The organism is Vibrio sp. 10N.222.52.C3, from assembly GCF_041474195.1.
Taxonomy (GTDB): Bacteria; Pseudomonadota; Gammaproteobacteria; order Enterobacterales; family Vibrionaceae; genus Vibrio; species Vibrio crassostreae_C.
The window spans coordinates 1-49,325 of record NZ_JBFRTQ010000036.1 but is presented as its reverse complement, the minus strand read 5'-3'; the positions used below and the strand labels follow the sequence as shown (position 1 = coordinate 49,325).

The following is a 49,325-nucleotide window of genomic DNA, read 5'->3' as shown; positions in this document are numbered from 1 at the left end:
GACATAACGTCAGCCCCTTTTTGTTGGTTAGGATTTACCAGAAAGTTCGACTTACCACCAAGCTTCCACTTGCATGCCAACGCTCATTTCACTGTTTTTACCTTCACCGAAGGCATTGTCGTTTTCAGCATCATTCAGGTAAGTGGCGAAGATACGGAATTCAGGACGAGACCAGAAACCCACTTGTGGAACCCAAGCCTGAGCGATGGTGAATTTACCACCTGCCCCATCTTGGTTATCAATCGTTTCTACAAAACCACCAATTTCAAGAATGGTACGCATGCGCTTGTCCCACTTATAAAGCGGACGAATAACTGCACTGAAAGAGTCATCATCACTGTTATTAGCACCCACACCGGTTGACGCGGCATAACGCACAGTATGGCCAAACTCAATGTTCTCACCAATCGCAAGCACGCCCCAGTTAATCAAACGGAAACCCTCGGCGTCGTTGTTGTTTGCATCACGAACAATGCCTTTACCCGTTCCAAAAGTCGTCATCTGCTCGGCATAACCAGAGTTAGCAACCTGTAGAATAGTTTTATTGAAGCCGCCTGATAGGTTTTGATTCAGGCTCGCCGTTAGCATTACGCTGTCATCCGCATCTACCGTTTGACCTTGTTTTTCATTGGCGAAGTTCATATCAATACCGACCTCAAGATCCGCATTGTTCCACAATGGAATGCCTGCATAACGCACATCAGCAATCATGGCTGTGGTTTCTTTGCCATCAAACACATCGCCAGTCACCGTGTCTTGAATCAAAGCCACCGATAATTTACCAGGGCCCATATTGATGTGTTCAACGCCGGCACCAATACCACTTACATCCCAGTAGTAGTTATCAACGATGTGCACATCATGACGTTGGTAGTAGCGCTCACCCGCCCAAATCCCAATGTCCTTATCTTCAAAAAGCCCTACCGCTTGAACATTCAATTGCACCACATCCACGCTTTTATCCGCGGCATTCTCATCTTGGCCTTGCCAGTACGACAACATGGAATCAACTAAAAATGAAACGTCGTCCTCAGCATACACCTCTTTCTTAAAGCCAAACTCACCATACAGGTCATTTTCGTTGCCGAGTCGGCCAACTTTACTCACCTCCCACTTGCTGTTTGAGCCGCCTTCATTACTCAAGCCAACGCCGCCGCGCATGTAGCCATTGAACTCCAATGGCGTGGTTTCATCAGCGTATAAATTAGGGGCAAGTAAAGCAGTAGAGAGTGCAGCAGCAATAGGTAACAGTTTCATCGTCCATTCCTTTCAGATCTAGAATCAGGTTATTATTCACAATGGGAATATTCCCATGGGATCGATCCCATTTATATTGAGCAGAATATAAATTGAAAGAGAACTGATTGATTATTGTGATCAGGCTAACTATTGAGGTAACTAAAAGTTGATGGGAGTTGGATTATCTCAATGAATACATTAGTGCTACAGAAAGAGCTGAATATCACGTTCTGTGCGTATTGAAAGGAGAAGTGGGTAACGATAAGAGAGTAACAAAGATCGAGCTAAGACAGGTAACGAAGTCACTGCATCGGGGATGATACAAGGTGCTAAACATTTAATATAAAAAAAATATCGGAGCACTAAATAGCACTCCGATATCTAAAGCATGACGCTTAAATAACCACAAGAAGACTACTTCAGGTGATCCCAAGAGATGTTTGACACCAATCGGCAGTCATCACATTTGAAATAGAAAATATCGTGGATAGGCGCATCTAGCAGCCATTCACCACCACATTGCGGGCATTTTCGCTCTTTTTCATCTTTCAGGCTGATTCCACCGACACGGTATAAGTAATAGTAGGTTGGAACCTTAGTCAGATATTCAATGCGCCCTCTTAGACCCCAACCGCGTTTAAACAGCACACTCTTCGTGTCACTGATCTCGGTTAGCGTTGCATGTTCCGCGCGACAACCACCACCCATTTGTACTTCATCACAGGCTTGCCATTCGGTCTGCCATTTCAATACGGCTTTATGGTCGCCATTGAATGTAGGTGGATTACGATACAAAGGGATTGGTAGCAAGCTATCGCCACTACGCAGCGGCGAACAGGTATGCACGAATGTCGTGTATAACACCTGCCAGCTTGGCGTTTCATCTTCAGCCACTTCTTCTGAGTTCAGGTCTCGACCTAGCAAACGCATTTTAGGCGCTAGTAGACTCGCGTTAGACAAGCGATCAAAACACACTTTCACAAAGTCTGAGTGATTACGCGGGTGCAAGCTATCTTGCTCCGGGCACACAACGCGAACATAGAATTCACCATCGCCCATCACGATTGGGAACTCACGACCTAACACTTGTCCGTTATAACGAAGTGCATCCATTAAGCCATTAACAGCCTTGTCGACAGCGCTTACCGTTGTGTTATCAAAACACTCAAATTGAAGTTCTAGTACGTACATCTATTTATACCGCTGGTTGTAGCTTTTCTAAAAATTCTGCCAATGTCTCGGCGAGTACATCACGATTTTTGGTACCTAAACGCTCCAAAATCACGTTACCCGTTAGGTTACAGATAGAGATAACATCCAGCTCTGCATCGGTCGCGGCAATGAAAACCGTTGGTTTTAGCTTCAAGCGACGCTGAGTTACCAAGTGACCCAAAATGTTTTCTTGTAGGCATTCGAAGTCTTCATCACTCCAAATCTGTAATAGAGTCAGCTCGTTACCATCAAAAGTTGCATTCATATCTGCGCTGAATTGTGCGCCGTAGAAAGTCTTGATGTCTTCATGCAAAGTCAACTCAATCCCGGTTTCAACGTTGGTGAAATCCGCGAATTGCTCACGTGGATAGTGCTTCCACAACACGGCGTCGCCACTCTTTTCTTCTACGCATGGCGATACGATGTCCACCAACTCCTCATTACGAGGTAAGCTTTGGTGTTGCTGCTGCCACGTGTCAACGTATCGCTGACTAAAAGAAAGTAGTGCGTCTTGAGCACGTTGAGTCATGAAAATCTCCTAAACACAAAATAATAAATAGAATCCAAGCCCTTTCCACGCCGATTAAGCGATGACTTAATGACAGGGTAAGGGGGATTCAGTAAAATCGCCCCCATTCTAATCGAATTTGAAACGAAAGTATGAGCAAATATTCTGACGCAAAAGAGCTAACGGGTTTAACCCTTGGCCAAAAAACTGAGTACTCTAACCAATACGATGCAAGTTTATTGCAACCAGTACCTCGTAGCCTTAATCGCGATGATCTTGCGCTAAACGGCGAGCTGCCTTTTGTTGGTCATGATATTTGGACGATGTACGAGCTTTCGTGGCTAAACACCAATGGCCTACCACAAGTGGCGGTCGGTGAAGTTTTCATCCCAGCAACCAGTCCAAATTTAATTGAATCAAAATCTTTCAAGCTGTACCTGAACAGCTACAACCAGACTCAATTTGAAAACTGGGATCAAGTCACCGAGCGCCTAACCCAAGATTTGTCGGCATGTGCAGGCGAAACGGTGATTGTGAATGTAAACTCAGTAACCGACTACACCAACCAACCTATCGTGACGATGGAAGGTGACTGTATCGACAACCAAGACATCCAAATCACTAGCTACGACTTTGAAGCGTCACTGCTTGAAGGCGCTGCTGGCGAACAAGACGTTGAAGAGACACTGCATAGCCACCTATTGAAGTCGAACTGTTTGATCACCAATCAACCGGATTGGGGCAGCGTTGAGATCGCATATTCTGGTAAGCAAATTGACCGTGAAGCTCTGCTACGTTATTTAGTTTCTTTCCGTGAGCACAATGAATTCCACGAACAATGTGTTGAACGTATCTTCACTGATATCATGAAATACTGTGGCCCATCGAAGCTAACCGTATTCGCACGTTACACGCGTCGTGGTGGTCTGGATATCAACCCATACCGCTCAACAGAGCAAGATAGACCAAGCCACAATAAGCGTATGGCTCGCCAATAATCCGGCGAGAACCACCCACACTTATTTGAACCTACCAAATCTTTAAAGGGACATTGAAATGCGTTGGTTATACGTTGTTAGTCTATTTATTTTAAGCTTAAGCACATCGGTCAATGCGTCGGTTTATTCGTCGGCGCTACTCAATGAAGCCAATAACTTGGTTGAGATCGAGCCGAGCCAAGCAAAACAAATGGCCAACAGCTACCTAACGCTGCGTGTCCTTTCTGATCAGCGCGAGAAAAGCCCTTCAGCTATTTCTCGCGAAGAGACAGACTCCTCGATTCGAACACCAAACAGCAGTATCGATGCGTATAAGATCTTAGCCAAAGCGGAATACAACCTTGGCAATATGCGTATTGCGATTCAGCACATCGACAAAGCCTCTGAGCTAGCGCAAACCTATAAGCTTGATTACCTAAAAATAGATCTTCAGATCTTAAAAGTTCGCTTACTTTGGCTGAGTGATAGAAAGTCAGCCAAAGCAAAATCAGCGCTCACGAGCATTGAAGAAAATCTAGATTCGGTGAATAAAACCTTGCGCTTAACGGAAGGCATTACCTATCGCTTGATCATGTTGAAAGCCGACATCGCCTCTTACGACAACAAGATCGATGAAGCCGAAAAGTTCTATCAAGAAGCCAAAACCTATCTCGATCAGCGTTACTCTGAAAAAGTCACCATCGACTACCACATCTCAGTCGGCGAATTTTATCTGACCCATAAAGAGTACAATCACGCATTATCTGAGTTGTTGTATGGCTACTGGAAATCAGTAGAGGGCAACCTAAGTTCACGTTTGGCCAAGGTCAACCGCCTGCTTGCGCAGCTTTTCTTTGAGCGCCAAGTGCTAGATAAAGCGCTAGAACACCTATCTCAGGCCGCTGATTTCTATGATAACTTTGAAAATTCGCCTGTCTTAGCGCAAGTGCTTAAGAAAATGGGTGATGTGTACTTCTATCAAGGGAAATATAACCTTGCCTTAGTGCACTTCTTCAACGTTCTTGATCACGAAAGCACTGACCGAGATATCCACCAAGTCATTGATATCCGACTAAGTCTATCGGCAACTTACCTACGTCTTTATAACTACCCTTTAGCAGAACAGTACCTAACCCGTGCCCTTGAGCTGCTGGAATACACCGACATTCCAAAACTGGAAGGTCGTGCAGCGCTGCTATCGGCAGGGTTAGCGTATCACCTGCAAGAAAGCGAAGATGTGATCAAGCATGCGACACGTGCGCTTGAGATCTCACGTCAGATAGAGAACATGCATCTTTCACAACAATCGTACTACTTACTCTCTTTAGGTTATGAGCAGGCAGGTCGCCCACAACAAGCGTTGGCGAACCTTAAGCAGTACAACAGCCTTGTCTCTCTAGAGCAGCAAAAACTTAACCGTGTTGGCGAAGACGCGTTCCGTCAACAGAAAGAATTTGCCGAACAAACCCTGCACTACGCAGGCCAAGCGCAAGAGCTAGAGCAATACAAACTGGAGCATCGTAAGTTCCAAAAAATATCGTTCGCCCTATTCCTGTTCAGCATTGTCTTGTTCTTCTTTGTTCTGCGCCGTGGCTATCTCATTCAAACCTTAGCCAAAGAAGTGGACTCACTGCGCACCGACCTATTTACGCACTCACGTTCAAAGCTTCCGAACTTAAGAATGCTCAATGCGAAGCTCTCTAACTCGCTGGAACAAACCAGCCAGACCTTCGAACAGTGGCAACTTGGCGAATTGATTCATGAGCCACTCAACGACCGCTTACGCTTCGTGATGATTGATTTACCGTTCTTACGCAATATGTACACGCAGAACGGTTACAAAGCCGGTCTAGAACTGGAAGACGCTTTCGGTGAATTCCTAAAATCTAAGCTTGAAGGCCCAGCTCGTGTCTACCACTTCTCGGATGCGAACCTGCTTTATATCGAGCCAAACGCGGACCGTGATTTGTCGCCTGAGGACATGTTCAGAAAGATTCAGTCTTGGGTGAATGACTTCGAAACAGAGCGAAACATCAACCGAACGGTCCGTATGGGCATCGCTGACTACCCATTCTTGCCACGCGCTTACACCGCAATTAACGATCAAGAGCTGCTCGACGTATTGTTGATGTCGACCAATCTCGCCCGTGAGATCAGTCTCAAAGAGCGCAGTAGCCAATGGGTCTATCTAAAAGCTATCGATAATGCACCAGCAGCGAGCCTTGCAACTGGTAACATAAGAGAAGCGTGTAAACATGCGATTAATCAAGGGTTAATAAAAATACAATCCTCGTACCAGAATGAGGACAACATCAAAAAAATGCTAAAAGATGACTGATTTGCGAGCGGTTAAGAGCAGCAAGTCGTGACCTTATTTTTAGTTTTGTTATTATCGATGTAACGGAATTTCATCAAAATGATCGAGATCGGTCTACGCGGCGCTAATAAATACATCTATGGGCATTCTTGAAAAAGACATTCAGGCGCAACTCCACCAGCTGAAATCTCAGTTGGAGCAGGTCCGTTTGACGCAAAGAGACACCTCGTTCAAGTTTATTAGAGAACAGAAAGTTCTAAAGCGTATCGTCACGTCTTTAAGTGATGCATGTGTTGGTAGTAACAGCCATTTAGATGAAAACCTCATTGCCCTTAGGGAAGAGCTAGAAAAGCAAAAAGACATTAGCTCAATGATCCCAAAACTGGCAGTATTAGAAAGGATGCTTAAGCAGAAAACGTTGGCTATGGATAAACAGAACGGGTATCTGGACGATAGCATTAAGCACAGTGGGGAAACGCTGCAGCGCATAACTGGCCTTCCAGCACAGCTCAAACGCGACCTACGAAACTTACTTAGCTTCTCCGAATGCAATGGCAGTCAGAAAGTCGACCACGCCATGAAACTTCTCGGTATTTATGAGCGTGCCATAAAGATTATGGCGAATAACTCACGCACCCATTTTGCTGACGCTGCGCACTCTCCGGAACAAGAGCTCCTTTCCGACCTATCAAACGAACTACAACATCTGATCACTGAACTCGACTTCGAGGGTGAATCGGGTGATCTGCTTACCGATATTCGAGCGAAGCTGCTGCTTGGTGTTTCCACACAAAACCTACTTGAGCTAACACTTCAGATCCTCAAACTGGTTATTGAAGGCACCAACCTAGAACGTAAGAAGTCTGAACAATTCATCGATCAGCTTAATTCTTCTTTAGCGTCCAGCATCAAAACGGCAGACCAAAATGCCGACCAGAGCCAGAGCTACTTTGAGCACCGACAAGGTCTAAACTCTGAGTTAAATGAACTAGTCACTAGAAGCCAAAGCTCGGTAGATAAAGCGAAAGATATTGATAGTTTAAAGCTGTCGATTAATCCGCTACTCAGTGAAATCGCCTCTCTTTCGGAAAGGCTGAACCACGCAGAGCAAAAAGAACAAGCTCTGATAGAGAGAATGAGTTACGGAAAGACTCAGTTAGATTCACTCTATGAAGTGACGCAAGATTACCGTAAGCGCTTGGAAGATCAGGCTCAGCGTATGCTGCTTGATCCTCTAACCAAGGTTTACAATCGCACTGCCTTTACTGATCGCTTAGAGCTTGAGTATCGCCGCTGGATCCGCGCGCAACACTCGCTACGCGTAGTACTGCTCGACATCGACAACTTCAAAGCAATTAACGATAGCTTTGGTTACACCGCGGGCGACAAAGCACTCAAGATCATCGCAAGAACTATTACCAAAGAAGCAGGCACCACCGATACTGTGGCACGTTTTTCAGGTGAAGAGTTTGTGTTATTGCTGCCAGAGCAAACCGATGAATATTGCCATCAGGTGATTCAGAACATTCAAACTCAAGTAAGCCGCCTGCCCTTTAAATTCCGTGACCAGCAAATCACGATCACTTTATGCGCGGCAAGTACTCAGTTTAAAGAGTCAGATACACCTGAAGAAGTGCTAGAGCGACTCAATAAGACTCTAAATAAAGCAAAACAACGCGGTACCAACCAACTTGTTTGGCACTAGGCCAGCCCTAGATTTAATTTATTTCATTTTTTCAAATACTTATCACATACCATTTCCCTCAATGTTTGCTAAGCTAATGATTAACATTCGCTTAACAAGCATTCATGGCAAGCAACGCTGTCGTATCCGTTTCGTCTGGTTAACTCTCTCCTACCTTTAACCAAACACTTTCAACGTTTGCTTCTCACTCTCGAGCCAGAGGGTCACTTCAACGTCCCCTGCTCTTTTCAACAAGGAGGCACTATGATCACTCATATCAGCCCTGCCGGTAGCATGGATTTACTCTCTCAACTTGAGGTTGAGCGTCTTAAGAAAACCGCGTCTAGTGATCTGTACCAACTGTATCGCAACTGTACGTTAGCGGTCCTGAACTCGGGTAGCCATACCGACAACTCCAAAGAGTTGCTCGACAAATATCTGTCGTTCGATGTCGAAGTCGTTCGCCGTGAGCGTGGTATTAAGCTCGAACTAAGCAACCCACCAGAGCATGCCTTTGTCGATGGTGAAATCATCAAGGGTATTCAAGAGCACCTATTTTCAGTGCTGCGTGACATTGTTTACGTCAACATGCATTTAGCCGATAACCAACGACTCAACCTGACTAATGCCACTCACATTACCAACCTTGTGTTTGGTATCTTGAGAAATGCAGGTGCGCTGACGCCGGGCATCGAGCCTAACCTGATTGTATGTTGGGGTGGTCACTCTATTAATGCCAGCGAGTACCAATACACTCGTGAAGTGGGTAATGAACTCGGCCTGCGTGAACTGAATATCTGTACCGGTTGTGGACCGGGTGCGATGGAAGGCCCAATGAAAGGGGCTGCCATTGGTCACGCGAAGCAGCGTTACACCGATCATCGTTATCTTGGGCTTACCGAGCCTTCGATCATTGCGGCTGAGCCACCAAACCCAATCGTCAACGAACTGGTGATCATGCCAGATATTGAGAAGCGTCTTGAGGCGTTTGTTCGTATGGCACATGGCATCATCATTTTCCCAGGCGGCCCCGGCACGGCCGAAGAGCTGCTGTACATCTTAGGGATCATGATGCACCCGAATAACGCCGAACAGCCAATGCCGATTGTGTTAACGGGCTCGAAAGAGAGTGAGGCTTACTTCCGCTCAATCGATAAGTTCATTGGGGAAACTCTAGGGCCTGATGCTCAGAAACATTACGAGATCGTGATTGATGACCCAGCACGCGCTGCGAAAATCATGAAACAAGCGATGCCAGATGTGCGTTCTCACCGTAAAGAGACCGGTGATGCCTACAGCTACAACTGGTCACTGCATATTGAGCCTGAGTTCCAACTGCCATTCGACCCAACACACGAATCTATGGCGGCGCTTGATCTTCATATGGACCAAAAAACAGAAAGCCTAGCAGCTAATTTACGTAAAGCGTTCTCAGGCATTGTGGCTGGTAACGTCAAAGCAGAGGGTATTCTGGAGATCGAGAAGCACGGCCCATTCCTAATTGATGGCGACAAAGAGCTAATGACCAAGATGGACCAACTGCTGAATGACTTTGTTGAGCAACATCGAATGAAGTTACCGGGAGGGACCGACTACGTGCCTTGCTATAAAATCGCCTCACGTGATTAAGGCGTTTACGTTACCAACGTTTCAACTCACCAAGTGATACGTTACTATAAGGGGCTAGCAGCCCCTTTTTTATTGCCTATTTAGTGGAAACTTATGTCTATCCATCTTGTTATTATCGATGCCTTAAACCTCATCCGACGCGTGCACTCTGTTCAGCCGGATCCAACCGATATAGCAAGAACCATTACCACCACAATTCGCACTCTCAATAAGATTCTGGATGAATCAAAGCCCACCCACATCATCGCGGTATTTGATCACCATTTACAAGACCGTGGCTGGCGCGCAGATGTGCTTCCTGCTTATAAGCAGAATCGTAAACCCATGCCAGAACCATTGATGAAAGGCCTTGATGCTATTCAACAAGCTTGGTGGGAGTTAGGCATTGATTCACTGCTGTCTGATGGCGATGAAGCGGATGATCTCGTCGCAACACTGGCAAAGAAAGTGGCTGACCACGGAGAAACCGTCACCATCGTCTCGACGGATAAGGGCTACTGCCAACTGTTGTCACCAACGCTTCAGATCCGAGATTACTTCCAGCACCGCTGGTTAGATAAACCCTTTATCGAAGCTGAGTTTGGCGTTAAACCTGAACAACTGGCGGATTACTGGGGATTAACGGGCGTAAGCTCAAGCCAAGTACCGGGCATCCCAGGTATCGGGCCAAAAGCAGCCAAAGAGATATTGACCACTTACCCAGATATCGAAGCGGCCTATCAAGCAGAAGATCTGCCGAAAAAATATCGTAAGAAGTTCGACGAACACATCGAATCCGCTCGTGTATGTAAGCAAGTATCGGCACTCAAAACCGATATTGATTTAGGGTTCAACCTGCAAGATATTCGTTACGAAGCAAGCTCTTAAGTCGCTGTGACTCGATAATATTGATACAAAAAATGCCCCTTAAAGGAGCATTTTTTATCACTGACACACTAACGTAAATATTAGTGCGGTGAGATGTTTGAAAGCGCCTGAATGTGGACCGTGATCTCTTCGCGATCGTGGTAAAGGTGCTTAGCCTGCATCTTGAACTTCACTTTGTTCTCAATCAGGAACACTTTTAGGTTCTCGATATCTTGCAGTACTTCATCGTAACGGCCTTTCATAGGCAGTTTAAGGTTGAACAGTGCTTCTTTCGCCCAGCCTTTGATGATCCACTCACCCATAAGGTGAGCAACACGAGCTGGCTTCTCAACCATGTCACAGATAATCCAAGTTACGTTCTTACGGTCTGGTTCAAACTTAAAACCATCCACCATGTGGTGCTTAATTTGACCTGTTTCCATTAGGCTGTCTGCCATCATGCCGTTATCAACACAGTGAACGAACATCGAGCGCTTAACCAATTGGTAAGTCCAACCACCTGGACATGCACCTAAATCAACACCCCACATACCTGGAGCCAAACGCTCGTCCCACTCATCACGAGGGATGAATACGTGGAATGCTTCTTCTAGCTTCAATGTAGAACGGCTTGGAGCATCTGATGGGAACTTCAGACGAGGGATACCCATAAAGAACTGGGAGTTGTTCGTTGGGTAAGAGTAACCAACAAAACAGTGGCCCGGAGCGATGAAGCATAAATGAAGCACAGGCTTCTTAGCGTTATCTTTCGCTGTCATCAGGCCTTTACCACGCATCGCTTGACGCATCGGCACGGTAAATTTACGGCAGAACTTCAAAAGCTCTTTTGCTTCGTTAGTATCTGGCGTTTCAATACGGATATCACCACAACGAGGGAAACCTTCTTTCTCAGAAAGCGCCTCAAGAATTGGAGAAATACGGTCATCGGTTGGCAGGTCTTTAATTTCAACAGCCACTGCCAACATTTGACGAGCAAAGATCAGTGATTGGAAATCGATCTCTTTGATCAACTTGTCCGCTTCACCTGCTTGGTAACATTCAAACAATACAAAACCTGTATTGTTCTTTAGGCGAGGAAAACCAAACACTTCCAGTTGTGTTGCCTTGTCTTGAATTTCGCCAGCACATTCTTTTTCAAAACCAGAGCGACAATAAAGTAGTACGTGTTTCACTGAGTTACCTCTTTTATATTCAAAGCAGCGAAGGAGAAGACTCCCCAACCAATGATAAATAGTAGACCACCAAACGGAGTGATAGGGCCAAACCATTTTATTCCTGTCAGTGCCAAGCCATAAAGGCTGCCACTAAAACAAAGGATGCCGATGATAAAGCAAATTGCCGCAATGAAAAAATATTTTTGTGATTTAGCGCCAAGTTTCATCTGCAGCAGAGCGCCACACGCCAATATCGCTAGAGTATGGATAAATTGGTACTGAACACCCGTCTCAAACACGCCTAGCAGATATTCAGACAAGATAGCTTTCAAACCGTGAGCTGCAAAGGCGCCAAGCATCACAGCAACCGCACCAGAGATACCAGCAAACGTGAGTAAATACTTACTTCTCATTGAGTACCTCTTTGATAAACGCTGATAACTTCTCAACGGTTAACGCAATATTCTGCTGCTCGGTGTAACCAGAACTCTTACGAGGTTTAAAGCTGTGGTCGCCATCGGGAATAAATTCAACACGAATAGAATCAGACAGATCAAAATCAGCAAACTCTTCACGCTTACCAAAGGTATCGCGCTCACCTTGTAAAATGAGGCATGGCTTTGCTAACTCAGCCAGATGCTCACCTTTGTATTTCTCGGGTTTACCTGGTGGGTGGAAAGGAAAGCCTAAACACGCCATTGCGGCCACATTATCAAGTTCAGACAAATGGCTCGCCATACGCCCTCCCATCGACTTACCACCAATCACAAGCTTATCGGCATCAACCTGCTCAATAATCTCTTGATAGGCTTCAAGTAGCTTAGGCGCTCTGTCAGGTGGACGACGCTTACCATCTTCAGCACGTTTAATCATGTAAGGGAAGTTGAAACGAATCACTCGTATCCCTTTAAAGGCTAACCCTTTGGCTACCGACTGCATGAACTCATGCTCCATGCCTGCGCCAGCACCATGGGCAAAGATAAAGGTGATGGGATTGTCTTCACCATCAATGATGACGTTATTCATCGAGTAAGTCCTCTTGTTCACTTTGCGCTTTCGCTAGCATCCAGTCGCGGAAGGTAGCAATACGACCCATGTCGGCTTGTTTCTCATGACAAACCACATAGAAGGCGTTCTTACTCACCAACACTTCATCAAAAGGCGCAATCAAACGACCCGCTTCGATTTCAGGCTGCGCCAACACGTTGTTACCCAGAGCAATGCCCTGGCCGTGAGCCGCTGCCTGCAGCACCATGGTTGAGTGACTGAAGATAGGGCCGTGATTAACGTTTACCCCATCGATGCCATTTTGCTTAGCGAACTGTTTCCAATCCTTTCGAGAAGTATCATGCAATAGCGTATGACATGCTAAATCACTGAGAGATTCTAATGGTTTTACTCCTAGCAGCACGGAAGGTGAGCAAAGAGGGATCAAGTATTCTTGGTAAAGCTTATCGGCTCTAAGCCCCGACCAATTACCTCGGCCATAATAGATAGCGACGTCTACATCATCGGTTAGCGAGCCTTCATCCATATCAACGGCTTTGATTCTTACATCAATATCAGGCTCTTGCTGATTAAAGTCAGCGAGCCTTGGTACCAACCATTGAATAGCAAAACTCGGCGGTAAACTGATGGTCAATGCGCCCTTCTCACTTCGCTCCAGCACTTTGTCTGTCGCTTCTGCTAGTGATGTGAAAATATCTTTGATATCTAAGAAGTAGCTTTGACCTTCTTCAGTTAGCAGCAAAGAGCGGTTTCTTCGGCGAAACAGCTTCAAAGATAAGAATTCTTCAAGCGCTTTGATCTGATGACTGACTGCCGCTTGAGTAACAAACAACTCTTCTGCAGCACGCGTAAAACTCAAGTGTCGAGCTGCAGCTTCAAACACTCTTAGCGAGTTTAATGGGGGTAATCGACGAGACATAGTTACTCTCTAAATAAGCATTAGTTTTTTTTATCTGAAACATTATAATTTGTCCATTGCCTAGCAGCCAGAGAAATTCTATATTTCATCCCGCAGCAGCTAGCCTGAACGGCTTGATTCTCTCTAGAATCAATTGGCTTAGCTCCTGCGATGTTGTGTTTGCAAACTCGTTCTTTTCGAGTTGGGTAGAGTTCTACCAAATGTTTTGTTGCAGTTTATACTGAAACGAGGCATGTACTTCCTGTATTTATTTTGACCTGTCTGTCAAATTTGTTTACACCGCCTTATGGGCGGTGTTTTTTTATGTGCAAAGAAATGTAACAACAAGTTTATCAATAGCTGTGCTAATTAATCTTTATTATTTTTCATCGCCAATCACAGAATCAGACACCCACTCAAATAATCAACTGAACACATACAAATAGCACCATTGAGTTGCACTAAAAAGTAACAGAATACTTCAAGATACTCACACTTCTTCGGTACTTATAAACCCGTTTAGAACACACTCTTTCTATCAATCAAAAATTTCAAAGCTGAGCATGACGATAGCACGCCCAAACTCACGCCTCTGTCTGACTACTGTAAATCATTCACAATAGAAAATAAAAAAGCCGCTTACTTTTCAGTAAACGGCTTTGCAAAATGATTAACGCTTGGTCAACACACCACTATGGGCGGTAAACCTTAACGTTATGGAAGCCCTGCTCTTGTAGGTAAAGTGCCTGTAGACGGCTCATTACACCACGGTCACAGTACAGCAAGTACTCTTTCGCTTGGTCTAGGTCGCCAAACTGAGTCGAAAGCTTGAAGAATGGGATGTGTTTAATTTCAACACCCTCGATCTCTAATGGGCTTTCGTCTTCTTCTTCTGGGCTACGGATATCAAGAACGATAGCGTGCTCAGCAACAGCTTGAACTTGTTCAACTTCAGGCGCTTGCTCTTGGCTCTCTTTCTCGATGTCACGGATATCCATAACACGAGCGTTCTCGATCACTTGATCCAGCACTTCAAAGTTAAACTTAGCTTCTTCTGCTTCCAGTTTGCCTTTCTTCGCTTTCACTGTTGGCTTCTTAGAAATAACACCACAGTACTCAGGCATTACCTTAGCGAAGTCTTCAGTACCGATGATACGAGAAAGGTCGATGATGTCTTCTTTATCCCAGTTGATAAGCGGACGAAGAATCAAAGTATCTGTCACGTTGTCGATGTGACGCAGGTTAGTTAGCGTTTGGCTTGATACCTGACCTAGTGCTTCACCAGTAACCAACGCTTCGATCTTGAACTTGTCTGCAACCATACCACCAGCACGCATGAACATACGCTTAAGAACAACGCCCATTTGGCCATCTTCAACGTTCTCAAGGATTTCAGCAACCACAGGTTCAAAGTCTACAGAAATGAACTTCACCTTTGCAGATGAGCCGTATTTATTCCATAGGTAGTGAGCCACTTGTTTAACACCAATCTCGTGCGCTGGGCCACCAAGGTTGAAGAAACAGTAGTGAACCTTAGAGCCGCGTTTGATGTGCAGGTAGCTTGAAACACCAGAATCAAAGCCGCCAGAGATCAAGCTCAGTAGATCTTCTTGAGTACCAAGAGGGAAGCCACCGAGGCCTTTGTGACGAGCTAGAACTTGGTTTAGCTTGTCGTTAGCCACTTCAACCTTAACGGTTACATCAGGGTTCTTAAGTCGAACTTTCGCTGACTCAACTGCTTGGTTTAGACCGCCGCCTACGTAGCGCTCAAGTTCAATAGAGGTAAAGTCATGCTTACCACGACGCTTAGCACGTACAGAGAAAGTCTTGCCTTCAATGTCAGCACGGCTGCGTTCTAGTACTTGCTCGTAAATATCGTGCAAGTCTTTGAATTCAGACTGTTGAACTTCAAGAGAGTGGTGAATACCTGGAGTGTGAGTCAGAGCCTCTAACACTTCTGCGTAGTACTGGTCACTCTCAGACGTCACTTCAATATGATCGCGACGGTTGAATACCGCAACACTTTCACAGCGACGTTGAATAACGTTACGAATGTTGCACTCTAGAATCCTTGTGAAGCGCTTACGCACCGATTCACTTTTTACAAAAATTTCCGGATGGGGCTTAACAATAAATTTCATAGTACTTTCACAACATTAATGTTCAAAATTTTGAAAACGCTCATCGCCAAGTAAATTAGAGAATTTACACAGCACTTGAAGCAAGAATAGATCATATCTAAATCTAAGGGCGCGAATTATACATGAGAAAGTGAAGCAAGGAAAAGAGTGCTTGCTGTAACACCATCATTAAACCGCTTGTTATTAACAGTAGCAGGTTTCGAAACGACATAAATGCCGCAGAGAGAACCATTGAAGACCAGCAAACAAAAAGCCCAACCTCATTATAAGGTTGGGCTTTCGATGCTATCTGCATGCTACCGTGTGTACACGTATCGGCTATTCATTAATAACAGGCACTTCGTCACTGTAAAGCGGCTCGCCCTGCATGATGCTGATTTCAACGCGGCGGTTGAGGCTACGTTGCCATTCAGTATCGTTCGGCTCGACTGGCTCGGTATCCGCCATGCCGCGTACTCTCAAGCGTTGATGAGAGAAACCACGCACCTTTTCCATCTCTTGAGCAACAGACACTGCTCGCTGTGATGACAAGTCCCAATTAGAGCGATAAAGCTCGGAATCAAGACGTTGATTATCGGTGTGCCCTGAGATTCGAACGATACCCGGAACATCTTTCACCAACTCAGCAACCTGTCTCACCAAAGGTCGGAACTTAGGCTGTAGGAAAGCAGAACCCGATGGGAATGCACCCTTCTCACGAATTCGAATCACAATCTGTTGGCCTAGATTTTCCACCTCAATCGCGCCTTGGTCGATCTCTCGTTCCAACGCCTTCTTGATGCTTTCCATCAAGGTTTCCATCTCTTGAGATTGAGCTTCGGCTTGCTGTTGCTGTTGGTCTGACTCAGAGTTTTGATTGTCGTGAGTCGATACCTCTGGCGACTTGCCTCCGGTCATCTTGCCTTGGTCACGCATGGTACCGCCAGCGCGCTCAGATTCACCTTCATGAAATTCCAGCGTCTGCTGAGTGATATCTATCGTTTGCTGCATGATCACATCAATTGGCGTTGGCTCTGGGCGACCAGGGCGAAACTCTTGTGCAATGATGCTGGTCCCTTTCGGGATGTCTTTGACTTCTAGGCGGTTCTGCACACCAAATGCGAACTTCATCGAGCCAGCGATCTGCTTAAACTTCAGTACATCCATCTCAGAGAATGAGAGCAGCAGTACGAAGAAACACATCAGCAGTGACATCAAGTCAGCAAATGTCCCCATCCATTGAGGCAATCCCGGAGGAGGACATTTACATGGATTTTCTTCATCCATCTTCAACTCCTCTTACGCGGGTTCACCATCAATCGTGCGCTTACCTTCATTGAGGTAGCTCTTGAGGTAACCATCGATAACTCGTGGGTTCTGACCATCTTGAATCGCTAATACACCATCCATAACCAAACGACGGTTGAGTGTCTCTTGGTCACGACGCAGCGCAAGCTTGTCCGCAATTGGGAAGAACACCATGTTTGAAAGAATTGCACCGTACAGGGTCGTTAAAAGTGCTACCGCCATCGCAGGGCCGATCGCTTTTGGATCATCCATGTTAGAAAGCATGGCAACCAAGCCAACCAAGGTACCAATCATACCCATCGCGGGTGCTACATCACCAAATGCAGAGAACACCTTCGCGCCCTGCTCATGACGCTCTGTGGTTAATGCGATGTCTTTTTGCAGTGCAGCACGCACCACATCACCATCATGGCCATCTACCAATAGGTCGATGCCCTTTTGCATGAAACTGTTGCTGATTTCCATCTCTTCAAGTGCCAAGAAGCCACCTTTACGTGCTGCATCCGCCATCTCTACCACTTTAGCGATAAGATCTTCAGGTTCATCGGCCTTAAACATAAATGCTTTGCCAGCGATTTTGGTTGCTCCAAAGAATTGTCCCATGGTGAACTTCATTAGAACAACAAACGTTGAACCACCCACCACGATCAAAATGGATGTCGTGTCATAGAACATCCCGAGGCTTCCACCTAGGATCATTGCCATGATTACAAAGGCAAATCCACCAATCAAACCTATTAGGGTTGCTAAATCCACTGAGCACTCCTCATGCTTTTTTGTAGCTCTACGTCGACGATAATCTTTTTATCGGCCAGACTATAAGATCTTTTAGTAAATTCTTGGCCTAAATATCACACTTTTCGTTTTTGAATCACAATTATTGGCTTACTTTGCTCTTATCCTTAGCGCATAAACTCGATAAAGCTAAGGTTATTCAACCAAAGTGAGTTCAAGCCCCTTAAAAACGAACTTTCTAGCAAAATCTCTTGGTTACATTTGACCATCTCAGCAGCCTAGGGTAACGTTCGTTCATCTTTCCAAACGCAGATTTATTATGGCTACTAAGAAACCTGAAAATATGAGCTTTGAAGCGGCTATCGAAGAGCTTGATGGCTTGGTTGATCAACTAGAAAATGGTGATCTAGCTTTAGATGATGCGCTGAAAAAGTTCGAACGAGGCATCTCCCTCGCTCGTGCTGGTCAAAGTAAACTAAACGATGCTGAACAGCGTGTTAGCATCTTACTGCAAAATGATGAAAATGCAGAACTTAGTGACTTTAACCCACAACCAGAATAACGAATTGTATGAGATCCCCTATGATCGAGACTTTATTGTCTTATCAAGCACGTAATAACGAGCAACTGAACCTTTGGCTTGATCGCCTGCCACACCAAAATCAGAACCTTATCAACGCGATGCGTTATGGGTTACTTTTAGGCGGCAAACGCGCACGTCCATTTCTTGTCTACATTACAGGGGAAATGCTCGGCTGTACCGCTGAAGAACTCGACACTCCAGCTTCTGCAATCGAATGTATTCATGCCTATTCTCTGATTCACGACGACCTTCCAGCAATGGATGACGATGAACTTCGTCGTGGCCATCAGACTTGTCACATCAAATACGATGAAGCAACGGCAATTTTAACTGGCGATGCCCTACAAACTCTCGCGTTTACTATACTTGCGGAAGGCACATTAAGTGCTGACGGGGAAAGCAATCGCGTTCGAATGATTCAACGCCTAGCTGAAGCGTCTGGTGCACAAGGTATGTGCATTGGACAAGCTCTTGATATTGAAGCTGAAAACCGCTCTGTCACGCTAGAAGAGTTAGAAGAAGTTCACCGTAACAAGACTGGCGCTCTAATGAAGAGTGCGATTCGTTTAGGTGCTCTGGCTGCTGGCGAAAAAGCGTTTGAAGTGATGCCTCAATTAGATAAGTACGCCGATGCAATCGGGTTAGCCTTCCAAGTTCAGGATGATATTTTAGATATCATTAGCGATACCGAAACTTTGGGTAAACCACAGGGCTCTGACCAAGAATTGAACAAAAGCACCTACCCTTCTTTGTTAGGTTTAGAGGGCGCTCAAGAAAAAGCGCAAACTCTGCTACAGGAAGCGCTTCAAGCTTTGGCTGCAATCCCATACAATACCCAGTCACTCGAAGAGTTCGCCCGATACGTCATCGAGCGCAAGAACTAAGACAATAAGCGCGCATTACCTATGACTCTTGATATATCAAAGTACCCAACTCTTGCTTTGGCTGATAAGCCAGAGGATTTGCGTCTACTTCCAAAAGAGACGCTTACACAGCTTTGTGATGAATTACGTACCTATCTTCTTAACTCGGTGAGCCAGTCAAGTGGTCACTTAGCGTCAGGCTTAGGTACAGTAGAGCTGACAGTTGCTCTGCATTACGTGTACAACACGCCTTTTGACCAGTTGGTTTGGGATGTTGGTCACCAAGCATACCCGCACAAAATTCTTACAGGTCGTCGCGACCGCTTGTCGACTATCCGTCAAAAAGATGGACTGCACCCATTCCCATGGCGTCAAGAGAGCGAATACGACACTCTATCTGTTGGTCACTCTTCAACATCGATCAGCGCCGGACTTGGTATGGCGATCAGTGCGAAGAAAGAAGGTAAGAACCGTAAAGTCGTGAGTGTGATTGGTGATGGCGCGATTACCGCAGGTATGGCCTTCGAAGCCATGAACCACGCGGGCGATATTCACAATGACATGCTGGTTATCCTTAACGATAACGAGATGTCGATCTCTGAAAACGTCGGTGCTCTAAACAACCACCTCGCTCAAGTTCTTTCTGGCAGTCTTTACACGTCAATTCGTGAGGGTGGCAAGAAAGTGCTATCAGGCGTTCCGCCAATTAAAGAGCTCGTTCGTCGTACAGAAGAACATTTAAAAGGCATGGTTGTCCCTGGCACCATGTTTGAAGAGTTAGGCTTTAACTACATTGGTCCAATTGATGGTCACGATGTCAATGAGCTGATTAAAACGCTGAAGAACATGAGAGATCTAAAAGGTCCTCAGTTCCTGCATATCATGACGAAGAAAGGTAAAGGCTACGAGCCAGCTGAGAAAGATCCAATTGGCTACCATGGCGTACCTAAATTCGATCCTGCACATTCAAGTCTGCCTAAGAGCACCAGCTCTAAACCAACTTTCTCTAAGATTTTTGGTGACTTCCTGTGTGATATGGCGGCGCAAGATCCTAAGCTAATGGCGATCACGCCTGCAATGCGTGAAGGTTCTGGCATGGTGCGTTTCTCGAAAGAGTACCCAGAACAATACTTCGACGTAGCAATTGCTGAGCAGCATGCTGTGACCCTAGCAACGGGTATGGCGATTGCGGGTGATAAGCCGATTGTCGCTATCTACTCGACGTTCCTACAACGTGGCTACGATCAACTGATCCACGATGTGGCTATCATGGACTTACCGGTCATGTTCGCTATTGACCGTGCAGGTCTTGTCGGTGCTGATGGTCAAACACACCAAGGTGCGTTCGACTTAAGCTTTATGCGTTGTATTCCAAACATGGTGATCATGGCACCAAGCGACGAGAACGAATGTCGCCAAATGCTTTACACCGGTCACCAGCACACGGGTCCAAGTGCCGTTCGTTACCCTCGCGGTAATGGCATGGGTACTGAGATTCAAAGTGAGTTTACCGCTCTTGAGATTGGTAAAGGTCGTATCGTTCGCGAAAGCGAAAAAGCAAAAGATGGCTCGAAGGTCGCTATCCTAAGCTTCGGTACTTTCCTTGAGAGTGCACTTCAAACGGCTGATGCTATCGATGCTACAGTGGCAGATATGCGCTTTGTTAAGCCCCTCGACGAAGCTCTGATCAAACAACTTGCTGCTGACCACGATGTACTAGTGACTATCGAAGAAAACGCGATTGCAGGTGGTGCGGGTGCGGGTGTGATTGAATTCTTGATGCAAGAAAAACTACTGATGCCAGTATTGAACCTTGGCCTACCAGACAAGTTTATTGCTCAAGGTACTCAAGGTGAGCTGCATGAAGAGCTTGGCTTAGATGCGAAAGGGATTGAGAAGTCTATCACTGACTATCTTGCCAAGTAGCTTTAATACGTAAGCTCGTAAGCTCCGCAAACTAAAAAGGTTGGCCCTAGGGTCAACCTTTTTAGTATCTGCTAATTAGTTTGGTGTATCGCCAACTAAACCTTAGCCCTTCAGTTAACTCACACTAACCAACCTGCGAAATGTGCCACGGCATACAACGAAATAGCCGCCATAATACCCGCTACAATATCGTCAATCATGATACCCAAGCCGCCGTGAATTCGCGCATCTAGCCAACCAATCGGCCAAGGTTTTACCATGTCAAAGAAGCGGAAAAGCACAAAACCAGTCAGAAGCCATTTCCAGTCATCGGCAGGGATATTCAGCATAGGCACTAAGCTCATGGTGATCCAAAAGCCCGCAAACTCATCCCAAACGATAGAACCGTGATCATGCACGCCCATATCATCAGACGTTACTTGGCAGATCTTAATACCAATAATGCAGCTTACAACCACCACTGCAACGTAAGCAGGGAACGGTAGCTGAACCAACAATAAGTACAATGGAATAGACGCGAGCGTACCCATGGTGCCGGGAATAATAGGCGATAAGCCACTACCAAAACCTGTTGCTAAGAAATGCCAAGGGTTTTTAAGAGAAATAAGAGAAAGTGGGTTTGTCATCAATTAACCTTAAAGTGATCGTAACCAGTTAAGTTCCAACTCAGTGGTTCACCATTATTGTGTAATTCAAAATATTCTACAGGTCTTATCTGGCCAATGCAGGTGACTTTTGTGCCAGTGTGTGACAAAGCACTTTCCAATGACCCTTTATTCTCTTCCGGCACAGTAAAGCACAGTTCGTACTCTTCACCACTGGTGAGCGCATACTGTTGAGCCGAAGCGACATCAGAAGCAAACTGGCGTAGCTCTGGAGAGATAGGAAGGCAACTCACATCAATGCTTGCACCAACCTCTGAACGCTTCAGGATATGCTTTAGGTCAGCAATCACGCCGTCAGAGATATCAATAGCAGACGAAGCAAGATTAACGAGCGCCTGGCCCGCGAGCACTCGTGGAGAGCTGATGTAGTGTCTCTCTTCAAGCTCAAGTGCATAAGGCTTAGCTTTGTTCTGTTCGGGGTTAAGTAACACTTCGAGGCCAGCTTTACTGTCACCTAGGCTACCCGTTACGTAAATCCAGTCCCCCACTTTAGCGCCATCTCTACGCAGTGCTCGTCCTTCAGGAACAAAGCCCTGTACAGTCAATGTCAGGCTTAGTGGGCCTTTGGTGGTGTCACCACCAATTAACTGAATACCAAAGTAGTCTGCGAGTTTAAAAAAGGAGTCACAGAAGGGAGCAAGCCATGCTTCATCCACTTCAGGCATGGTTAAAGCAAAAGAGACCCAAGCAGGCGTCGCGCCCATTGCAGCAAGGTCACTGATATTGGAAGCCAACGCCTTGTGTGCCACCCAAGCTGGGTTCGCTTCCGCTAAGAAGTGAGTACCCGCAACTAAGGTGTCCGTGCTGATCGCTATCTCAACATTGCCCGGCGCTTTGACCAAAGCACAATCATCGCCAGCAGCCAGAAGAACGTCTTTACGTTGTGGTTGTCGATTTACAAAATATTTTTCAATCAGGTTAAATTCGCCAGACATCACATGCCCTATCTTTAGTCTCATAAAAATCGCCGTAATTATGGATATTACAGAAATTTAGTTACAAAAAAGGCCAGCATAAAAGCTGACCTTTAGATTCAATATACGAACGTCTTATTTCTTACGAACGTGCGGTGCAGCTTTATCAAGCACACCGTTAACAAACTTATGGCTGTCTTCTGCTGCAAATACTTTTGCAAGCTCGATAGCTTCGTTGATAACCACTTTGTATGGTACATCTTCGCGACGAGTCATCTCGTACATAGCTAAACGTAGAAGCGCTAGTTCCATCAGATCCAGATCTTGCATAGGGCGAGATACGAATGGACGAAGCTTGCTATCAAGTTCCATGTGGCTAAGAGCAACACCAGTTAGTAGGTCGCGGAAGTATGCAACGTCTGTTTCTGGCATAGCAAGAGCAGGCTCTGCAGCATGATGCTCTTCTTCATCATACTTACCACCAGATAAGAACTGTTCTTCAACGGTAGCAATATTTTCTTTAGTAATTTGCCAAGAATAAATTGCTTGTAGAGCAAATTGACGTGCGTTACGACGTGCGGCTGGTTTCACACTGGCCCCCATTAGGAATCGATTTCAGAAAGAACGTTGATCATCTCAAGTGCGCTAAGTGCTGCTTCTGCACCCTTATTACCAGCCTTGGTTCCTGCGCGTTCAATAGCTTGATCGATCGTATCAACAGTAAGAACACCAAACGCTACTGGAAGAGAATATTCCAGAGACACTTGTGCCAAACCTTTATTACATTCACTACAAACATAGTCAAAGTGAGGTGTACCGCCACGAATTACTGTACCAAGAGATACAATCGCATCGAACTTACCTGTTTTTGCAACGCGCTGCGCTACAAGTGGAAGTTCTACTGCACCAGGGCAACGAACAACAGTGATGTTGTCTTCGCTTACTTGTCCATGACGCTTTAAAGTATCGATTGCACCAGAAAGTAAACTTTCGTTAATAAAACTGTTGAAACGAGCAATAACGATAGCAATTTTTGCATTTGGCGCTGGGAAGCCACCCTCGATCACTTTCATAAGCCTTCCTTTAACTATTTTCATCAAGTGAGAATCGCCGGATTCTAGCACAAAACTGTGAGCAATATCTAATGGTAATTTAGAAGAACAGACACCGGCAATGTAAAGATGATAATGCAGCGCTGATCCCAAGCATATAGGAACAGCGAGTAACCAAGTTTGTGTGTTGAACACGTTTTGAGTCGGACTTGGCTACTTTGCTCTTTTGGCAAGATTTATCACCAAAAGAGCCACTGAAATCATCGGTAAATTATGTTGCTACAAACGGAGAAACGTCTGCTTGCTAACGCATGGTTTATTCGCAAACGTACTCAACAACGTTAAGGCCAAAACCACCCAATGCGTGGTAACGCTTAGTGCTTGAAGAAAGCAGACGCATATCGTGCACACCTAGATCTTGAAGAATCTGAGAACCGACACCAACACGACGCGAGGTACCCTGCTTCTTCGCCATAGTTGGCTGCTCGTTCTTGTCTTGCGCTTCGAATGTCTTCACTTTGTGAATCAAAGAATCAGACGACTCTTCGTTGCCAAGAATAACCAACACACCGCCTTCGTCGCCAATACGCTTCATCGCTTTATCTAGCGACCAGCTGCGTTCAGTACCACGGTCTGAATGAAGCAGATCGGTGAACGTGTCATGCAGGTGAACACGTACCAAAGGAGCACCTTCAGATAGGTCGCCTTTTTGCATCGCGTAGTGGATCTGGTTATCAATTGTATCGCGGTAAGTCACAAGCTCGAAATCACCAAATTCAGTTGGCAAATGGCATTGTGCTACACGCTCAATCGTTGTTTCTGTGTTGTTGCGGTATTCAATCAAGTCTGCAATGGTGCCTAGCTTGATGTCGTGTTTTTCAGCAAACACTTCAAGGTCAGGGCGACGAGCCATAGTACCGTCGTCGTTTAGGATCTCAACGATAACCGATGCTGGCTCACAGCCTGCTAGACGAGCTAAATCACAACCTGCTTCTGTGTGTCCTGCGCGAGTCAGAACACCGCCATCTTGCGCTGTCAGTGGGAAAATATGACCAGGTTGAACAAGATCAGCCGCTTTCGCATCTTTCGCCACTGCCGCTTGAACCGTCACTGCACGGTCTGATGCAGAGATACCCGTCGTTACACCCTCTGCCGCTTCAATCGAAACCGTAAAGTTGGTGGTGTACTGTGCATTGTTGTCTTGAACCATAGGCGCTAGACCCATACGGCTTGAACGCTCTTTGGTCAGCGTCAGACAGATTAAGCCGCGGCCATACATCGCCATGAAGTTAATCGCTTCTGGCGTGACATGTTCTGCTGCCATGATCAGATCGCCTTCATTCTCGCGATCTTCATCATCCATCAGGATAACCATTTTTCCTAGGCGAATGTCTTCAATAATTTCTTGAGGAGTACTAATTGGCATTGTTCTATATCCTTTGAAATGGTTCTGCTTCCTAGAACCGACACTATTTAAACCTGATGATATTGCTTCGCTTTACAAAGTCTCGCTTAACGTACTTTGTATCAACGGTTAGGCAAAACCATTCTGCTGTAAGAATTCCATCGTTAATCGAGATTCAGGCTCAGACTCTTGTTGCTGACCTTGCAGTAAACGCTCCATGTAACGCGCTAATACATCAACTTCTAGATTCACTTTACGACCGACATTGAATTGGTCGATGGTGGTTTCTGAAGAAGTGTGAGGGACGATAGTCAGCTTGAATGCGTTCTTACGTAAATCGTTCACAGTCAGGCTGATGCCATCAACTGTTACTGAACCTTTTTGAGCCACGTATTTTGAGATTTCTGCTGGCATTTCCACCCAGAATTCAATCGCACGACCGACTTGATTACGTTCAACAATCTCACCCACGCCATCCACGTGACCCGATACGATATGACCACCGAAACGAGTCGTCGGTAGCATCGCTTTCTCAAGGTTAACTTTATCGCCCGCTTGGTAATCGACAAAACCCGTTTTTTTCAGGGTCTCAAGCGAAAGGTCTGCACTGTAGCTGTGGTCGTTATACTCAACAACTGTCAAACACACACCATTGGTAGCGATACTGTCGCCTAACTTAACGTCAGCCATATCAAGCTTACCAACATTAACCGTTACGGTGATGTCTTCTCCGCGGGGAGTGATTGCACTCAATGTACCTACGGCTTCTACAATTCCTGTAAACATTTTAAAACTCTTTTTGTTGTCAACGACACGTATGCAGTTGGAGTAACTATTTCTACTGTGGTTTCGTTACTGTCGGTTGCGTTACTACGGGTTTCGCAACGATGCGAATATCCACACCAACCTGTCGAACATCTTTAATTTCTAGGTCAATAACGTCAGACATTGAAGTGAGCCCTAATGCGCCCATCAAACCTCGTCCATCACTGCCCATAAGTTTAGGTGCTAAATAGAGGATTAGCTCATCCACCAGCTGTTCTTCAATCAAGCTTTTTGCCAATGTCGCGCCCGCTTCGACCCAAATATGGTCGATATGATTGGCAGGTAATTGACGCATCAGATCGTGCAAATCGAGCTGACCAGCATCTGTAGTTGCGACTTCAATATCAGCAGACGCTTCGGCAACTCTCAACACGGATGTTGGAGTCTGGAATAACTTGAGTTCAGGACGCAGTTGGTTTTGACGATCAAGAATCACGCGAATCGGCTGACGCAGCTCGTCTTCAGCGTAATGACCTTTGATACTGCTTGGCAACTCTGCCCAACGAACATTCAACGACGCGTTGTCTTCAATCACCGTCTGGCTAGTTGACAACACAGCGCCTGATTTTGCTCGGTAGTTCTGAACATCACGACGTGCTTCTGGCGATGTGATCCACTGGCTTTGGCCATTTTCCAATGCCGTTTGCCCATCAAGGCTAGCGGCCATCTTTAACTGAACGAATGGCATGCCAGTTTGCATACGCTTGATAAATGCAGGGTTCAAGTCGAGAGCGTCTTGCTCTAGCAAACCGATTTCAACCTCAATACCCGCATCGCGTAGCATTTTGATACCACGACCTGCGACTTTTGGGTTTGGGTCCTGCATGGCACAAATCACTTTGGCTACTTGAGCCTTAATCAAACCTTCAGCACAAGGCGGCGTTCGACCGTAATGAGAACAAGGCTCTAGCGTGACATAAGCCGTCGCACCTTTTGCTTTGTCGCCTGCCATTCGCATGGCATGTACTTCAGCATGAGGTTCGCCAGCTTTGGCATGAAAACCTTCACCAACGATCTGACCGTCGGTTTGTACAATGACACAACCCACATTAGGGTTTGGCGCAGTAGTGTAAATGCCGCGTTTTGCTAACTGAATAGCACGCGACATCATTTGAAAATCTAGGGGAGTAAAGTTTGACATGATTGAGGAGTTAATCCTCTAATTTAGCGATTTCTTCGCCAAACTCTCGGATGTCTTCAAAGCTGCGGTAAACAGAGGCAAAACGAATGTACGCCACTTTATCCAATTCTTTCAATTGGCCCATCACAAGATTACCAATCATCTCGCTTGGTACTTCACGCTCACCAGTTGCACGGAGTTGTGACTTAATCGTACTGATCGCAAGTTCAATCGCGTCAGCACTCACTGGGCGTTTTTCTAGGGCGCGCTGTACACCACCCACCATTTTATCTTCATTAAATGGTTCGCGGTTTCCATTCGACTTTATGACTTTAGGCATCACAAGTTCTGCCGATTCGAACGTAGTAAAACGTTCACTACATGCAAGGCATTGACGGCGACGACGAACCTGATGGCCATCGGCTACCAGTCTTGAATCGATTACTTTAGTGTCGTTCTCTGAACAAAAAGGACAATGCATATCACCTCCAAATAATTGAATATCAGTGTAACGGAATTGCCAAACGTTAGGAAAGAAAAAGGGCCAATTAAGGCCCTTTTGTGTGGTGATTCATTGATTATTGCTACTCGACCGCCATTTCAAAAATGAGCTGAGGAGTAAAATTAACGACCAGCGTTAACCGCGGACTAAATAGTTCGCTTTACCTACCCATTTGTAGCTTGTCAGCTCTTCTAAGCCCATTGGGCCGCGAGCATGCAATTTCTGAGTAGACACGGCAACTTCAGCACCTAAACCAAACTGTGCGCCATCAGTGAAACGTGTTGATGCATTCACATAAACCGCTGCAGAACCAACAGAGTTAATGAAACGCTCTGAGCTCTCTAAGCTATTGGTCATAATCGCATCTGAATGACTCGCGTTGTGTACACGCATGTGGTCAATCGCTTCTGCCACATCCGCTACCACTTTCACGCCTAGCGTGTAGCTTAGCCATTCAGTGTCAAAGTCGCCTTCAACCGCATCACGTTGGTCTTCAAAACCCGCTAGCAGCGATTTTGCACTGGTATCAGCAACTAAGGTTACCTTGCCGGCTAAACGCTGTTTCAGCTTAGTTAGGAAAGCTTCAGCAACCGCTTCATGCACTAGCAGTGTATCTAACGAGTTACACGCCGATGGACGTTGAACTTTTGAGTTTTCGACCACATCGACAGATTTCTCAAGATCAGCGCTTTCATCAACGAAGATATGACTGATACCAAAGCCGCCGATGATTACTGGGATGGTGCTGTTCTCTTTACACATCTTGTGCAGACCAGCGCCGCCACGAGGAATGATCATATCCACGTAGTCGTCCAGTTTAAGCAGTTGAGAAACGAGTTCACGATCAGGCTTCTCGATGTACTGAACAGAAGCGGCTGGAAGCTCCGCTTTCTCTAATGCAGACTGGATAACCTTAACCAGTTCCATGTTCGAGAAAAACGTCTCTTTACCACCACGTAGAATGCTTGCGTTACCTGTCTTCAGACACAGAGCTGCAATATCGATGGTTACGTTCGGACGCGCTTCATAGATAACACCCACCACACCAAGTGGCACGCGGCGGCGAGACAGTGACATACCGTTTTCTAGTACTTTGCTGTCAATTTCGCTGCCAACTGGGTCATTCAGGCTAATCACGTTACGAACATCGTTAGCGATACCGGTTAAGCGCTCTTCGTTAAGAAGTAGACGATCGAGCAGTGCGTCAGTTAAACCCGCTTCACGGCCAAGTTCGATATCTTTCGCATTCGCTTCTAAAATCGTTGCTGCGTTTGCTTCTAGCTCATCAGCGATGATCGCCAATGCTTTATTCTTTTGCGCCGTAGATGCGGTCGCTAGGTGGAAAGCAGCGTCTTTTGCTGCGATACCCATGTTAGTTAAATCCACGTTTAACTCTCCCTAAATTCTGTCTGTCTTTGGATGCAAAAAGGCGATTCGCCTTATCATCACGAGCTATTCTTGGATTACAACAAGGTCGTCACGGTGAATGACTTCTGACCCATAATCGTATCCAAGGATGTCGCCAATATCTTTACTGTGCTTGCCTGCAATTTTTGCTAGGTCTTGGCTTGAATAACTGGCGATACCACGCGCAATTACTTTGCCTTTGCTGTCTGTGACTTGGGTAACTTCACCACGAGAGAATTCGCCTTTAACTCGAACAACCCCTTTCGCCAACAAGCTGCTGCCTTTGGTGTTGACTGCGTTTACTGCGCCGTCGTCAACCACGATGTCACCTGCTGAAGCAGGGCCCGCTAAAATCCAGCGTTTACGGTTTTCAAGCGCTTCCGCTAAAGGCAAGAAACGTGTGCCTTGTGGGTTATCACTCAGTGAATCAAACACCACATTTTCAGCACTGCCCGCAGCAATAATCACTTCGATGCCTGCGCGACGAGCAATGTCAGCCGCCTGCAGTTTTGTCGCCATGCCGCCAGTACCCAACGTAGTACCGCTGCCACCTGCGATCTTACGCAGCGTGTCATCAATGGTTTTCACTTCTTTGATGAGCTCAGCATTTGGATCTTTACGAGGGTCAGCCGTAAACAGGCCTTTTTGGTCTGTTAGTAGCAAAAGCTTATCAGCACCGCACAAAATACCCACTAAGGCCGACAAGTTATCATTGTCGCCCACTTTAATTTCGTTGGTTGCTACTGCGTCGTTTTCGTTTACTACCGGAATAATATCGTGCTCAACCAGTGCGTTGATCGTGTCACGTGCATTAAGAAAACGCTCGCGATCATCGAGATCAGCACGAGTCAGTAGCATCTGGCCAATCTTAAGGCCATAGATAGCAAACAAAGACTCCCAAACTTGAATCAACTGACTTTGCCCAACTGCCGCAAGCAACTGTTTGCTCGCCATTGAGTTGGGAAGTGCGGGGTAACCAAGGTGCTCACGTCCTGCTGCAATTGCACCAGACGAAACCATAACCACAGAGTGGCCTTGTTTTTTTAATTCAGCACATTGACGAACCAGCTCAACCATATGAGCGCGGTCTAATGCCAATGTTCCACCAGTTAAGACACTGGTACCCAGTTTAACAACGACAGTTTTACGCTGTGTTGTTGTCCCGCTTTGATGATTTGTTGTCATGAAGTCTTTTATGGATAAAACAAATAAGAGGTGATGTTTTAGCAATCAAAAGGGGAATTCACAAGCAGAAAAGGTGCGAAATCGCACCTTTTTGCTTTATATAGAAGAGTAACCTTTAAAATTAGACGAATTCGACAGACTCTTCGTCTAATTGGATACTGATTTCAAACTTACTTTGAAGTTCATCAACCAGTTTCTTGTGGAAGGCTTCTTGAGTTCGAGAGACCTCAGCGACCGCCTTTTTAGGTAACGGCAAAGAATCCCAGTTACCATCGATGTTGTACTTGCCGATATTGTACTTCGCCGAATATCCCTCTTCCGACTTATCCAATTCCAGCCACCAGCCCCAGAACTCGCGTTCTTCTGGTGATTTTTTATCGTTCACACATACAGACAAGCAATCAAAGATATAGTGGCCTTCTTCTGATTGCGGTTCCCTTAAGTAAGGCCCGATCGCCTTTAAAACATTCAACAAGCGGTAATGCGTAGGTTGTTGTGTCACTTCTGACATATTGAATCTCCATTTTCAATGTTAAGAATGACGTTACTCAGACTGTTATACGTAGAAACTACGCATTTGGATTTTATAAATGACCTCTGAGTATCAGGTACTTAGTTTGTACATTTTTCATGCTTAACTAATTTAGGAGAAATGTCATCTAAATAATTCATCCTCAAGCCACTTTATCGCCAATTCGAGGGATTGCTCATAACCTTGTGTAATTGACTTAGCTTTGATTTTCTTCGCTTTTCCGTAATCACTGTAAATAGCAACCAGTTGATTATCCATTGGCGGTGAAACCGGGTCGCCTTCCAGAGCCAATGCCAAGATAGGAACACTGGTTTTACTGTTTGACAGCAAACCTTGTACCTTGAGTGACCACGCCATCAACTGCCCAGAAAGGCTATTGATATCGACCGCCCCTTTACCAAGGCGCGAAGCCAACACATCTAGATGCATTTTAGGCATCTGCTTAAGTTTGTCTGCATGAACAAAGATATCGTGAATTGGCGCGCCTAAAGAAATACACGCTTTAATCTTATGTTGCTCGAGGAAAGATAATCTCACCATCGCATTGCCACCGAAGCGGAAACCAAACAAGCCGACTTTGTGGTGATCGACCCATGGGATGTTAGGCAATTCATTCAGCACTGCTTGGTGAAGACAAGATGAGTCTTCTGTTAACGGCCAATGTGCACTGTGCCCTATTGATGGCATGTCTACCGTTAACATAGCAATGTTCTTAGGTGCTAAATAATCCCTAAACAGGCGCCACATATCGGTTTGCAAGCTATCTAGACCCGCGCTGACAATCACAACCGGTTGTGGTTTATCTGTCTTGGTTAGATGCAAGTTCGCTTTGATCTTCTTGTTTTGGTATGGAATATCAATCTGCTTGACGATCAACTTAGTGTGCTTGATCGCTTCAGAATACGCTGCGTTGGCCAACACTTGAGCCTGAGCTGCCAAGTTGTCGTTCTTGAGGTGTGGGTAACCCGCAATACTGAAGCACAACGATGCGGAAAATAGCTCTTCAGCCATCTCTTCACCATTCTTCTCATTAGAACGATTTTGATGCTGCATACCCAGCTTGGTCCATTCGTATGCCCAGTTACCACTTCGGTAACCCATGACCGTATCAAGCCACTCATCGGTTGTACGAGAGTTATCTGATGACGCGATGCGAGCCAATACCGCTTCCTGCTCTATTGGATTAACGCCTTGCCATACCCACTGAAGACGTCTTAGGTTTCGATACCATGATGAGTTTTGCTGTTCACGCTTCTCATCCAATAACGCTTCAGAGCTTGGCATGTATTGTGTCAACATTGAGGTCTCTTTCGCTTGCTTGTGCTTTACAAACAAAGTTTCCGAAAGGTTCGAGCTCGTTTCTTCTGGTTCAGACATTGGGATACTTAATAAGAAATGGTTGTCACTAATAATATAAAAAAAAATGACCCTATAAAGGGTCATTTCTCAAAAAACTTAGTTTACGCTTATTTTGACTTGCGATTTACTGGCTCAACGTAGCTTAGGCTAGTATCCCAAGGTTGCTCAATCCATGTGTCTTGAGCGATATCAACAATGTACTCGTCTAGCAAATCAGCACCAGATGGTTTTGCACATACAGCGATCAGTTTCGCTTTAGGGTACATTTCGCGAAGCTTGCGTGCAGTGTCACCACTATCAACCAAGTCTTCAACGATTAGGAAGCCTTCGCCGTCACCTTCAGGTGCTTTAACTACTGTCATATCACGTTGGTGATCGTGGTCGTAGCTAGAAATACAAATCGTATCTACGTGACGAATACCTAGCTCACGAGCCAAGATTGCACCAGGAACCAAACCACCACGGCTTACTGCCCAGATGCCTTTCCACTGCTCTGCTGGCATTTGCTTTTCAGCAAGTTGACGGCAGTAAGTCTGCATGTTGTCCCAAGTGATAACGAATTTGTTGCTCATAGTATAAAACCTAATAATTTTGTCATGTTATTAGAGGCTATCTCAAACATAGCCTCTTCAGCGATTAAGCAGAAATCTAGACGATTAAGCGAAAATGTATTTAAGAATAAAGATAGCCGACATTACCCACACAGCAGGTGAAACGTCGCGACCTTTACCACTTAGCAGCTTAATTGCAGCGTAAGCGATGAAACCTAGTGAGATACCCTCAGCGATAGAGTACGTCAGCGGCATAAGCAGACATGTTACCACGACTGGTGCTGCTTCCGTAAGATCACGCCAATCAATGCCAACTAGGCCAGACATCATCAGAATTGCTACATAGAAAAGTGCACCTGATGTTGCGTAAGCCGGAATCATGCCTGCAAGTGGCGAGAAGAAAAGAGCCAATAGGAATAAGATACCAACAACAACAGCCGTTAGACCGGTACGGCCGCCTTCAGCAACACCCGCAACACTCTCAACATAAGACGTTGTGTTTGATGTACCTAGCAATGCACCAATAGATGTTGCTGTAGAGTCAGCAAGCAATGCTTTGTTCAAACGAGGTAGTTTGCCGTCTTCTTTGATTAGGTTTGCTTTCGTTGCAACACCAACCAAGGTACCCGCTGTATCGAACAAATCGACGAACAAGAATGCGAATACCACTGAAATCATACCGATTTCAAATACAGCAGAGAAATCAAGCTGCATGAATGTAGGAGCAAGGCTTGGTGGTGTAGACATGATGCCGCCGTATTGAACGTCACCAATAACAATGCCAAGAGCTGTGATAGCTAGAATCGCAATCATTACTGCGCCTTTCACGCCACGGTGAACAAGAGCAATCGTTAGGAAGAAACCAAGTGAGCCTAGGATAGGAGCAATCGCGGTAATGTCGCCCAGTGAAACTTTAGTTGCTGGGTTAGAAACAACGATGCCTGCATTGCTAAGAGCAATAAACGCTAGGAAAAGACCGATACCTGCAGAGATACCAACACGCAGAGACATAGGGATCGAATTGATAATCCATTCACGGATCTTAAAGATGCTTAAGAAGATGAAGATTACGCCTGATACGAAAACCGCTGCCAGAGCAACTTGCCACGTATAACCCATACCCATTACAACAGCGTAGGTAAAGAATGCGTTCAAACCCATACCTGGAGCTTGAGCAATTGGGTAGTTAGCAACAAAGCCCATGATGAAACAGCCAATAGCAGCCGCTAAACAGGTTGCTACAAATACAGCGCCATGGTCCATACCAGCATCAGCTAGAATCATTGGGTTTACAAAAATGATGTAAGCCATTGTTAGGAAGGTTGTTAGACCTGCGATGATTTCAGTGCGCACATTGGTGCCATTTTCACTGAGTTTGAATAGCTTTTCGAACATTATCGAATCCTATAAGGGTAAAAAGTAAACGGTTGCGTAATCGATTGGCTGTGGATTATAAAGTTATCAAATAACAAATTCCAGATAGAATTAAGGCTCTAATCGATATTTATCAGAATGCCGTATGAAACAAAGCGATTAAAAATACAAACATTATCGGTAAATAGTGTTTAAAAACAAGCAATTAACAAAAATACATTCAGTGAAATTAGTTGGTTGTTTTTTCTACCATCGGTTATTTTCATTGAGAATCTAGCCAGTAAATTCTGAATTCAAACCCACAATAGTTATGTATTTTTCAACAGGATCAGTAATAAGGCGCAAATTGATATTTCGGCGTTTAAAAAACAACCACGCAGAACTGCAGGGAAAGTGACAAGCGAAAGCGGTTTGGAAAAGTAGCAGGCAAAAAAAACGCCACTCAAAACTGAGTGGCGGTAGAATCTGTCAACCAAAAGGGCTGTAAAAGAATTCCAATATATAGGGGTGAACAAAACTGTTCGAGTTACATGCTTACGGTATTAGTAACCAAAGCTTGTAGGGTATGCAAAGTTGCTAGTGTAAACAGAGCTGTTAATCCAGAACATTGCAGATGGTAAACCTTTCATAACTATCACCTTAATAAATCAATAAAAAACGAATTTGATTTCTCGGTTCCTTGGAGGCGATAAAACGGACTCATCCTTTGAGCATTTACTCTTCATCTCAGAAGTTGGTTATTAATATACCCTAAAGAAAAAAGATTACAAGTATTTTTTGCTATACGTCACACTTTTTGCCATTTATGGTTATTTTGCAAACTTATTTTAGTAATAAAATTACAGAACAGAATTAAACAAACGTTTGCTTGCGCCATTTATAAGCATCAAGGCGCTTAATTGTGATCAGATGGACAAGATCGCATTCAAAATTTGAGCTATTTGAGGTTTAGAACCGCTACTCGTCAAAACGCTCAAGTGGTATGCTGTTGCCATCAAAACAGACCCATATTTTAGATTTTTGTTCTAGGTTTTTACCCATACAAAACCTAAATATATGGTTATTAAATAAAAAAGGAGTCATCCGTGTCTGAATTCCATTCTGAGATCAGTAAATTATCCCCTGCCCCTATCTGGCAGTTCTTCGATAAGATTTGCTCAATCCCACACCCTTCTAAGCATGAAGAAGAGCTTGCTCAATACATTATTGCTTGGGCAACCGAGCAAGGCCTAGATGTACGTCGAGACCCAACGGGCAACGTATTCATCAAAAAGCCAGCAACGGCGGGTATGGAAAACAAAAAAGGTGTCGTGCTACAAGCTCACATCGATATGGTTCCACAAAAGAACGAAGACACAGTTCATGACTTCGCTAAAGATCCAATCCAACCATACATTGATGGTGAGTGGGTTACAGCTAAAGGCACAACGCTTGGCGCTGACAACGGCATGGGCATGGCTTCTTGCCTAGCGGTTCTTGCTTCAAACGAAATCCAACACGGCCCTATCGAAGTTCTACTAACAGTAGATGAAGAAGCAGGCATGACTGGCGCTTTCGGTCTTGAAGCGGGTTGGTTAGAAGGCGATATCCTTCTTAACACCGATTCAGAGCAAGAAGGCGAAGTGTACATGGGTTGTGCTGGCGGTATCGACGGCGCAATGACATTTGAAATTGCTCGTAACGCGATTCCAGCTGACTTCGTAACACGTAAGCTAACGCTAAAAGGCCTAAAAGGCGGTCACTCTGGTTGTGACATCCACACAGGTCGTGCAAACGCAAACAAACTGCTTGCTCGCTTCCTAGCGGGTCACGCAAAAGAGCTAGACCTTCGCATCGTCGAATTCAAAGGTGGTAGCCTTCGTAACGCGATCCCTCGTGAAGGTTTCGTAACGGTTGCTGTTCCTGCGGCAAACCAAGAAAAACTGGCTTCACTATACAACTACTACACTGAGCTGCTTTCAACAGAGCTAGGTAAAGTAGAAGACAGCATCGTGACTTTCAATGAAGAAGCTTCTGTAGAAATGGGCGCACTTGCGTCAGCAGACCAAGCTCGCTTCATCGCGGCACTTAACGCATGTCCAAACGGCGTGATTCGTATGAGTGACGAGATTGAAGGTGTTGTGGAAACGTCTCTAAACGTAGGTGTTATCACAACAGAAGAGAACTCAATCACAGTGCTTTGCCTGATCCGTTCTCTTATCGATTCAGGTCGTAGCCAAGTAGAAAGCATGCTTCACTCTGTTGCTGAACTAGCAGGCGCTAACATCGCGTTCTCTGGTGCTTACCCAGGTTGGAAACCAGACGCAGATTCAGAAATCATGCATATCTTCCGCGACATGTACGAAGGTATCTACGGTCACAAGCCAAACATCATGGTTATCCATGCAGGTCTTGAATGTGGTCTATTCAAAGAACCTTACCCGAACATGGATATGGTTTCTTTCGGCCCAACCATCAAGTTTCCGCACTCTCCTGATGAGAAAGTGAAGATCGACACCGTTGAGCTATTCTGGAACCAAATGGTTGCGCTACTTGAAGCGATCCCAGAAAAAGCATAATTCGATAAGCGTTAGTGCTTTTCAATAAATGGTGTTCTCAGTAAGCACCGTTTATCGACACAAAATAAAACAGGTACTCAATGAGTACCTGTTTTTGTATCTAATGAATCAATCTAGATTAAGCGCGAGCTGCTGCGTAAGCTGAAAGTTCATCGATAGACGTCTCTGCAACCACTTCACCATCGATAGAGTAAGTCACTACATCACCTTCACGAACGCCAACCAAAGTTGCTGTCTCGCCAGTTTGGTAAGTGATTTCCATCTGTACTGTGTTCTCGTCTACTTGGAACATCTCACCCGTTTCGATCATACGGTTTTGAGTGATAGGACCCACTGGTGCTTCCGTTAGAGACGGATCAAGTTGGTGGTTGATGTCTAGGTAAGTATCAGTCTTAGTATCAAAGATGTGCGGAGCACCTGTTAGTGGGTTACTACCCGTCCAGAACTCTAGTGAGTTGAATACTAAGTAATCGGCAGCAACCGTTAGACCATACGCAGGTGCAAGTAGTATGTTCAAACCACCACGAGCGTAACGGTTATCAACAGCCTTCACGTTAAACTTCATTAGGTAACCGGTTACTGCATTACTACCCACACAGCCAGATAGAGCAACAGATACCACTGCTAGTGCTACAACTTTTGAAATTGTTTTTTTCATTTTGATCTCGATATTTGAATTTGGCCGCCAAAAAATGGCGGTGGATAATACCAACGAACCAAATGACAAATATCAGCGCTAAATCAATGTATTGTCAGAAAATTCACAATTTGAAACACCCTTCAATTAACCAAATAAAAAACTGAAACCAATTCATAAGCCCCTTCATAAAAAACTTTTGTCGTCACCGTAAAGCGATTGATTCGTACTAAAAATCAACGATTGATACATTCCGTGTTAACGAATTATCACCATGTTGAGAACAACCTAAATGGCAAGACTAAAACCTAATCAACCATTCGAATTACTTGGTTATACTGTTCAGCCAGGACAACGAATGGAGATTGAACTGCAAGCGGCTCAGCTTTACACGCACTCTCCACTTTCGATCCCGATTGAAATTATTCACGGTCGCCAAGCAGGCCCAACACTGATGGTAAATGCGGCGATCCACGGCGATGAGCTAAACGGTGTTGAGATTGCTCGACAACTGACGAATGCTATCGATCCAAAAAAACTGAAAGGTACCTTGATTGTCGTGCCTATCGTTAACGTGTTCGGCTTTATCCATAAGTCTCGTTACCTACCAGACCGTCGCGACCTAAACCGTTGCTTCCCAGGTAGTGAGAAAGGATCGCTAACATCACGTATCGCTTACACTTTCTTCGAGAACGTGGCAAAGCACTGTGATTACATCTTGGATCTACACACGGGCGCGATTCACCGCACCAACCTGCCACAGATTCGTGCAAACCTATCGAACCCTGAAACACTGCGCATCGCAAAAGCGTTTGCAACACCCGTGATCATTGATTCTCCACTGCGTGACGGTTCACTGCGTAGCGAAGCGGAAAAACTGGGTATTCCTGTATTAACTTACGAAGGTGGTGAAGCGCTGCGTTTTGATCACCTAGCGATTCGTGCGGGTTACCTTGGCGTGCACCAAGTGATGAAAGAAATTGGCATGCTGCGCCCTAACCGTAAGAAGTTACCAGAGCCAGTATTGAGTAAATCCACCAGCTGGATCCGCGCAGAGTCAGACGGTATTTTGCGTAACATGGTAAGACTGGGCGAACAGGTTGAAGCAGGACAAACCCTTGCTTACATCAGCTCTCCATTGGGTCACCAAGAAGGCCAAGTGATCACAACCAAAGGCGGTATCGTGATTGGTCAGCAAACTCTACCTTTGGTCAACGAAGGTGATGCTGTGTTCCACATCGCTTACTTCAAGCAAGACGATGAAGAAGTAGGACAATCAGTAGAAAGCTACATTGAAGAAGTGGCAGAAGACGATTGGCTAACTGAACTGAATAACTGATCAGACAATGCTTAACAGTTTAAGAGCTCGACGTTAAAAGCGAGAAGCCAAACCGAGCTCTTAAACACAATAAAACAGAACTCCACAAACTAAAAAGCCCCAATACACTTTTAACTATAAAGAAAAAAGTTGTATCGGGGCTTTTTTTTCACAAATCCCTTATCTTAAAATTAAGGGATCTATAAATTAGTCATGCACTGAATTACTCAGCGTCTTCTTGCTCTTCTGCACGAGCTTTAGCGCGCGCTTCACGTGCTTGCTCAGCTTTAAGCTCTTTAGTGTGACGTAGTTCGTCACGCTCTTTACGCTGCTCTGATTTACGCTCGTTACGTTCAGCTTGGTTAGCGATGAAAGATGCTAGCTCTTTCTCTGCCCACTCTTGTGCTAGAGCTTCAGTTTCGAAACCAGACTCACGCTTAGATACTGTAGTGCTGCGAGACGTTACTTGACGAGTAATCTCTGCACACCAACCGTTGCGTTTTTCTGTAAGGCGGATATCAAATTTTTTGTTCTTAGACATGTTCTATTTTTTCCTAAGGGAGATCATTAAGGGATCGGTCAACTTTGATAACTCCATCTAAGTGAGCATCTTTTAACACCATCCCTTGGTAAGCGCGGTATTAGAGCACAAATCAATGAATATTGCTGCAAATATTTGCAGCGGATCACACTCCAATGCTGCAAATCGTTTGCGCCTAATTTCAATCGGTTCATAACTCTCGGTTCACCATCAACTTCTATCCTATTTTATCGATAACAATGAAATGAACTATGCTCAAACAGAGATAAATGAAAGAGATACCTGCTTGCTCAGGTTTATAGACTCTACTGTCTCACCTACTCCGCTCATAATTAAAATAGCTAAGGAGTTGCTATGGATAGCTTCATCAAAAATTTACCCAAAGTTGAGCTGCACTTACATATAGAAGGCACATTAGAGCCAGAGCTGATGTTCCAACTCGCCAAGCGTAATAACCTGTCGATTCCCTTTGAGACCCCAGACCAAGTTCGAGACGCGTACCAGTTCCACAATCTTCAATCCTTTCTCGATATCTATTACCAAGGTGCAAACGTACTGATTCATGAACAAGATTTCTACGACCTGACGTGGGCTTATCTGTTGAAGTGTCAGCAAGATAATGTGGTTCATACTGAGATCTTCTTCGACCCTCAGACTCACACTGCACGCGGCATTGACTTTGAAGTCATCGTTGGCGGGATTACTCGAGCTTTGAATCAAGTGGAGCAAGAGCTTGGTATCAGCAGCCAACTGATCATGTGCTTTCTGCGTCATCTCGATGAAGACAGCGCTTTTGAAACACTCAAACAAGCCCTTCCTTATAAAGATAAGATCATTGCCGTTGGGTTAGATTCATCAGAACAGGGCAATCCACCAGAGAAGTTTAAACATGTATTCCAAGAAGCGATCAACCAAGGCTTTCTGACTGTCGCGCACGCCGGAGAAGAAGGCCCAGCACAAAATATTAGCGACGCACTGAGCTTGCTAGGCATTACCCGAATTGATCATGGCGTTCGCTGTGTAGAAGATGAAGAGTTGATGGAACAGCTAATAGCAAAACGTACACCACTGACCGTCTGCCCGCTGTCGAATACCAAGCTCAAGGTGTTTGAGACCATGCAAGAGCACAACATCGTCGAGTTGCTGAGAAAAGGGCTGTGCGTCACCATCAATTCCGATGATCCGGCTTACTTCGGCGGCTATATGAATGATAACTTCCTCGCCGTCGCCAATGCTCACCCAGTGACCAAAAACGAATTGGCGCAGTTCAGTATTAATGCCATCGAAGCCAGTTTTATCTCGCCTCACGCCAAGGAAGATCTCATCACACAGGTACGCCAATACCTTGCTGCGAGTACTTAATGAGTTATCAAGATCAAAAAGGGAAGCTCTGAGCTTCCCTATCTATATCAATAGATAACTAATTGGCTTAGCCCGGGTGACCATCCACTCTTGGCGTTAACAGCATCATCCCAAATTTCCAGATAAATAGACCGAACGCTAACGTCCATAAACCCGCGCTGATATTGACCATCTCAAATAAATACGCCGGGAAGAATGTCACACCTAAACTACGAACGAGTGCCGCGATAAATATAGCCGAGAACGCCAAAGCCATACTTGGCCCTTTATAGATAGCACGGCCAGTATGTCCCATTGTCACGCGCGTGATCATCGCCAGAATTAACCCACTCAAGCCACCAATCGCAAACAAGTGCAGCATGTTGTGGCTCGCGAACGGGTTGTCTAACAGACCACGTAACAGCAAACTGAGAGGGATACATAGGTAAGCCGCATGCAGCGACCACACCAAAGGCTCAGACAAGGTTGTCCAAGGCTTCCAACGGATAAAGCGAACTAACTGAGTCACGCCAGCAAACACCATTAACTCATTACCTACTTGAGCAAAGGTCAATGGGAAGAAGCTCAACACAAATAAACCAACCAAAGGTAGATTGGCTAACCATTCCAACCAAACCAATGGCTGCGCTTTTTCAAACTCAAAACGACGTGCTGTGAAGAATGGGATCACTCGCCCACCCATCACTGATAACAGCAAGGTAAACCACCACAACATAGACTGCCAAACTGCAGACGATGGGAATGGAGGCATCCCCTTAATGGTCGCGTAACTAGCAAAGTTCGCCACGATAGCCAATATAAACAGCGGCACAAAGAATAGATTCTTCCAGCCTTTCGACTTCACGACTCGGAAACCAATTTCGTAGGCGGCGAAGATTAAGAACAGCGCCTCAACCGACGAAATCAGCCATAACGGCGCGGGGGTCCAAAACAGAATACGAGGTGCCAACCACAATCCGACTAGCGCGGCTAATCGATAATGCTTGGTGCCATTGACGCCTGTCCAAGTTTGCACGGCAGTGAGCACAAAGCCGACAACAATCGCCATCGAAAAACCAAACAGCATCTCATGCACGTGCCACCACAGTGCGGGAACGTTTAAAACCTCAGGCTGGCCGTTTTGAAACATGATGACCCAAGCCACAATCGCAATCACGGCATAGAGACTGCCTAGAAAGAAGAAAGGTCGAAAGCCTAAACGCAGGTAGGCTGGAATCGCGTCTTCTACACTTTTATCTGTGATATTTAACAAACTCGCTCCTAATTCTCAGATAAGCGGTCAAGGTATTACCTAAACCAAATTTGGTGTGCATCAAATTCGATGCAATATAAAGCTCACATTGCATGAAACGCGCCAATTAGATAAAGCCAGTAAAAACAGTGACTCACGAGATCAACAAGCCAGTAAACAAGTCAAAAAAACACAACCCAAAGAGTCATAAAGACATATAGATGTGTAAATAGAAACTTACTGACTTTTGCCATCTCGCCACATATAGTAAGACTAGTCTCAAATACAAAAGAACAGACAAGGAACGCGATGTATATTTTTGGTTATGGCAGTTTGATCAACTCATCTTCACGTCAACTCACAGGTCAAACGGGTCAAGCAATCCCAGCGATTGTTCATGGCTTAGTGCGCCATTGGAGTAAGATCGACGACAGTTACGTGTTATCCCCTTTGATCGTCAACCTTGGTGAAGGGCAAGTGAATGGTGTTTTGCTTGAAGTCGACGAGATAGCGCTTGCTGAGTTTGATCGTCGTGAACGTGGCTATCACCGAATCGAATTAAAAGCCGATCAGATAGAGAGCCAAACCGAATTCAAAGAAGATCAATCTATTTGGGTTTATGTGAAAGACGAAATCGAGGCGCCTTGTGAGAACAGCCCTATCGTTCAAACCTATGTCGATACCGTTATAGCTGGGTGTTTAGAGGTGTCTGAAAGCTTTGCGGCGCACTTTGTTAAACACACACAAGGTTGGCACCACCCATTAGAAAATGATCGCCACCAGCCTAAATATGGCAACCTTGCTGGGGTTTCCGATCACCACCATAGTGTAATTGATGGTTTGATATTGACCGTACGCAGCTAGTTGATTTAGGTTGGTGAACACATTGACTCACCAACCTAAAGTGAGCTTAAACGACACGAATACCTGCTGGCATCGCACGTTCAGGTGTTAGCAATACACTTTCAGATTCATCTTCCGTTTCTGCACATAACAACATGCACTCAGAAGTGTGGCCTCTCATCTTAGCCTTCGCTAGATTGCACAAAACAACAACCTGCTTACCCATCAACTCTTCTTCAGTGTAATAAGGAACTAGGCTGGTCACCGTTTGCAGCGTCTTGTCACCAACATCCACTTGCACGATGTACAGCTTGTCGGCGTTTTCATGACGCACAACCTCAATGATCTTACCGACACGCATTTCTAACTTAGCAAAGTCACCATAAGAGACAGTATCCATTTCTCACTTCCTATATTGATTTGTTTTCACTCATTAAATCATTTACTAAAATTAAGTAAAATGTAAATGTTTACACTAGCATTAAGCCTAATAATTACAAGCGGTAAAGATCTCATTACTGGAAGTAAAATGAGAGTTTCGTTGCCTTACTATCATTGTCGGTGTTAAATAGATGCAGCAATGTATAGAGGTTAAAAATGGCAACAATTAAAGATGTAGCAAAGGAAGCTGGTGTTTCTGTTGCAACCGTATCTCGAGTGATCAACAAGTCTCCCAAGGCAAGTGCAAGCTCGGTAGAGTCTGTAACGAAAGCGATGTCTAAACTAGGCTATCGCCCGAATGCCAATGCTCGTGCGCTGGTAAGCCAAAGCACAAACACTGTTGGTGTATTGGTCGGTGACATCTCCGATCCTTTTTTTGGCACGCTGGTTAAGGCTGTCGATAATGTCGCTCGTGAGAACGGAAAGCATATCCTCGTCGGTAATGGCTCACACGATCGTGAAGAAGAAAGACAAGCGATTGAGTTACTGATCAATAGCCGTTGCGACGCCTTAGTGATCCATTCAAAAGGCCTGACAGACGAAGAACTGATTGCCTATGCAAAAGAAGTCAAAGGCTTAGTGCTGATCAATCGCTATATTGCTGAGATTGCCAACCGTTGTATTTTCTTGGACAACAAGAAAGGCGCGTATCTTGCGACTGAATATCTGATTCGTCATGGTCATAAAAATATTGCCTGTATCGCTTCATCGCACAGCATTGAAGATGCCGATGAGCGTGTACAAGGTTACTTGTCAGCACTCTCGGATTACAAAATAGCGTTATCTGACAGCTATATTGAGTACTCAGCTCCCACCAGTGAAGGGGGTGAATACGCCATGACCAACCTTTTGACTAAATCACTGCCAATCACAGGCATTGTTGCGTACAACGATTACATGGCGGCAGGTGCTTTGTCTGTCCTAGATGAAAATGGTATTCAAGCGCCGGACAAAATGTCGATCATCGGCTTCGATGATGGCTTGATTGCACGCTATGTTCATCCAAAGCTAACCACCATTCGCTACCCGATTCAGATGATGGCAGAGAAAGCGACACGACTCGCGTTGCACTTAGCCAAAGGTGAAAACACCTCAACTGAACCAATGATGTTCTCTCCAACTCTGGTACGCCGTAATTCGGTAGAGAAAGTCTAGGTTCTGGTCTGGTCTGGTCATCAAGCAATAAACAAAAAAAAGCCCTAACAGAATCGCTTCTGTTAGGGCTTTCCTACCTTACTCAGATACTCAACAATCGCGCTTAATAAACCGCACTCTTGTTGAGCGCCACTTTTGCTCATCCCCCAAGAACAACGCGATAATTCACATCGTCCTATTCACAAACAAAAGATATTGACGTAACCGCTTTGAGCTAGAGCGTACTAGTTTGAAGAATCCCCCGAAAATTCAAACTGGTAACAGGTACTGTAGTTATATTCTTGTTCAGGCTTGAGAATACAACTGTCCTGCTTCCACTCTGGGTGGTTAGGAGAGTCAGGTAAGAACTGGGTTTCTAGCGCCAAACCAGCGTAGTCTTCATAGCTACCACCACTTCGGTTTGGTGTACCACCAAGCCAGTTTCCGGTGTATAGCTGCATTGCAGGTTTGGTTGAAAATACTTTTAGTGTGACGAGCGCATCTGGTGACGTTACGGTCGCAGCGCATTGAGTGCGCTTACAGCCATCAGCCAATAGGAAAGAGTGGTCGTAACCCTTTGCTGCTTTCTGCTGTTCATCACCCAACAAACGCTCTGAGATCATCATAGGCTGATTGAAGTCGAAGCTGGTCGATTTCACCGATTTAAGGTTGCCTAATGGAATACCTACCGAGTTGGTCGGTAAAAACTGATTGGCGTTGATGCTCACAATGTGTGACAAACAATCGTGCCCGGCTTCTGCACCAAGTAGGTTGAAGTACGCATGATTCGTTAGGTTGACCACGGTTGGCTTGTCTGTGGTTGCAGAGTAATAAATGGAAACTCGATTATCTTCGGTGAGTTCATAACGCACCGACACATTCAAATTCCCCGGAAAGCCTTGATCGCCATCAGCCGACTCTAAAGTAAACGATACAGATGTATCAGTCTGCTCGGCAATATTCCAACGACGTTTATCAAAACCGTTCGGACCACCATGTAAGGTATTGCCCGCTTGGTTGGTTTCCAGCTTGTGGTTCTGACCATCAATTTTAAAACGACCATTGGCAATGCGGTTAGCATAACGGCCAACGGTTGTGCCCATATAGCTGGCTTGTTTATCGAAGTTCTCCATTGAGTTAACACCCAACAAAACCTCTCTTTTATTTCCCTTTACTGGCAGGATACAGCTCAACCATGTTGCACCAATGTCCATGAATGTCACTTCCATGCCACGCGTATTTGATAGCGTCACTAACTGAGCGGGTTGGCCATCATAGGCTGGAGTTTGTGTCATGGATTGATGCAGGTTTTGCTCTTGTGTCATTCTAAATTCCTTCTAGTGCCAGTAAAAAGCCTCTACCTGAAGTAAAGGCTTTAGCATTTGGCCTACCATGATCTTTTTACTTGGTAAGCTCTATATTAAGTCTCGAAGCCGTTAGATTACTTCAACTAAGCCTGCTCCGTCTTTCGCTTGGCACACATAAATAGATTCTTTTAGCCCCGTCGCCGCTTGATATTTCTGTTCAACGGTTGTTTTGATTTCATCAACCAATGCAGGTGGAACCAATGCCACAATACAACCACCGAAACCACCGCCAGTCATACGCACGCCACCTTGTTCACCGATCACTTCTTTGACCATATCAACCAGCGCATCAATCTCTTTCACCGTGATTTCAAAATCATCACGCATTGATGCATGCGATTCAGCCATCAACTCGCCCATACGCTTCATATCATGAGTGCGTAGAGCTTGAGCCGCTTCAACAGTACGGTCATTTTCAGTAATCACGTGACGAGCACGTTTCGCGACCATTTCATCCAATTCAGACTCTTTCGCTTTGAATTGCTCAATGGTCACATCACGAAGTGCCGGAACACCAAAGATGCGCGCCGCTTCTTCACACTGTTCACGACGTGTGTTGTATTCGCTGTCGACTAAGCCGCGTTTCTTGTTTGAGTTAATGATAACCACAGCCATATCTTCTGGCATTGAAACCGCTTGAGTTTCTAGGCTACGGCAATCCAAAAGCATCGCGTGATTCGCTTGACCTTCCGCCGAGATCATTTGATCCATAATGCCGCAGTTACAGCCCACAAATTCGTTTTCAGCTTGTTGACCATTAAGCGCCACTTCGGCTTGGCTGATCTCTAGGTTGTAAAGCACCTTGAATGTTTGACCAATCACCACTTCCAGTGCCGCAGAAGAACTTAAACCTGCACCTTGAGGCACGTTGCCCGTTACAGAGATGTCTGCACCTGTAAATTCAAAGCCGCGACCTTTTAAGCACTTCACCACACCACGAATGTAGTTCGCCCACATCTTGTCTTGTTGGAAGGTGATCTCTTGAGTTAAATCGAACTCATCCACTGCATTGCCGTAGTCCACTGATACTACGCGTACAATGTTGTCGTCACGCTTAGCCGCTGCGACTACCGTTTGGTAGTTAATGGCACACGGTAGAACAAAACCATCGTTGTAGTCGGTATGCTCGCCGATCAGGTTCACACGACCTGGTGCTTGGATAATATGAGCCGCTTGGTAACCAAGGACTTGCTCAAAAGATGCTTTCACGTTTTGGATTAGGTCAGACATAAGTAAACTCTCTGGTTAAACTCTTTGTTCAATTGGTTATGGTCCCTTCACGGCACCACTTTAATTCTTTTAGATTCCCTATCTCGTTCGTCTCTCACGGTAGGGAATGACAACATCGGCGTCTAAGCTCCAAAGTCCTAAGCTCTTAAGCTTCTAAACTTCTAGGCCTTTCACCGGCCGTCACTCCAGCATCGAGGGACGAGATATCAGGAATCTCACTCGTTATCTACGAAGTAGGCTATTCCTGCTCTTTGTAGTGAACGTCACTCAAATCACGAAGACGCTGCGCTGCTTGTTCTGCGGTTAAATCACGCTGAGACTCTGCCAGCATTTCGTAGCCGACCATGAACTTACGAACCGAAGCACTACGTAGCAATGGGGGGTAGAACAACGCATGCAGTTGCCAGTGATCGATGTCGGTGCCTTCTTCAAAGAACGGCGCATAGTGCCAGCCCATTGAGTAAGGGAATGAACACTGGAACAAGTTGTCGTAACGGCTAGTCAGCTTCTTAATCGCAAGCGCTAGATCATCACGTTGTTCGTCAGTCAGTTCGCTCATACGGCGGATGTGTGTTTTTGGTAGCAACATGGTTTCAAATGGCCACGCTGCCCAGTAAGGAACCACAGCAATCCAATGTTCAGTTTCAACCACAGTGCGAGAGCCGTCTTTCATTTCAGCTTCAACGTAATCCACTAATAGGTTTGTGCCCTGCTGTTCAAAGTACTCTTTTAGCAGTTTTTCTTTGCGTTCAATCTCGTTGGGTAAAAAGCTGTTTGCCCAGATTTGACCGTGTGGGTGTGGCTGAGAACAGCCCATGGTCTCGCCTTTGTTTTCAAACGCTTGAACCCATAGGTAGTCTTTACCTAGCTCTTCAATCTGTTCATTCCATGTGTCGATAACACCGCGAATCTTGTTTACTGGTAACTCTGGCAGCGTTTTGCTGTGGTCCGGAGAAAAACAGATCACGCGGCTCAACCCGCGAACACCTTGAGTCTTGAATAGAGGGTTTTCAGACTCTGGAGCGTCAGGTGAATCAGGCATCAACGCCGCGAAATCGTTACTGAATACGTAAGTACCGTCGTAATCTGGGTTTTCGTCACCCGAGATACGTGTGTTAGTTGGACACAAGAAACACTCTTTCTCATACGCAGGAAGCTGCGCAGTCGATGGTTTTTCATCTTGGCCACTCCAAGGACGTTTTGCTCGGTGCGGTGATACTAAGATCCACTGACCCGTTAATGGGTTATAACGACGATGCGGGTGGTCTACTGGGTTAAATTCAACTTTTGACATGTTTAGATTGCTCTCAAATTTTGTGTCTTGGTCAATTCACCAAGATGAATAATTCTTCTACAAGGAGATTCCCTATCACGCTCGTGCCTCGCTGTAGGGAATGACGTGTAATCTCGTTGTGCTATTTGTGCAAAGGCCACCACTTCATAGCCTTATGCTCATCCGTCATTCCAGAATAAAGGCACGAGATATCTGGAATCTCTATTTTTTCAATAGCTTAAAAGTTCTTTAGTAACCTTGTGGGTTATTCGACTGCCAATTCCATGTATCCGCCGTCATCTCCATCACGCTACGCGTCGCCTTCCAGCCAAGCTCGCGCTCTGCTTTTTCAGTACTTGCCCAACATTCGGCAATGTCACCTGCGCGGCGTGGGCAAAGTTCATAAGGAACCGGTTTGCCCGATGCTTGTGCGAAGGCTTCAACCATCTCGAGTACACTTGAGCCTTTGCCCGTACCTAGGTTGTAAATGTGTAAGCCCGCTTTCTCACCAACCACTTTTAGTGCTGCGACGTGACCGTCCGCTAAATCCATTACATGAATATAGTCACGAACGCCTGTGCCATCGACTGTTGGGTAATCGTTTCCAAAAACAGCCAGTTTTTCACGGCGCCCTACGGCTACTTGAGCAATAAACGGCATTAAATTATTTGGGATACCTTGTGGGTCTTCACCCATAGTGCCCGATGGATGTGCACCGACTGGATTGAAGTAACGCAGTAAAGTGACGCTCCAATCGTTCTCCGCGTTGAACAGATCGCTCAAGCACTCTTCCACCATATATTTGCTGCGACCATAAGGGTTGGTTGTCGCGCCAGTTGGTGAAGTTTCAGTAATCGGCACTACTTCCGGGTCGCCGTAAACGGTAGCCGAAGAACTAAATACGATGCTTTTCACGCCCGCTTTTTTCATACTGCGAGCTAACACCAATGAACCATTGACGTTGTTATCGTAGTACTCCAAAGGCTTAGCCACCGACTCCCCTACCGCTTTCAGGCCAGCAAAGTGAATCACGGCTTGGATATCATTTTCTGAAAACACGCTATCTAGAAAAGATTGGTCACGAATGTCGCCAAGATAAAACGTTGGTCGCTTGCCAGTTAACGACTCGATTCGTTCCAGCACTAGCTCTTTGCTGTTGCAAAGGTTATCAACAATGATCGGCTCCATACCTGCCTGTATCATTTGAATGCATGTATGACTTCCGATGTAACCCATGCCGCCCGTAACCAGTACTTTCACAATCAACCTCTCTTTGTCGTCATTCGTGGGCTAACTCGAACTGACATTCAGCTCAGTAGCACCGTATGTCAGAAATAGTAGCAGCCATTTTGACTATAATTCTGTGATCAAAACCACGAAGTGTAAACGTTTACACTAACTTTCATCATTGGTACTGTTCATGACATAGAGGAAATGTATAGCTATTAACCTCTAATTCATTGAATTTTAA

General features: G+C 45.4%; 45 protein-coding genes. 13 read left to right on the top strand and 32 right to left on the bottom strand.

What is annotated here, in order from left to right; genetic code table 11:
- Window positions 1-51: 51 nt before the first annotated feature.
- From AB4517_RS06790 to syd, 3 genes are all read right to left on the bottom strand, one after another.
- Window positions 52-1,257, bottom strand: coding sequence for a carbohydrate porin (locus AB4517_RS06790; protein WP_372128730.1), 1,206 nt, complete (start codon window positions 1,255-1,257; stop codon window positions 52-54).
- Between the two features lie 396 nt (window positions 1,258-1,653).
- The gene (locus tag AB4517_RS06785) at window positions 1,654-2,430 is read right to left on the bottom strand and encodes a Zn-ribbon-containing protein (protein ID WP_017060766.1); all 777 of its coding nucleotides are present in this window, start codon (window positions 2,428-2,430) and stop codon (window positions 1,654-1,656) included.
- Between the two features lie 4 nt (window positions 2,431-2,434).
- Complete coding sequence (gene syd / locus AB4517_RS06780) at window positions 2,435-2,980, bottom strand: SecY-interacting protein (RefSeq protein WP_372148103.1); 546 nt, start codon at window positions 2,978-2,980, stop codon at window positions 2,435-2,437.
- Between the two features lie 131 nt (window positions 2,981-3,111).
- Between syd and queF the strand changes: the two genes are divergently transcribed.
- The 5 genes from queF to xni all read left to right on the top strand — a co-directional run bounded on the left by queF (window position 3,112) and on the right by xni (window position 10,433).
- Window positions 3,112-3,957 carry an NADPH-dependent 7-cyano-7-deazaguanine reductase QueF gene (queF, locus tag AB4517_RS06775; RefSeq protein ID WP_372148102.1) on the top strand — a complete coding sequence of 282 codons (846 nt, stop codon included), beginning with the start codon at window positions 3,112-3,114 and terminating at the stop codon, window positions 3,955-3,957.
- 58 nt (window positions 3,958-4,015) lie between these two features.
- Window positions 4,016-6,274, top strand: coding sequence for a tetratricopeptide repeat protein (locus AB4517_RS06770; RefSeq protein WP_372148101.1), 2,259 nt, complete (start codon window positions 4,016-4,018; stop codon window positions 6,272-6,274).
- A gap of 118 nt (window positions 6,275-6,392) precedes the next feature.
- The gene (locus AB4517_RS06765) at window positions 6,393-7,958 is read left to right on the top strand and encodes a GGDEF domain-containing protein (protein WP_017069497.1); all 1,566 of its coding nucleotides are present in this window, start codon (window positions 6,393-6,395) and stop codon (window positions 7,956-7,958) included.
- Window positions 7,959-8,201: 243 nt separating this feature from the next.
- On the top strand, window positions 8,202-9,566 hold the full coding sequence (gene ppnN / locus AB4517_RS06760; protein WP_017060771.1) for a nucleotide 5'-monophosphate nucleosidase PpnN: 1,365 nt from the start codon (window positions 8,202-8,204) through the stop codon (window positions 9,564-9,566).
- 93 nt (window positions 9,567-9,659) lie between these two features.
- Window positions 9,660-10,433, top strand: a complete 774-nt coding sequence (gene xni, locus AB4517_RS06755) for a flap endonuclease Xni (RefSeq protein ID WP_372148100.1) — start codon at window positions 9,660-9,662, stop codon at window positions 10,431-10,433.
- Between the two features lie 80 nt (window positions 10,434-10,513).
- Here the strand turns inward: xni and rlmM are convergent, their stop codons facing one another.
- From rlmM to pomA, 7 genes are all read right to left on the bottom strand, one after another.
- Window positions 10,514-11,605: a 23S rRNA (cytidine(2498)-2'-O)-methyltransferase RlmM gene (gene rlmM / locus AB4517_RS06750; RefSeq protein WP_017070491.1), complete on the bottom strand. Its 1,092-nt coding sequence runs from the start codon at window positions 11,603-11,605 to the stop codon at window positions 10,514-10,516.
- Window positions 11,602-12,000 carry a DUF423 domain-containing protein gene (locus AB4517_RS06745; protein ID WP_102319950.1) on the bottom strand — a complete coding sequence of 133 codons (399 nt, stop codon included), beginning with the start codon at window positions 11,998-12,000 and terminating at the stop codon, window positions 11,602-11,604. The genes rlmM and AB4517_RS06745 overlap by 4 nt, the downstream gene beginning before the upstream one ends.
- Entirely contained in the window at window positions 11,990-12,613 is a 624-nt protein-coding gene (locus tag AB4517_RS06740; protein WP_372148099.1) for an alpha/beta fold hydrolase, read from the bottom strand. Before AB4517_RS06740 ends, AB4517_RS06745 begins: the two co-directional genes overlap by 11 nt.
- On the bottom strand, window positions 12,606-13,514 hold the full coding sequence (locus tag AB4517_RS06735; RefSeq protein ID WP_012604639.1) for a transcriptional regulator GcvA: 909 nt from the start codon (window positions 13,512-13,514) through the stop codon (window positions 12,606-12,608). Before AB4517_RS06735 ends, AB4517_RS06740 begins: the two co-directional genes overlap by 8 nt.
- Window positions 13,515-14,185: 671 nt before the next feature.
- On the bottom strand, window positions 14,186-15,634 hold the full coding sequence (thiI, locus tag AB4517_RS06730) for a tRNA uracil 4-sulfurtransferase ThiI (protein ID WP_029235325.1): 1,449 nt from the start codon (window positions 15,632-15,634) through the stop codon (window positions 14,186-14,188).
- 318 nt (window positions 15,635-15,952) lie between these two features.
- Window positions 15,953-16,900 (bottom strand): flagellar motor protein MotB, encoded by a 948-nt coding sequence (locus AB4517_RS06725; RefSeq protein WP_017060777.1) that lies wholly within the window; start codon window positions 16,898-16,900, stop codon window positions 15,953-15,955.
- A gap of 12 nt (window positions 16,901-16,912) precedes the next feature.
- Entirely contained in the window at window positions 16,913-17,677 is a 765-nt protein-coding gene (gene pomA / locus AB4517_RS06720; RefSeq protein ID WP_004734406.1) for a flagellar motor protein PomA, read from the bottom strand.
- Between the two features lie 298 nt (window positions 17,678-17,975).
- On the opposite strand from pomA, the gene xseB reads away from it, so the two are divergent.
- The 3 genes from xseB to dxs are packed head-to-tail and all read left to right on the top strand — an operon-like array spanning window position 17,976 to window position 21,028.
- Window positions 17,976-18,218 carry an exodeoxyribonuclease VII small subunit gene (gene xseB / locus AB4517_RS06715; RefSeq protein WP_004734405.1) on the top strand — a complete coding sequence of 81 codons (243 nt, stop codon included), beginning with the start codon at window positions 17,976-17,978 and terminating at the stop codon, window positions 18,216-18,218.
- Between the two features lie 20 nt (window positions 18,219-18,238).
- A complete protein-coding gene (gene ispA, locus AB4517_RS06710; RefSeq protein WP_372148098.1) occupies window positions 18,239-19,123 on the top strand; it encodes a (2E,6E)-farnesyl diphosphate synthase in 885 nt (294 codons plus the stop codon).
- 21 nt (window positions 19,124-19,144) lie between these two features.
- Window positions 19,145-21,028: a 1-deoxy-D-xylulose-5-phosphate synthase gene (gene dxs, locus AB4517_RS06705; RefSeq protein ID WP_017070488.1), complete on the top strand. Its 1,884-nt coding sequence runs from the start codon at window positions 19,145-19,147 to the stop codon at window positions 21,026-21,028.
- Window positions 21,029-21,147: 119 nt separating this feature from the next.
- Here dxs and pgpA read toward each other — a convergent pair whose 3' ends face one another.
- The 14 genes from pgpA to AB4517_RS06635 all read right to left on the bottom strand — a co-directional run bounded on the left by pgpA (window position 21,148) and on the right by AB4517_RS06635 (window position 33,940).
- A complete protein-coding gene (gene pgpA / locus AB4517_RS06700) occupies window positions 21,148-21,654 on the bottom strand; it encodes a phosphatidylglycerophosphatase A (RefSeq protein WP_017060782.1) in 507 nt (168 codons plus the stop codon).
- Entirely contained in the window at window positions 21,654-22,628 is a 975-nt protein-coding gene (thiL, locus tag AB4517_RS06695) for a thiamine-phosphate kinase (RefSeq protein WP_372148104.1), read from the bottom strand. Before thiL ends, pgpA begins: the two co-directional genes overlap by 1 nt.
- Before the next feature lie 114 nt (window positions 22,629-22,742).
- Entirely contained in the window at window positions 22,743-23,210 is a 468-nt protein-coding gene (nusB, locus tag AB4517_RS06690; RefSeq protein WP_004734399.1) for a transcription antitermination factor NusB, read from the bottom strand.
- On the bottom strand, window positions 23,210-23,680 hold the full coding sequence (gene ribE / locus AB4517_RS06685) for a 6,7-dimethyl-8-ribityllumazine synthase (protein WP_004741508.1): 471 nt from the start codon (window positions 23,678-23,680) through the stop codon (window positions 23,210-23,212). The genes nusB and ribE overlap by 1 nt, the downstream gene beginning before the upstream one ends.
- A 295-nt stretch (window positions 23,681-23,975) precedes the next feature.
- A complete protein-coding gene (gene ribBA / locus AB4517_RS06680) occupies window positions 23,976-25,085 on the bottom strand; it encodes a bifunctional 3,4-dihydroxy-2-butanone-4-phosphate synthase/GTP cyclohydrolase II (protein ID WP_048615539.1) in 1,110 nt (369 codons plus the stop codon).
- A 108-nt stretch (window positions 25,086-25,193) separates the two neighbouring features.
- Window positions 25,194-25,850 carry a riboflavin synthase gene (locus AB4517_RS06675; protein ID WP_010436361.1) on the bottom strand — a complete coding sequence of 219 codons (657 nt, stop codon included), beginning with the start codon at window positions 25,848-25,850 and terminating at the stop codon, window positions 25,194-25,196.
- A 52-nt stretch (window positions 25,851-25,902) separates the two neighbouring features.
- Complete coding sequence (gene ribD / locus AB4517_RS06670; RefSeq protein ID WP_372148097.1) at window positions 25,903-27,000, bottom strand: bifunctional diaminohydroxyphosphoribosylaminopyrimidine deaminase/5-amino-6-(5-phosphoribosylamino)uracil reductase RibD; 1,098 nt, start codon at window positions 26,998-27,000, stop codon at window positions 25,903-25,905.
- A 40-nt stretch (window positions 27,001-27,040) separates the two neighbouring features.
- Window positions 27,041-27,490 (bottom strand): transcriptional regulator NrdR, encoded by a 450-nt coding sequence (gene nrdR / locus AB4517_RS06665; RefSeq protein ID WP_004734394.1) that lies wholly within the window; start codon window positions 27,488-27,490, stop codon window positions 27,041-27,043.
- Window positions 27,491-27,646: 156 nt separating this feature from the next.
- Entirely contained in the window at window positions 27,647-28,897 is a 1,251-nt protein-coding gene (locus AB4517_RS06660) for a glutamate-5-semialdehyde dehydrogenase (protein WP_050644922.1), read from the bottom strand.
- A 66-nt stretch (window positions 28,898-28,963) separates the two neighbouring features.
- Window positions 28,964-30,148 carry a glutamate 5-kinase gene (proB, locus tag AB4517_RS06655; RefSeq protein ID WP_012604650.1) on the bottom strand — a complete coding sequence of 395 codons (1,185 nt, stop codon included), beginning with the start codon at window positions 30,146-30,148 and terminating at the stop codon, window positions 28,964-28,966.
- Between the two features lie 76 nt (window positions 30,149-30,224).
- Entirely contained in the window at window positions 30,225-30,614 is a 390-nt protein-coding gene (gene crl / locus AB4517_RS06650) for a sigma factor-binding protein Crl (protein ID WP_017060787.1), read from the bottom strand.
- Between the two features lie 144 nt (window positions 30,615-30,758).
- A complete protein-coding gene (gene frsA / locus AB4517_RS06645; RefSeq protein WP_017060788.1) occupies window positions 30,759-32,012 on the bottom strand; it encodes an esterase FrsA in 1,254 nt (417 codons plus the stop codon).
- An 89-nt stretch (window positions 32,013-32,101) separates the two neighbouring features.
- Entirely contained in the window at window positions 32,102-32,566 is a 465-nt protein-coding gene (gene tet(34), locus AB4517_RS06640) for an oxytetracycline resistance phosphoribosyltransferase domain-containing protein Tet(34) (RefSeq protein WP_009847475.1), read from the bottom strand.
- An 84-nt stretch (window positions 32,567-32,650) separates the two neighbouring features.
- Window positions 32,651-33,940: an NCS2 family permease gene (locus AB4517_RS06635; protein ID WP_017060789.1), complete on the bottom strand. Its 1,290-nt coding sequence runs from the start codon at window positions 33,938-33,940 to the stop codon at window positions 32,651-32,653.
- A 1,064-nt stretch (window positions 33,941-35,004) separates the two neighbouring features.
- Here AB4517_RS06635 and AB4517_RS06630 point away from each other — a divergent pair.
- On the top strand, window positions 35,005-36,477 hold the full coding sequence (locus AB4517_RS06630; protein ID WP_017060790.1) for an aminoacyl-histidine dipeptidase: 1,473 nt from the start codon (window positions 35,005-35,007) through the stop codon (window positions 36,475-36,477).
- 118 nt (window positions 36,478-36,595) lie between these two features.
- On the opposite strand, the gene AB4517_RS06625 is transcribed toward AB4517_RS06630, so the two are convergent.
- Window positions 36,596-37,135 (bottom strand): DUF3332 family protein, encoded by a 540-nt coding sequence (locus tag AB4517_RS06625; RefSeq protein ID WP_372148096.1) that lies wholly within the window; start codon window positions 37,133-37,135, stop codon window positions 36,596-36,598.
- A gap of 271 nt (window positions 37,136-37,406) precedes the next feature.
- Between AB4517_RS06625 and AB4517_RS06620 the strand changes: the two genes are divergently transcribed.
- Window positions 37,407-38,453 (top strand): succinylglutamate desuccinylase/aspartoacylase family protein, encoded by a 1,047-nt coding sequence (locus AB4517_RS06620; RefSeq protein WP_372148095.1) that lies wholly within the window; start codon window positions 37,407-37,409, stop codon window positions 38,451-38,453.
- Window positions 38,454-38,655: 202 nt separating this feature from the next.
- Here AB4517_RS06620 and AB4517_RS06615 read toward each other — a convergent pair whose 3' ends face one another.
- A complete protein-coding gene (locus AB4517_RS06615) occupies window positions 38,656-38,973 on the bottom strand; it encodes a DUF3622 domain-containing protein (protein ID WP_017056240.1) in 318 nt (105 codons plus the stop codon).
- Between the two features lie 354 nt (window positions 38,974-39,327).
- On the opposite strand from AB4517_RS06615, the gene AB4517_RS06610 reads away from it, so the two are divergent.
- The gene (locus AB4517_RS06610) at window positions 39,328-40,335 is read left to right on the top strand and encodes an adenosine deaminase (RefSeq protein ID WP_372148094.1); all 1,008 of its coding nucleotides are present in this window, start codon (window positions 39,328-39,330) and stop codon (window positions 40,333-40,335) included.
- A gap of 67 nt (window positions 40,336-40,402) precedes the next feature.
- Here AB4517_RS06610 and AB4517_RS06605 read toward each other — a convergent pair whose 3' ends face one another.
- On the bottom strand, window positions 40,403-41,587 hold the full coding sequence (locus AB4517_RS06605) for an NnrS family protein (RefSeq protein WP_372148093.1): 1,185 nt from the start codon (window positions 41,585-41,587) through the stop codon (window positions 40,403-40,405).
- A gap of 288 nt (window positions 41,588-41,875) precedes the next feature.
- Here AB4517_RS06605 and AB4517_RS06600 point away from each other — a divergent pair, with 288 nt between their 5' ends.
- Window positions 41,876-42,430 (top strand): gamma-glutamylcyclotransferase family protein, encoded by a 555-nt coding sequence (locus AB4517_RS06600; protein WP_372148092.1) that lies wholly within the window; start codon window positions 41,876-41,878, stop codon window positions 42,428-42,430.
- A 46-nt stretch (window positions 42,431-42,476) separates the two neighbouring features.
- Here AB4517_RS06600 and AB4517_RS06595 read toward each other — a convergent pair whose 3' ends face one another.
- Entirely contained in the window at window positions 42,477-42,809 is a 333-nt protein-coding gene (locus tag AB4517_RS06595; RefSeq protein ID WP_017060796.1) for a tRNA-binding protein, read from the bottom strand.
- Between the two features lie 197 nt (window positions 42,810-43,006).
- Between AB4517_RS06595 and AB4517_RS06590 the strand changes: the two genes are divergently transcribed.
- Window positions 43,007-44,005: a substrate-binding domain-containing protein gene (locus tag AB4517_RS06590; RefSeq protein WP_372148091.1), complete on the top strand. Its 999-nt coding sequence runs from the start codon at window positions 43,007-43,009 to the stop codon at window positions 44,003-44,005.
- 224 nt (window positions 44,006-44,229) lie between these two features.
- On the opposite strand, the gene galM is transcribed toward AB4517_RS06590, so the two are convergent.
- The 4 genes from galM to galE all read right to left on the bottom strand — a co-directional run bounded on the left by galM (window position 44,230) and on the right by galE (window position 49,114).
- Complete coding sequence (gene galM / locus AB4517_RS06585) at window positions 44,230-45,309, bottom strand: galactose-1-epimerase (protein WP_372148090.1); 1,080 nt, start codon at window positions 45,307-45,309, stop codon at window positions 44,230-44,232.
- A gap of 111 nt (window positions 45,310-45,420) precedes the next feature.
- Entirely contained in the window at window positions 45,421-46,581 is a 1,161-nt protein-coding gene (gene galK, locus AB4517_RS06580) for a galactokinase (RefSeq protein ID WP_372148089.1), read from the bottom strand.
- A 238-nt stretch (window positions 46,582-46,819) separates the two neighbouring features.
- On the bottom strand, window positions 46,820-47,875 hold the full coding sequence (locus tag AB4517_RS06575) for a UDP-glucose--hexose-1-phosphate uridylyltransferase (protein WP_372148088.1): 1,056 nt from the start codon (window positions 47,873-47,875) through the stop codon (window positions 46,820-46,822).
- Between the two features lie 228 nt (window positions 47,876-48,103).
- Window positions 48,104-49,114, bottom strand: a complete 1,011-nt coding sequence (gene galE / locus AB4517_RS06570) for a UDP-glucose 4-epimerase GalE (protein WP_017070355.1) — start codon at window positions 49,112-49,114, stop codon at window positions 48,104-48,106.
- Between the last annotated feature and the right edge of the window lie 211 nt (window positions 49,115-49,325).

What these genes read in the sequence shown, in the direction of transcription:
- AB4517_RS06595 (WP_017060796.1), bottom strand. Translation starts at nt 42,809, where the DNA reads ATGGATACTGTCTCTTATGGTGACTTTGCTAAGTTAGAAATGCGTGTC.
- AB4517_RS06625 (WP_372148096.1), bottom strand. Translation starts at nt 37,135, where the DNA reads ATGAAAAAAACAATTTCAAAAGTTGTAGCACTAGCAGTGGTATCTGTT.
- AB4517_RS06770 (WP_372148101.1), top strand. Translation starts at nt 4,016, where the DNA reads ATGCGTTGGTTATACGTTGTTAGTCTATTTATTTTAAGCTTAAGCACA.
- AB4517_RS06615 (WP_017056240.1), bottom strand. Translation starts at nt 38,973, where the DNA reads ATGTCTAAGAACAAAAAATTTGATATCCGCCTTACAGAAAAACGCAAC.
- AB4517_RS06765 (WP_017069497.1), top strand. Translation starts at nt 6,393, where the DNA reads ATGGGCATTCTTGAAAAAGACATTCAGGCGCAACTCCACCAGCTGAAA.
- queF (WP_372148102.1), top strand. Translation starts at nt 3,112, where the DNA reads ATGAGCAAATATTCTGACGCAAAAGAGCTAACGGGTTTAACCCTTGGC.
- xni (WP_372148100.1), top strand. Translation starts at nt 9,660, where the DNA reads ATGTCTATCCATCTTGTTATTATCGATGCCTTAAACCTCATCCGACGC.
- ribE (WP_004741508.1), bottom strand. Translation starts at nt 23,680, where the DNA reads ATGAAAGTGATCGAGGGTGGCTTCCCAGCGCCAAATGCAAAAATTGCT.
- AB4517_RS06745 (WP_102319950.1), bottom strand. Translation starts at nt 12,000, where the DNA reads ATGAGAAGTAAGTATTTACTCACGTTTGCTGGTATCTCTGGTGCGGTT.
- AB4517_RS06785 (WP_017060766.1), bottom strand. Translation starts at nt 2,430, where the DNA reads ATGTACGTACTAGAACTTCAATTTGAGTGTTTTGATAACACAACGGTA.
- ispA (WP_372148098.1), top strand. Translation starts at nt 18,239, where the DNA reads ATGATCGAGACTTTATTGTCTTATCAAGCACGTAATAACGAGCAACTG.
- nrdR (WP_004734394.1), bottom strand. Translation starts at nt 27,490, where the DNA reads ATGCATTGTCCTTTTTGTTCAGAGAACGACACTAAAGTAATCGATTCA.
- thiI (WP_029235325.1), bottom strand. Translation starts at nt 15,634, where the DNA reads ATGAAATTTATTGTTAAGCCCCATCCGGAAATTTTTGTAAAAAGTGAA.
- crl (WP_017060787.1), bottom strand. Translation starts at nt 30,614, where the DNA reads ATGTCAGAAGTGACACAACAACCTACGCATTACCGCTTGTTGAATGTT.
- AB4517_RS06575 (WP_372148088.1), bottom strand. Translation starts at nt 47,875, where the DNA reads ATGTCAAAAGTTGAATTTAACCCAGTAGACCACCCGCATCGTCGTTAT.
- galM (WP_372148090.1), bottom strand. Translation starts at nt 45,309, where the DNA reads ATGACACAAGAGCAAAACCTGCATCAATCCATGACACAAACTCCAGCC.
- dxs (WP_017070488.1), top strand. Translation starts at nt 19,145, where the DNA reads ATGACTCTTGATATATCAAAGTACCCAACTCTTGCTTTGGCTGATAAG.
- ribBA (WP_048615539.1), bottom strand. Translation starts at nt 25,085, where the DNA reads ATGCCAATTAGTACTCCTCAAGAAATTATTGAAGACATTCGCCTAGGA.
- galK (WP_372148089.1), bottom strand. Translation starts at nt 46,581, where the DNA reads ATGTCTGACCTAATCCAAAACGTGAAAGCATCTTTTGAGCAAGTCCTT.
- AB4517_RS06735 (WP_012604639.1), bottom strand. Translation starts at nt 13,514, where the DNA reads ATGTCTCGTCGATTACCCCCATTAAACTCGCTAAGAGTGTTTGAAGCT.
- thiL (WP_372148104.1), bottom strand. Translation starts at nt 22,628, where the DNA reads ATGTCTGGCGAATTTAACCTGATTGAAAAATATTTTGTAAATCGACAA.
- AB4517_RS06790 (WP_372128730.1), bottom strand. Translation starts at nt 1,257, where the DNA reads ATGAAACTGTTACCTATTGCTGCTGCACTCTCTACTGCTTTACTTGCC.
- frsA (WP_017060788.1), bottom strand. Translation starts at nt 32,012, where the DNA reads ATGTCTGAACCAGAAGAAACGAGCTCGAACCTTTCGGAAACTTTGTTT.
- nusB (WP_004734399.1), bottom strand. Translation starts at nt 23,210, where the DNA reads ATGGGGGCCAGTGTGAAACCAGCCGCACGTCGTAACGCACGTCAATTT.
- AB4517_RS06675 (WP_010436361.1), bottom strand. Translation starts at nt 25,850, where the DNA reads ATGTTTACAGGAATTGTAGAAGCCGTAGGTACATTGAGTGCAATCACT.
- syd (WP_372148103.1), bottom strand. Translation starts at nt 2,980, where the DNA reads ATGACTCAACGTGCTCAAGACGCACTACTTTCTTTTAGTCAGCGATAC.
- pgpA (WP_017060782.1), bottom strand. Translation starts at nt 21,654, where the DNA reads ATGACAAACCCACTTTCTCTTATTTCTCTTAAAAACCCTTGGCATTTC.
- ppnN (WP_017060771.1), top strand. Translation starts at nt 8,202, where the DNA reads ATGATCACTCATATCAGCCCTGCCGGTAGCATGGATTTACTCTCTCAA.
- AB4517_RS06725 (WP_017060777.1), bottom strand. Translation starts at nt 16,900, where the DNA reads ATGGATGAAGAAAATCCATGTAAATGTCCTCCTCCGGGATTGCCTCAA.
- ribD (WP_372148097.1), bottom strand. Translation starts at nt 27,000, where the DNA reads ATGATGTCGCGTGCTATTCAGTTAGCAAAACGCGGCATTTACACTACT.
- AB4517_RS06590 (WP_372148091.1), top strand. Translation starts at nt 43,007, where the DNA reads ATGGCAACAATTAAAGATGTAGCAAAGGAAGCTGGTGTTTCTGTTGCA.
- AB4517_RS06620 (WP_372148095.1), top strand. Translation starts at nt 37,407, where the DNA reads ATGGCAAGACTAAAACCTAATCAACCATTCGAATTACTTGGTTATACT.
- AB4517_RS06635 (WP_017060789.1), bottom strand. Translation starts at nt 33,940, where the DNA reads ATGTTCGAAAAGCTATTCAAACTCAGTGAAAATGGCACCAATGTGCGC.
- AB4517_RS06610 (WP_372148094.1), top strand. Translation starts at nt 39,328, where the DNA reads ATGGATAGCTTCATCAAAAATTTACCCAAAGTTGAGCTGCACTTACAT.
- xseB (WP_004734405.1), top strand. Translation starts at nt 17,976, where the DNA reads ATGGCTACTAAGAAACCTGAAAATATGAGCTTTGAAGCGGCTATCGAA.
- AB4517_RS06600 (WP_372148092.1), top strand. Translation starts at nt 41,876, where the DNA reads ATGTATATTTTTGGTTATGGCAGTTTGATCAACTCATCTTCACGTCAA.
- AB4517_RS06740 (WP_372148099.1), bottom strand. Translation starts at nt 12,613, where the DNA reads ATGAATAACGTCATCATTGATGGTGAAGACAATCCCATCACCTTTATC.